Raw genomic sequence first — 56,203 nt, 5'->3', positions numbered from 1 at the left:
TGTGGCTGAGTTTTCAGGCTGAGGATGGCGGTGTCGATGACGCTCAGTTGCAGCCACTGCACAAGGCTTTTACCGTGGCCAATGAACGTTCTTTCGATCAGGACCCTCGCTTTGGGTTGTCGGTATTGGCCGAAGTGGCATCGAGGGCCTTGTCGGCGGCGGTGAATGATCCTGGCACAGCGATAGATGTGATTGGTCGCGGAGTCAGATTGATAGCCAAATGGCAGGTGACCGATGAGCAGAATCTGCCGGCGCCGGAGGCTATTCCCTATCCCAGAGTTTGGATGCTGCCGATACGTCTTGAAGAACTGTTCGATGACTTCTTTATGCCGATAGCCCGGGATGGTGCGGCGCTGGTGGAAATTCACATTCGGCTGCAAAAAGCCTTTCAAGCCTTGTCCAACCGGGTGGAGTTTAGCGAGGTGTGTCGCAAACACTCCGAGCTGGCGCTGGCCAGAGCCGAACAGATACTGACGTTTGAGCCAGATGTTACACTGCTTCGGAAGCTTGCCGCCGAGCTACAGCAAGAGCCAGGTAACGGATAGCTGGCGTAGAACTCAGCTTGCGGCTATGCTATTCGCGGACTTTTTTATCAGGGAAAGATAATGAAACCTTCAAATCTATTACTTGTTGCCTCATTGGCATTGGCGGCGCCGCTGCAGGCTGCCGAAGATCCTGCCGTAGCCGAAGCCATTGAGGCCGGGTTACAACATTACCGCAAGGGTGAATTGAGCCAGGCCAGTTCACAACTGGATTATGCCTCAACCCTTATCCGGCAGCAGCGGGCCGGAGAAGTCGTAGGAGTATTTCCCGAGCCATTGCCGGGTTGGCAAGCCGATGACCCTTCAAGCGATACAGGTGGCATGATGTTGGGCGGGGGCATAAATGCCAGCCGCCACTACTACAAAGAAGACAGTGCACAACTGGAGATAGAGCTGGTGCTCGACTCCCCCCTATTGCAGTCTGTTATGGCCATGCTGACCAATCCATCTATGATAGCCATGAGCGGCGGCAAGCTGGTCAAGGTTCAGGGGCATAACGCCATGCTCAGTACTGAATCCGGTGAAGCAGAGCTGACTGTGATAGTCAATGGCAATGCCATGTTCACTCTCTCGGGGGAAGGGGTTAAAGCCAGTGAATTGCAGGAGTTTGCCAACGCCCTGCATCTGGATAGGCTTTAAGATCCGGCTCGGAATCGAGCTAATCAGGATATGATCATGGGCCCCTGCGGTTTAAGCTGCAAGGGCCTCTGTATTTGGGGGTATCAGCGCAGTAACTGCTGATAGAGCCAGGACTTGAGTTCGGCGCGGCGCAGTTTCAACTGGTTGAAACGTTCTTCTGCCGTGGGGACACAGTTTTCTTCCAATCCACGGATCTCATGGTCGAGGTCGTGATACTCGGCTGCCAGCTCGCGAAAGTGAGGATCGTTTTCCTTGAGTTGATGGATTTTCTGTTTGTGCTCCGGAAACTCCAGGATCAGCGCATGGTTTTCGCCCAACATAAGCTCTCTCCTTCAAATAGTGCCTGGCCGAAACAGGCTCAAGCCTTGATTCCTACTCTACCCAGCGGCGCTTTGTCTGTCATCCGCAGAAAGTCGACAAATAACCATAATCCTGTTTAGTGGCAAGTGAGCAATTAACGGCTAGCTCGCCATCCCTGGTTCGTGCTAATGAACTTGTCGCTTTGCAACATTTGTCCTAGTCGCAAGATCGCCTGTGCGAAAGCTCACTGCAGGTGATAGGCCATGGCTGGAAAGCAAGCCGATATTGATAGGTGATTTCATCCATAAGGCGACAGGCAAGTTGTCACCGGGTTCCCGGACTCACTTGGCGAAAAGGCGGCTATTGGGTCTTGCGAAGGGAAAAGGAGATGTTTCTTTGGGCCCTTATTCGGGCCCAAAGCGCGCAGGCTTAGCCTTTGATGCTGAAGCTGCCTTGCATCACGGCCCAGTGGCCGGGGAAGGAGCAGAAGAAGTTGTAGCTTTCTTCCGGTGTCATGCCTTCGGTGCTGAAGCTGATGCTGACAGATTCGCCACCACCAACCAGAGGAGTGTGGGCAATCACCCGCTCGTCACCGGCTTTGACATAGGCGGCATCGGCGCCGGCTGCCATACCATCAGTAGCAATGCCCTGCATGTCGGCGCTCTTGCTCAGAACCCAGTTATGGCCCATGGCTGTCACTGGCAGGGTGCCGGAATGAGTCAATGTCAGTTCTACCGTCTTGCAACTGGCGGGAACGCTTAATTCCTTGGTATCAAATTGCATCGCATCGTTGGCTGTGATGGTCAGGCTGCATTCGTCGGCGCTGGCAGTGCCGCTGATAACGGCGCCGGCTCCCAACAGGGCAATACCCGCGAGTCTCTTGGTTAACTTATTCATTTTCAATTCCTTTTCTGATTTTAGGGTCGATATTTCTCTCGACAGAACGAGAGCCCCGCAGGCTCCCGCCTGGGTCAATCATAACGGCATTTCCCTTAAATGAGAATTAATCTCAGAATTTTAACTGTCAGCTGAGGTTGGAGCAGCTGACAGTCGCTTGGGCTGTGATAGACTGACAGCCGAATCAATACTTGCCACGGAGGCACTCATGAAAGGTCCTGGTTTTTTGTCATCTCTTGTTCTGGGCGGCATATTGCTCAGCAGCCCTTTGGCGTTGGCCGATGACAGCGCTCGCCGGGCTCAGGTGGAGCAGTTACTGCTGGAAATGCAGATGGACTCCATGATGGACACGGCTTATACCCAGATGGAAATGATGATTTTGGGCATGCAACAACAGTTCAATATCAAGGAGAGTGAAAAGCCTTTATTTGAAGAGTTTGCCCGCAAGAGTACGCAGATCTTCAAGCAGGAGCTGGGCTGGGACAAGCTGAAGCAGCCGTTGACCGATATTTATGTCAAGCATTACAGCGACAAGGAAATTGCCGATATGCTGGCGTTTTATGCCAGTGATACTGGGCGCTCCATGGTCGCCAAGATGCCGGCCGTGATGCAGGAATCCATGATGGTGACTCAATCACTGAGCCAGGGGCTGCTGCCTAAGATGGAGCAGCTGCAGCAGGAGTTTGCCACCAAGCTTCAGGCCCACAGAGAGGCCAATCCAGGCGAATAATTTGACTGGCAGCCAGCATAAAAAACGGGAGTCTATGACTCCCGTTTTTGTGGCGGTAAAGGCGTGATTACAGCTCGCGGCGGTAGGGAATACCGCGCTGGGCGCCATGACGGGTCACGGCTATGGAGGCGGCCTTATTGGCAAAATCCACCGCTTGTTCCATGGCCAGTCCCTCACTTAAGGCCACCATCAGGGCACCGTTGAAGGTGTCTCCAGCGGCCACAGTATCAAGTACCTTGACCGGGTAGCTAGGCACCAGGCCCTCAAACTCTGGGTGACGCACATAGGCGCCGCGGCTGCCGAGGGTGATCACCACGGCGCCAACCCCTTTGGCTTGCAGAGCGGCTGCGGCTTTGGCTGCGCCGGCTTCATCTTCCACCTTGATACCGGTAAGGGCTTCTGCCTCAGTTTCGTTGGGAGTGATGATATCCACCAAGGCCAGCACATCGTCAGCCAGCGTGCTGGCGGGGGCCGGGTTGAGAATTGTCACTGTGTCTTGTTGCTTGGCCAGTTGCAGCGCGGCTTTGACCGATTCCAACGGCGTTTCCAGCTGTGCCAGCAGGTAACTGGCGTCTTCGAACAGCTCTTGATGACAGTGAACATCGGCTGGCTCCAGGCTGGCGTTGGCGCCGGCGGCCACCCCAATACAGTTTTCACCGCCATCGCCGATGAAAATCATTGCGCTGCCGGTTGCCATTTCCGGCACTTTCTTCAAGCCCTGAGGATGAATGCCATCGTCCAACCAACTCTTGATCATGGTATCGGCAATGGCGTCGTCCCCAAGATGGCAGATAAAGTCCACTCGGGTGCCAGGTTGCACCAGTCTGGCGACGGCAACTGCCTGATTGGCGCCTTTGCCACCGTGTTCCAAACGGTAGCTGCGGCTCATCAGTGTTTGCCCTGGCTCGGGCAAGTGACTGAATTCCATCACATGATCGGCATTGGCACTACCGATTATCACTAGTCTACTCATGTATTAATCCTGATAGGCGTAGAGGCTTTCAACCAGCAGATCCACAAAGCCTTCACGATCCAGATGCATCAGCACCTTGGCGTTGGCGGGCTTGCCTGTTAAGTGATAGCGGTCGACAACCGTCATCCCTACAGTCAGCTCGCTCTGGGTTTCGATGGCAACATGGCAGTCCAAGCCGATGAACAACTCAGGCTTGAGCAGCCAGGCTATGGTGCAGGGGTCATGCAGCGGCGCGCCATCAAAGCCCCACTTGGGATCCTTGTGGTAGATAACAAAGAATTCCAGCAGATCGGCAACACACTTGGCAACCTTGTTGGGAATCGCGCGGAAACGGGCTACATCCTCTTCCATGATCTGCGCCTCATGGGTCACGTCCAGACCGGCCATGACGATGGGGATCCCTGACTTGAACACCATGTCGGCCGCTTCAGGATCAACAAAAATGTTGAATTCGGCGGCAGGGGTCCAGTTACCGACACCGGCGGCGCCACCCATCAGCACTATCTGCTCAATACGGGACTTGAGTTCGGGATAGGCGCTCAGGAAAATAGCGATATTGGTCAAGGGGCCCGTGGGCACCAGAGTCACCGGCTGGCTGCTTTGGCGGATTTTCTCTGCCATCAGTTCCCAGGCCATCATCGGCTGAGGTTCAAAGGCGGGATCCGGCAGTTCTGGGCCATCGAGCCCGGATTCACCGTGAACACTGTCGGCAATGATCAGCTCCCTTGCCAATGGCTTGGGGGCGCCGCTGGCCACAGGAATATCGGTTCTGCCCAGCAGAGTAAGCACTCGCATGGCGTTGTTGAGTGTTTTTTCCTGGGTTTGGTTACCGGCGCTGGTGGTCACGGCCAGCAGATCCAGCTCAGGGTTGGCCAGGGCCAGGATCAAGGCGATGGCATCATCATGGCCGGGATCGCAGTCGAGAATGATAGGGCGTTTCATGCTGTTACTCCTTTAGCAATTTGCCCGAGCATAGCATGACTCTTTGGCGCGCGCAGAACCGGATGGCAAACTGTGAAGTGTTCCTCAACTGATTGCTGAAATCTGCTACAATCCGCGGCCTTAAAGGATTGAATCAAAGGGGACCCGGTGGGAAAGATACGGGCAATCTGGGAAGATCTGATAATTATCGGCCTTTTTGCGCTTGCCAGCGGGCTGTTCTCGGCTCTAGGGCTCTATTTTGTTAAAGAGAGTGTCCAATCCTGGTATGAAGTGAATATCCTGCTCGAACGAGGCGTCGAGACCCAAGGTTATATTGCCCGGCGTGAGCAACACTATGTGTCCCCTGGGCGCTGGGGTTTTGGCCGTTATGAGTGGGATTGCCAGGTGCATTATCAGTTGCCAAACGGCAGCGAGTATCAGATCTGGGATCCCCCAGGCCTGCTTTGCGATTCGAGAAGCGTCGGTGAAGCCGTGATCCTTTGGCATTTGCCTGAGGAGCCCGGCATAGTGCGCACCGATATCCAGTACTATCGAGAACAGCAAAATACCTGGCTCGAGCTGTGGGGGATTCTAATCGCGCTATTGCCGCTGGCCATTGGCGGAAAGTTTGTGGGTAAAACGGTCCAGTGTTTGCGCTTTCTTCGGGCTCGGGAGCGGTTGTCGCCAATAGTTGAGCAGTTACTGGAGGCCGATAACCCCGCCGAGTTACTGGCATTGCTTGAAGCCAACCGGGCCAGCCCGGCCAGTAGCTATTTGGGACGGCAGACCCTTGGCTATATCGCCGCCAGGCCTGAATGGCAGGTGCGTTTTCTTGCCTGGTTTGTCCCTGTGTGCCTCAAGTGGGAGCCGCCAAGTAAAGGCGAGGGCGTCTCTGGCCTCGAACTTTCACTGCAATTGGCGCTCGGCCGCCGCTACCCTGAGTTTACCCTGGCACTGCTCGATGGCATTCGTAGCCTGTTTACTGAGCATGAACTGGCGAAGATGGTCTTCTCCCAGCATCTGACCAAGCTGCAACGCAAACCCTGGAGTGCTGAAATTCAAAAGCAATTCAACGCCTTGTTGCTGGAGCGGCAAATGCCTTTGGGTAGCAAAGGATTTGTCCACACCGAATTGAGCCGCTTGGTTTGCCTGGAATGGCTTTTTAACAACCTGGAATCGCTGCCCGATGTTTGGTTCAGCGCTGCTGCAGCCTTGCTCAAGGCGCTCGCAGCGCAGCCGCCATTGAATCCTTTGAGCCGTAAACAGCGTAAAAAACAAGCGCTGCATTGGCGCTATATTCTTGGCAGCCTGGCATCCAAGTTTAACTCAGGGACAATCGGTCGAAAGCGTCAGACACAGCTGGCACAGATTGAAACCGATATCCAGGTGCTGGCCGCCAGCCGTGGTTTTACGCTGAGCAGATAAGATGAAAAAGCGCCGGCTGGCTGTTCATGGCTATTTATGGCTATGAATATGGCGATATTTGTAAACCAATGACGACTGACAGGGTGAGATATCTCTGATTTTGTGGCGGATGGAAGGTAAATCTCTTTTCTGTCACTTTGCAGTTCATTCAGGTATGTTAAAATTGTTCGCTGTTTCAGGGAGTAAGAAACTCTGATGAAACTTTGGTCGCCTTAAGCCATTCAATAATTGGCGCGGCGTTATCGGATCTTGGATCTGTTATTGGGAGAAAACATGGAACATTTCATCGGAGCCATCAAAAAATACGCCGACTTTACCGGTCGGGCCCGTCGGACAGAATACTGGATGTTCACTCTGTTCTATATCATTTTCAGCTTGGTTGTCAGTGCTATTGACTATGCGCTGGGTACCACAGTGCTGGGGCTGATTTATTCTTTGGGCCTATTGTTGCCCTCTATTGCAGTTGCCGCGCGTCGTCTGCACGACACTGACCGCAGTGGTTGGTGGCAGTTGTTGGCATTTATCCCTATCATAGGTTGGATAGTGTTGCTGGTCTTCTACTGCCAGGACAGCGAAGTGGGTGACAACCGCTTTGGCAGTAACCCCAAAGAGCTGGGTTAAGATAATGGAAAGGGAGCCTCGGCTCCCTTTTTGTTTTTAGGGTAAATCTGCGGCGGTCAGTCGTCGTCAAAATTAGACATTCATCCATATAGACGTCTATAATGCCCGCTCTCGGCTAGGCCGGGAATGACAGCACAGTATTTCAGTCAACCTCTCGTGGTGCCCCGGAATGAAAGACCGGGGATAATCGGGAAGCCGGTGAGAATCCGGCACTGCCCCCGCAACGGTAAATGGTGAGAGACAGGCGCGCCCAAGTGGCGTCATAAAAGCCGGGTCTTGCGCGGTCAACCGCATAGCCAAAGTCCGGAGACCGGCCCTGGAGGTATTTCGATGATTTCGGTGGGCAGATCTCGAAATGCGGCAGCCAAGGGGCTCTCCCTGCCGTGGCACTCTTGCCCCGTTTCCCTTTCAGGAGTCAAAGGAAAATGGGTTTCAAACTAAATCATCTCGCGCTGCTCTGCGGTGCATTTACCTCAGTTCCCGTCATGGCGAGTGCTACAACCCAGGCCGTGGATGAACAGCTGGTGGTCATTGGCCGTCAGGATGACACGCCGCTCAATATTGCCGCCAATGTGGTGGTCATAGATGCCGCCGATATTCAGCAAAGCGGTGCCAGTAATCTGAGCGAGTTGCTGCGTGGCCGCAGTGGCATTCAAATATCGGACAATAACTCAGGGCCTGTGCTGGCGATGCGCGGTTTCTCTTCCAGCCAAGCGGTGAATAACACCCTGATACTGATAGATGGTCGCCGACTCAACAATATCGATATTGCCGCCCCCAGCCTGAGTGCCATTGCGGTCAATCAGATTGAAAGGGTAGAGATCCTTTCCGGCAGCGCCGGGGTGCTCTATGGTGATCAGGCAGTCGGCGGAGTGATCAATATTATCACCAAGGCGCCCAGTGCCAGCGGTGGCAACCTGACCCTCTCAGGTGGCAGTTTTGACACCTACGAAGGCCGTGGGGATCTGTCCGGCGCCATCAATGACAACTGGCGTTACTATTTGGCTGCTGCTTACAACGAGAGCGACAACTACCGTAGAAACAATGCCAACGAAACCGGTTCTGTGCTGGGGCGTCTGCAATATGATTCAGAGTTGACCAACTTCTTTGTCGAAGGCAGTTACTACGATAACAAGCGCCAGACTCCAGGCTCACTGACCCTGGCTCAGTTTGAAGCCGACCCACGCCAGGCGACATCGACGCCGGGTGATTACAACCATGAGATGACTTCTGCCTGGCGTGCTCATCTCCAGCGCCAGGTGCACGCCAACTGGGCCCTGGCTGCGGACCTCAACTACAGCGATACTCTGGTGTCCAGTGTCAGCTATGGTAGCCCAGGTCGTAACGAGCGCTCGCTGTTGGAATTCAATCCCAAGGCGCTGGGGCGTTATCAGACCCGCAACGGTGAGCTGAGCATAGTCATAGGCGCCGATATTCAACGGGGTGAAACCGAGTTCGATCTCAGTTATATGCAGCGCAGCAATACCCAAACCATGACCAGCACCTATCTACAGGCCAATGTGCCGCTGACCAACAGCCTGAGCTATGTGGTGGGCGGGCGCTATGCCAAGGTCAAGGATGAACTCAAGGACGGTCAGATTTACCCCAATGGCATAGATTTGGATGAAGACGCTCACGCGCTCGAGTTGGGGCTCAACTATCGGCCGCTGGAAGGCCACAGATTCTATCTTCGCGGTGATGAGAGTTTCCGTTTCGCCAAGGTCGATGAGCAAGCTTATACGCCGCCAACAGTCGTCGGCCTCAAGCCGCAGACCGGCCGTTCCATTGAAGCCGGCTGGGATTGGACCTTGAGCAACCAGAGCCTGCGTCTGAACCTGTACCGACTGTCGCTGGAAGATGAAATTGTCTTTGACCCCAGTGCTGATATGCCTATCGGCGGTGCTTTCCCCGGCGCCAACGTCAACGCCGATGCTTCCCGCCGTTATGGCGCCAGCCTCGACTGGGACTGGCAGCTCAATGAAATGCTGCAGTTGGGACTTGAGTACAACTATATCGATGCCGAATTTACTGAAGGCGCCAACAAAGGCAAATCTCTCTCCTGGGTGGCCGAGCATTCCGGGCGTATCTACACCAGTGTGGACTTTGGTCAGCACTGGCAGCTGTTTGTCGAGGGTCAGTATCTGGGTGACAGATATATGGAGGGTGACAATGGCAACCAGCACGATAAACTGGACAGCTATTGGCTGGGGAATATCGCCCTCAACTACAGCCGAGATGCCTGGCTTGCCAGCCTGAGGGTCGACAACCTGTTTGACAAGCAATACGCCAGCTCAGGTTATTTCAGTACCTGGGGCGATGGTTATTACTCGGGTAGCGGCCGGGCGCTGAGATTCAGCGTCAGCTATCGCTTCTGATAGCATAGAAAGCCGGGGGTTCCCGGCTTTTTTCTGCCCGTATTTCTATCTGTTTTAGTTGGAAAGTACTCACCGACAAGGAGGCAAGAGTCGAAATATGAAAGCTGATTTTAGATATGGTTTGAGAGGCGTGGCCATAGCCCTGTTGTCGCTGCTTTTGCTGGCTTGCTCCGAGCCCAAGCTGGCATATATCGGCAGCAATGGCAAACTGCTGGCCTTCGGTGACAGCCTGACCCAAGGCGTTGGTGCCAAGGCCGGGCAGGATTATCCCAGCCGTCTGGCCGAGTTGTGCCGTTGTGAGGTGATCAACGCCGGGATTTCCGGTGAGCAATCTGCTGCCGGGCTTGAGCGTTTGCCGGCACTGCTGGATGAAACCAAGCCGGATCTGCTTATTTTGCTCGAAGGCGGTAACGATATTCTCCGCGGTCGTAGCCAGGTGCAATTGGCGCAAAACATTGAGGCCATGTTACTTGAGGCCAAAGCCCGGCAAATTCCGGTAGTGCTGCTGGCTGTGCCGCAAAAGAGCCTGCTGCTGTCCCCCCTGCCTTTGTATGCCGAACTGGCCGACAAGCACGGCGCCATCTTGCTGGAACAGACTCTGTCCGAGCTGCTGCGTTCAAACGAGCTCAAGTCCGATACTGTGCATCTCAATCAACAGGGGTATTCGCGTTTGGCACAAGTCATCTTTACCAGGCTGCAGGAGGCGGGCGCTTTTTGATGCTACTTTTTGATTCTGTTTGGCAAAAACCGGGCTAATTATCGATTCAACTTGACCCTGGTGGGCGTTTTATGGGTAAATTCTCTGCCATAATAAATGGCAATAGTGCCTCCATAATAAATAACAACAGGTTTAAAGAATCACATGACAGATCTTGAGCAGCAGGTTTTTACTCAAGTGCGTGCCATTATTGCCAACGAAGAGCAGGTGATAGGGCGCCGCGGCATCCTGATCCCGCTTAAGAAGGCCATTATTGCTGATGGCGATATTCGCAATGTGATCGATATTGTCGCGACCGATCCCGCTCTGGCAGCTCATCTGCTGTGGCGCAGCAATAACGCGCTCTCTCCTTCCGTTCAGCCAAACCGCAGCCTCAAGGATGCATTGGTGCGTCTGGGACAGGTCAATATCTACCGTTATGCCTTTAGCTTTTATCTCAAAGAGCGGCTCGATGAACTGCCGCAGCCATACCGTAAACTGGTACTTGGCTATTGGCGCCTGACCGAGTCCGTGGCGACCGAGTCTGTGGACAGCTTGCATCAGATGCAAGGGGTGCAGATAGACGCGGATGAAGTGCAGACTCTGGCACTGTTCAGCGTCTTTGGTCAGATTATTGCCCTGACGGCGTTTGCCTATCTCAACGCCGAAGCCGAGCAGTGCTTCCCGCTGGGCATTATCAAGACCCTGATAGAGACCCAGCAGCAGACGCTGACGGTGGAAGCTTTTGAATCTCTGGGGTTGGATGATGAGCTGCAAAGCGAGTTTATGGTCGCCCATAACCTGAGACAGACCCGGGATCCCAATTCACCCGGACTGGTACTGAGAAGGGTACTGTCCCAGCGCGGTCTGCTGCTGAATCCTCTCTAAATGCTTTGTGACTGCCGCCGACTTTCAGGGACGGTGGCAGCCGCTCAGTCAGTGTCTGTCCTGACGCTGTAATCCCTCTTTGGCAATTAATTCCAGCAGCCTTTGCAGCTGCACTCTATTGCTGCTGTCGCGGCGGTAGGCACCGAACAGCGGCCGTTTCAGGCCTTCTTGCCCCAGTTTCACCGAGGTCAGGCTCAAGCCCTGGGCTTCGGTCAGTGACCAGTTGGGCAAGGCAGCAACCCCTTCTTTACAGGCGATGCGTTGCAGCAACACATTGGTGAGATCACAGCGTTTTTGTGGGCCGGGCACCACTCCGGCCGGCTCGAGGAAGTGACGGAAAATATCCAGCCTTTCCAGCGGTACCGGATAACTGATAATAGGTTCCCTGGCCAGTTGTTGCGGCAAAATATAGCTGTTGCCTGCCAGAGGGTGATCTTTGGCCATCACCAGTCTCACTTCAAAATCAAACAGATGCTGATAGGCAAGGGCATGACCGGGCACAGGATCTGAGGTCAGCACTATATCCAGCTCACCGGTTTCCAGCGCATTGAGAGAGTCGAACAGATGGCGGCTGGAGAGATCCAGATTGGCATCCGGATAAGACTGATGAAAGGCTTCCATCACAGGCATCAGCCAGCGAAAACAGCTGTGACACTCAATACCCACCTTCAAGGGACCGCTGCTTCCAGATAGACCGCGTTTGAGCACAAATTCGGTTTCCTGTACCCGGGGCAGTATCTCTTCCGCCAGGGTCAGCAGGCGACTGCCCTCAAGCGTGAAAGTCAGAGGTTTGCTTTTGCGAACAAATACCTGGGAGTTAATCCGGGTCTCCAACTCTTTAATCTGGTGCGACAGCGCCGACTGGGTGACAAAACGTTTCTTCGCCGCGCCGGCCAGACTGCCACTTTCTTTCAGTGCTATCAGAGTACGAAGGTGTCTCAGTTCTATCATTTCCTCTCCACATGAATGCCGCTCATGTTGCCCTTGAATTCAATTCGGTTGCCTGTGCTGAGACTAGCACAATAAACTTCTAGACGTCCAGACGCCCGGTTTGATTTGTTGTGTTTCGGCGTCGCCAGTCACTTGCTGCACAGTTTATAAAGGATGGTATACATTATGCAATTAAATAGTCTTGGCTTTCCCCGTATCGGACGTCGACGTGAACTCAAGTTTGCTTTGGAGAAATATTGGCGCGGTGAGTCCAGCGTGGCCGAATTAGAGAGTGTTGCCAGGGAGCTTAGGCGTACCCACTGGCAGTGGCAGGCCGACGCCGGGGTGGCGCAGTTGCCGGTCGGTGACTTTGCTTACTATGATCAGGTGCTGACCCTGAGTGCGACTCTGGGGGTCATCCCCGAGCGTCACCGTGACGGCGGCGCTGTCAATCTCGATACCCTGTTCCGGATTGCCCGTGGCCGAGCGCCCAGCGGCAAGCATGCGCCGGCGTCTGAAATGACCAAGTACTTCAACACCAACTATCATTATCTGGTGCCTGAGCTCAGCGAAGATCAACGCTTCGATATCGCCTGGGAACAGTTGTTTGAAGAGGTGACCGAGGCTCAGGCGCTGGGTCACACTGCCAAGCCGGTACTCTTGGGGCCGGTCACTTTCCTGTATCTGTCCAAGACAGTGGGCTCAGAGTTTGACCGTTTGACACTGCTGCCGGCGCTGCTGGAATGTTATCAAGCCATTCTGGCCCGATTTGCCGCCCAGGGTGTTGAATGGGTGCAATTGGATGAACCTGCGCTGGCACTTGAGCTGGATGACAACTGGCAGCAGGCCTTCAATCAGGCCTACGGCGTGCTCAAGTCGGCGCCGCTCAAGCTGTTGCTGGCAACCTATTACGGCACTGTAGCCCACCATCAAAGTCTGTTGTCGGCACTGCCGGTGGCGGGTATTCACCTGGATCTGGTCACTGCGCCCGAGCAGTTGCAGGCCTCTGTCGATGCACTGGCGCCAGAGCAGGTATTGTCGGTTGGGGTGATCAACGGCCGTAACGTCTGGGCCGCCGATCTGGATCTTGTGGCCGAGCAGTTGGCGCCACTGGCGCGTGATCTGGGAGACAGGCTCTGGCTCGCCACTTCCTGCTCCCTGTTGCATACCCCGGTGGATCTCGAGGTGGAGACCGCACTGGCGCCCGAGCTTAAAAGTCTGCTGGCTTTTGCCAGGCAAAAACTCACCGAGTTGCAGGAGCTCAAGGCGCTTTTGGAGGCGCCTGAGACTGAAAATGCCAAAGCCGTGGTCGCCCGTTGCCGGAGTCGGCGCGCGGCCAGGGCGCAGGGGCGTAATCAACAGCTCAGTGCCAGAATCGATGCCCTGAGCGCAACCGATTACAACCGAAACCATGAGTTTGAGGTGCGCAGACAAGCCCAGCAGGCCAGGTTCAAGCTGCCTTTGTTGCCGACGACTACCATAGGTTCATTCCCGCAGACGGCAGCCATTCGTAACCTGCGTAGCCGCTGGCGCAAGGGTGAGTTGGACGATGCAGTGTACACAGAGCAGCTGCAACAGGTGACCCGGGATACCATAGAACGTCAGCTCAAGCTGGGGATAGATGTGTTGGTACACGGTGAAGCCGAGCGCAACGACATGGTGGAATACTTTGGTGAACAGCTAGATGGCGTTGGTTTTACCAAACAGGGCTGGGTGCAGAGCTATGGTTCCCGCTGTGTCAAGCCGCCGCTGATCTACGCCGATGTGACCCGTCCCAAGGCGATGACAGTCGACTGGGCCGAATATGCCCAGAGTCTCACCGACAGACCGGTGAAAGGCATGCTGACCGGGCCTGTGACCATATTGCATTGGTCCTTTGCCCGCGAGGATATCAGCCGCGAGCAGATAGCGACTCAGTTGGCCCTGGCGATACGTGATGAAGTGGTGGCATTGGAGCGGGCGGGTATAGGTATTATTCAGATTGATGAGCCGGCTTTTCGGGAAGGCTTGCCGCTCAAATGCAGCGATTGGGCCCATTATCTCGATTGGGCGGTGGCCGCCTTTAAGCTCAGCGCCGCCGGTGTCAGAGACGAGACCCAAATTCATACCCATATGTGCTACAGCGAATTCAACGACACTATTGCGGCAATTGCCGCCATGGATGCCGATGTGATCACCATAGAAACATCGCGCTCACGGATGGAGTTGTTGAATGCCTTCGAAGACTTTGACTATCCCAATGAAATCGGCCCCGGGGTTTATGATATTCACTCCCCCAATATTCCAACAGTGGAAGCCATGGTAAGCCTGATTGAAAAGGCGGCGCAGAAAATTCCTGTGCGCCAGCTCTGGGTCAACCCGGATTGCGGCTTGAAGACCCGTAACTGGGAAGAAGTCGAACCGGCTTTGAAGAACATGGTTGATGCCACCAGGGAGTTGCGACGTCGACTCGGGTGATAAAATTCTGTGGTTAATAACAGTCAGGGGCGCACTGCGCCCCTGATGTTGATTGACTCCAACGCGGGAAAGGTTCAGCCCATGCTCATGCCCAGCGCTATCAGGCCAACCGTACCCAGAATGATCAAGCCTGAAAAAGTGGTGCCCAAAATGGCGAAGATTTTCTGGCGGTCTTTTTGTACCAGGCCGCCAATGCCCAATCCCAAAGACACCAGGCAGACCAGCATCATAAAGATGATCATCAGGCCCACAAGAATGGCTTCCATCGAATTTTCATCCAGGCCGCCCGGTGTTGTCGCCTCCAGGGCTCCTGCAACAATAAAAGTGATAAACAGGGCTATCCCACTAAATATGCTGGTGGCAAACGAGGCGATCCCCAGACCTGAATGTTTTAATTGCATAGCAATCCCTTGATTTCTTCCTATGGTTATCCAACTGAGAAATATACAGAAACCAAGGGAAATATGCCATCGACCATTTCTGTCTATACTCAGGTCACGAACCTGTGCTGGACACAGATAACTATCAGGAGAAGCCTTATGAGCCATGTGTACAAGATAATAGAACTGACAGGTTCATCCCCCATCAGCTCGGACGAAGCGGTCAAGAATGCCATCGCGGCGGCCAGTCAGTCGCTGCATAATTTGCGTTGGTTTGAGGTGATAGATACCCGCGGACATCTGGAGGCCGGTGTTATTGCTCATTGGCAGGTCACCATCAAGGTGGGTTTTACCCTGGATTAGGCCTGAGTTCAGGCGTCCCTTGGCAGGCCTTTTTCCACTATCCGGATCAGGCGCCCCGTCTTGCGGGCGGGAATAGGCGCTGTGTCGTTGGCGCTGAGTTTTTCTGCCTGCTGCGCCAGTGCCCACTCTATGTGTTCTGCGACCAGTTCTGAGGCATCTGTCAGTCGCTCCTGCAAGGCGGCAACTATGGTTTCACTGCCGGGGGCATTGCCCAGTGCCACCGCAATATTGCGCAGCCAGCGTTCATGGCCTATGCGACGAATGGCGCTGCCTTCGGTGTTTTTCAAAAACTCGGTCTCGCTCCAGGCAAACAGCTCCAGCAGTTTGGGTTGCTTCAATTGTGGCCTTAGATGAAAGTCAGTCTCTGCGGTCAAAGGCGCGGCGCGGTTGATGGGGCATACCAGCTGGCAGTCATCACAGCCGTAGATGCGATTGCCGAGCAGTGGCCGAAACTCCAGTGGAATGCTGCCGGCCAGTTCTATGGTGAGGTAGGAGATACAGCGGCGCCCATCGACTACATAAGGCTCGACTATGGCGCCGGTTGGGCAACTTGTGATGCAGGCAACGCAGGTGTTGCAGCCTTCGGCTGTGGCGACATCCATGGGCAGCGGCAGGTTCACCAGCAGCTCTCCGAGGAAAAACCAACTGCCGGCCTCATGGTTGAGGATCAGTGAGTGTTTACCTGTCCAGCCGATCCCGGCCTTTTCTGCCAGCGGCCGTTCCAGAATGGGAGCCGAGTCGACGAAGGGCCGAAAGCCACTGCCTTCAAGTTGCAGGGCTTTGAGCGCTTCATCTATGCGCTCGCCCAACTTTTTCAAGCGATTACGCATCAGCTTGTGATAGTCGCGGCCGCCGGCATAACGGGAGATATAGCCAAGGTTAGGGTCTTTGAGATTGAGGGCAAACCCGGCTTGTGGCGGTAAGTAGTCCATCCGTACTGAGATAACTCTCAAAGTGCCGGGATGCAGCTCGGCCGGGCGGGCCCGCATCATACCGTGGCTGGCCATATAGCCCATCTCACCGTGATAGCCCTTATCGAGCCAGGCCTGTAGCCTGGGCTCTTCGCGGCTGAGATCTGTATCCGTTATTCCCACTTGAGCAAAACCCAGCTCTTTGCCCCAGGCTTTTATGTCGCGGGCAAGCTTGCCAAGCATACCGGGATCAAATTGTGGTTGAGGAGCTGACATGAACAGAGGCTGACCGGGGAAAAGCCATGATTATATCAGTAAAGCAGAATTGCTCACAGTTGCCGTAAACTGCGATTTCGACTGTTGTCGGTGCTATGCTTGAAGAAATTGAGGGGGGGAGAGTATATGCCGGGAATCGAAACCTTGCTCAGGGGCTGCGTGATAGTGTTCTGTTGTAGCTTTGCCAACTTGGCTTTGGCCGGTAACGAGCCTACTGAGGCCGAGCCGCCCGCACTCAGGCTGCTGACCGAAACCTGGCCTCCCATGAGCTATGAGCGCCATGGTCGCGTTGATGGTTATGCGGTGGCCCTGGTGAGGGCCTTGCACCATCAGGTGGCTGCCTCTGACAAAGAGCCTGTGATAGAAGTATTGCCTTGGGCCAGGGCGATGAATATCGCAAACCAGGAGCCTAACGTCTTGCTGTTTGCCACTTCCATTAATGAACAGCGGCGGCAGGAATTTGATTTTGTTGGCCCGATTGCCGAAACCCGCATTCAGCTCTATGCCCGCATGGATGATGATTTTACCCCGGCAGACCTGTCACAGGCGGTAGCGGCGGGTAATATTGCCCTTTACCGCAACTCCCCGGCGCAGATCTTGTTGAAGTCCGTTCCGGATGAGCAGTTGCTGATCTCAGGTTTTCCTCAGTATTCGGCCAGGCAGTTGTTGCATAAGCGGGTGCGTTATTGGTGTCAGGCGGATATCGCGGTTCAGGGCGTCTTGCGGCAATTGGGCCAAACACCGGCGGCGGTGCGCCCCGTATTGGAACTGGCGCACTTGCGCCTCTATTTGGCGTTCTCCGGCGGTACGGCTCCTGAACGGGTCGAAGCCTGGCACAAGGCGCTATTGGCATTGCAGAAAACGGGCGAATTTGACGCGCTCTATCAAAAGTGGTTTGGTGCCGAGCCCTCTTTACGTCAGGCGGAAGTGCTCTGGCGCGTTCAATGATCTGCAATAACCACTGTGCTCATTCAGGCGGTTTCGACCCGGTTACGACCTCGTTTCTTGGCGCAATAGAGGGCATCATCGGCCTGTTTCAACAGCTCGGAGAACTGCAGTTCCTCACCCAGAGTCGCTACCCCGGCACTTATAGTCACTCTGGGCTCACCGACTAGCCCTTCCGGGCGTGATTCGGCTATGGTTTGGCGCAGACGCTCGGCGATTTTCAGGCACTCTTCATGGGCTGTTTCCGGCAACAACAGCAGAAACTCTTCACCGCCAATCCGCCCCAGCAGATCTTGTTCGCGGATAAGGGTTTGGCTCAGGCTTGCCAGATGTTGTAAGACCTTATCGCCACCATCGTGACCAAACTGATCATTGATATCCTTGAAGTTATCGGCATCAAACAACACAAGTGAAAAAGGCGTGCCGCTATCTCGCGCCTGATTGAACATAGCTTCACCCTTGTGATAGGTATAACGCCGGTTCGCCAATTGGGTGAGGTGATCCGTATGGGCTATCTTCTGGAATTTGCGTGATTTACTGGTCTGCTTAAAGGCCATCACCGCAGTGATTATGATAATGATGCTGGCCAGAACCAGCACAGCCAACTGCAACAGACGGTTTTGCTGCAGTATTTGCACCTCTTGCTCTTTCAGGCGTTCGCTTTCCAGCAGGCGTTGGTTTTCTTTTGCCATGCGATCGGCATTGAAGCGGGTACGCATCTCTGTGGTGCGGTAAGATTGCAGTTTGTTATCCAGTTCGTGGTGCAGGGCGATATACAGCCTGAGCACTTTGAGCGATTCCTGCCATAGCCCCTGGGCGGCAAATACTTCACTCTTAAGCAGGTAGAGTTCGGCCAAGCCGCGATCATTGTTGATATTCCTGAAACTTTTTTCGGCCTTGATCAAGGGCGCCATCGCCTGTTCAGCCTGGCCTTGGCGCAACAGTACATCGGCGCTGTAGAGTTGCATAAAGCTGTAGAAGCCACCCATCTGCTCAGTCACAAATGGCCTGGCACGCTCCAGCGCCTGTTTGGCGTCTTCGACTCTGCCGAGCTTCAACAGGGAGCCGGCCATATTGACCGAGACTCCCGCGGCTTCCACCGTGACTCCTTGCTGCTTGAGATAGTCGTATGACTGTTGGAACTTGGCCACGGCGCCTTCAAAATCACCCAGTTCTTCGAGAGCGATGGCCATTTCGCCATTGATAATATAGGCCTGCTCTTCGTGACCACTTTGGCGATAGGCCTGCTCCAGTTGGCGGTAATAGTTGAGCGCACTTTGTGGATCGCCGAAACGGCGGAAACTGGTGGCGAGGTCGGCCAGGTTATACAGACCCCAATAATCCAGCTTGAGCTTTTCATAAAGTTGTTGAGCGGTCAGCAGATCTTCCAGCGCCATGGCAAAATTGCCCTGAAAGGAATACATGGCTCCGCGCAGACTGCGGGCATCGGCGATCAGGCGATGATCTTCGAGTTGATAGGCCTGCTGCAGGGCTTGGTCATAGTCGGCTTTGGCCTGTTCCATATTGCCTTTGAGTTGAGAGTACCAGCCATGGCAAAGGCGAAAGTCGGTTAAGGCTTCAGGGTAGGCTTGGTTTTCAGCCGCTTGTGCTTGATTGACGGCATAGTCTATGGCTGCATCTATGTTGGCGTTGTCGTTGGCATCAAAGCTCCAGCAGCGGGCGCGCCTGAGCCTGGCCTGTCTGTCCAGATCGTCCTTTGCCAGCAATTGGGCTATCTGATCCAGAGTTTGTTCTACTTCGGCAACATTGTTGACCTGCCCATCTTCCAGCTGTTTGAACAGCTGATCAGCCTTGGGATTATCCAGTGCCAAGGCGTGGGGAACCATGCCTGCCAGAAGCAGCACTGCAATGGCTGATTTCAGAAAGTATGACTTCACGCTGACCGATAGACAGATGTTTAGATAATGTTATTAAGCATACGCACCAGGGCTCAGGCTGACCAGTAATAAATCGTTAAATTTGCAGGTAAGTAGAGCTGCATCAATCGCTTGCCGGTAAGGGATGAATTCGGTTACCGACTTGTTTTCGCCGTATTTGCTCCCCGGTTCCTTGATACCAACTTCAGATGGATTGCCCTTGATTGCCGGTGCTATACTCGCCGCCAATCGCTTTTAGACGGAAAAAACCATGACTCAAGTTGATGCTCAATACCGGCAGCAGGCGCGAAGCGCCGCCATCAATATCTGCTCCCAGGTACTGCCTATGGATAAGTTGCCCACGGCGCTGAAAGAAGCCTATGATAATCTGTTTGAAGAATTGCTGGATGATAAGCAGTCCGAGTTCAAACAGGCTTGGGATAAGTTGCCGCCAAGTGCCGCCAAGTTGCTGCCGAGAGCCGATTTTCACGGCTTTTTTATCGCGTCGGCCTGGTTGCAACTGAGTTTGATGGCCCAGGATATCGCCCAGTTGGCGGATACCGACGAGGCCATTGCCGAGAAGGAATACGGTGGCATGTTTGAGCGTATTTCACAGTCGGCGCTTAAGGAGAGTGTACGCAAGTTGAAAAAGGCCCGTACTGACAGGCGTTTACTCAACAGTATCCGAGATGTGATAGCCAATGGCTGAATAAAAAACCGGCATAAAGCCGGTTTTTTATGGGCACGGACGCTCTTAGAAGGAAGTACGTTTGTAGCGGCGATACTCAGGCTGCCAGAAATTGCTTTCTATGGCCTGCAACAGCAGCTCGTCGGAAGTCGGCAAAGCGTGACCCTGTTCGATGGCGACCTTGCCGACGGCAAAGGCGATGTGCTTGCTGACCTTCTGGATCTCTTCCAGCTTAGGCAGCAGAGAACCACTGCCGTTGAGTGCCAGCGGCGAGCATTCCGCCAGTGCGCGGCTGGAGGCCATCAGCATCTCATCGGAGACCCGCTTGGCACCACTGGCCAATACTCCAAGGCCTATGCCGGGGAAGATATAGCTGTTGTTGCACTGGGCGATTTCATAGGTCTGATTGTCTATGACCACAGGCTCAAAGGGACTGCCGGTGGCAACCAGTGCCTGGCCATTGGTCCAATGCAGAATATCCTTGGGCGTGGCTTCAACCCGGCTGGTGGGGTTGGACAGCGGGAACACTATCGGTCTTGGGCAGTGGCTGTGCATGGCGCGGATGATCTCCTCGCTGAACAGCCCTGGGGCGCCGGAAACCCCGATAAGCACAGTCGGCTTGCCGTTGTTGACCACATCCAGCAATGAGATGTTGTCACCGAAGTTGCTCCATTGCTGCAGCTCTTCGCTCTTTTGCGCCAGTTTCTGTTGGAATGGTAACAGGTTGGGCATATTGTCCTGCAACAGTCCCCAGCGATCGACCATAAATACCTGGCGTCTGGCCTGCTCATCACTGATCCCTTCGGAAACCATCTGCGCAATAATCGCTTCGGCGATGCCACAGCCTGCGCTGCCGGCGCCGAGGAAGGCAACTCTTTGCTGGCTCAACTGAGTGCCGGCGGCCTTACAGGCGGCGAGCAGTGAGCCAACTGTGATGGCGGCGGTTCCCTGAATGTCATCATTGAAACAGCAGTATTTATCCTTGTAACGCTCCAGCAGCGGCATGGCGTTTTTCTGGGCGAAGTCTTCAAACTGGATCAAGGCATCGGGCCAGCGGCGATGAACCGCCTGCATAAAGGCTTCAATAAATTCCAGATATTCTTCACCGCCTATGCGCTGGTGTCGCCAACCCATATACATGGGATCTTCCAGCAGATGCGGGTTATCTGTTCCCACATCCAGGGTAATGGGCAGAGTGTAAGCCGGGCTGATGCCGCCGCAACTGGTGTAGAGCGACAGCTTTCCAATCGGGATCCCCATGCCGCCGATCCCCTGATCGCCCAGCCCCAATATACGCTCACCGTCGGTAACCACTATCACCTTCACCTTGTGACGGGTGGAGTTGTTGAGGATGTCGTCGATGCGATCCTTGTTCGGATAGGAGATAAACAGGCCGCGGTTACGGCGGTAGTCTTTGGAGAAGCGTTCACAGGCCAACCCGACGGTTGGGGTGTAGATGATAGGCATCATCTCTGTGATGTGGTTCTGAACCAGACGATAGAAGAGGGTCTCGTTGGTATCCTGGATGTTGCGCAGATAGATATGCTTGTCCAGATCATTGCTGAAGTTCTTGAACTGATCGTAGGCACGTGAGGCCTGCTCTTCGATCGTTTCAATCACGTAGGGCACCAGGCCTTCGAGGTTGAAGAAAATACGCTCTTCCTCGGTAAATGCACTACCTTTGTTGATCAACGGCGCTTCGAGAATAGCCGGACCGGCAAAAGGCAGATATAAGGGGCGTTTATTATCGTCCATGGCTAACCTTTTATGTTCTTTGCTTGTGGATGACGGGCTGTGATCTAAATCCGCATAGGTTACCACGAAATGTGATCTTTGTTGCCTGTAGGCGAGGGCTTGAGCAAAAATTTTGTTTAAAACGCGGCAAACCGGGGTGGTCTGAGCCTAAAGGGGGCACAACACAAAACAAAGAACCAGGCGGATGCCTGGTTCCAAAGGAGATATCAGCCGTTGCTTGTTGGTTTACTTGCCGCGGTATTTAAGTGACAAGCCCTTGATAAAGTTACGCATCAACTGATCACCACAGTAGCGGTAATGCTTGTGTTCAGGATTGCGGAACAGGGCGCTCAGCTCAGCCTTGCCGATGCGGAAGTTGGCCAGTTCAAGAATGGCAATAATATCTTCTTCTTTCAGTTCCAAGGCGATTCTGAGTTTCTTGAAGATGATGTTGTTGTTCAGGCTGGGTAGCGGCTGCGGAATGCCACTGCCAGGACGCAGGCCGCGTTTGTCGATGATCACGGCATCGAGAAATTGGCACAGGGTGCGATCGTCACAGGGACGGAACCCTTCTTCATCTTCTTTCTTGAGTAGGCCGGCCAGCTCAGCTTCACTCATTTCACGCTTCATTTTGGCGTAGAGACGCAATACCTTGGAGTCGTTGAAATTAAAGACAAAGCGCAAGCGGCGCAGAATATCGTTGTTGGTCATGAATGTCCCTGGGCCGGTTTGACTCCCGGCTTAGTTTTAACACTGTCTGGCGATTGACTTAGGTGCGTTAGGCGCGGAGGCTCCGCAATATTGCGGCATTATACCTAAAAGCCGGGCAGATTTGCCGCTTTTTCCAGTGGACAGTTCGCGGCCGTTTCGCGCACCGCTTGTCGCAGCTTGTCGTGAAGGGCGAACACCCGGCCTATATCTTTGAGTGACCAAGAGGTGTTTTCCAGCACCACCAGATTGAAGCCCGAGTCCGGATAATAAATCGCAGTGCTGATATAACCCGCTATGTAACCACTGTGGCTGAACTCCAGGGGCAACTCAGGGCTCAGTTGTATTCCGGCGGCATAATTCAACTCGCCCCAACGATGGGGGCGTTTGCCTCTCGGCGCCAGCAACTGCAGATAGCCGCCACGGCTAAGTAGTTGCCCCTGATGCAGGGCCTGCTGAAAGTCGGCAAAGGCGGAGGCGGAACCAATAAGGGCGCCGCTGGCCAGTAGCTTATCTGTGAGGGTCAACTGCTCGGCCACACTTTCAAAGCCGCTGTCAGTCTCGGTTCTTCCTATCGCCAGATTGGGTAACTGTTCCTGAATACTTTCAATACTGCCGGTGCGGGCCTTGAGCTCAAGCCCCTCGGCATCAAAGAAGCGCTGCAGCAATTGGGTACTGCTGCTGCCTTCACGCTTGAGGATCTCGGCCAGCAGCCAATAATTGTCATTGCTGTATTTAAAATCGCTGCCAGGGGTGAACAGCAAGGCTTGTCCTTGGATGCCTATGCCGGATGTGTGGCTCAGCAACATGGCAACTGTGATGGCCGGATCCAGTTCGGCCTCTTTGCCAAGCAGGGCAGCGGCGCTGTCATTGAGCTTGAAATCGCCTCTTTCTATCGCCCGCATCACCAAGACGGCAAACACTTGCTTTGACAGTGAACCCAGCACAAATTGGCTATCAGAGGTGATGGGTTTGCCCTGGCTTTCTCCGGCCGCATGGCTCAGCAGTGTCTTTTTACCTTGCCTCAACTCGATTACGCCGCTGAAGGGCAGGGGGTTTTGCTTGATTATCAGCTGCAGCTGTCGTGTCAGCTCTTGGCTGTGGCAGACAGATGGTGCCGAACCCTTGCCCGGTGCCGGCTTTTGTTCGGATCTCGGCGCAGCGCTTAGGCTAAGAGTGAATCCCAGCAGGCAGGCCATGCTCATGCCTTTGACTGTTGATGAGAGTTTTAGTCCTAAAAAGCGCGGCTGGGCCAGCGGTGAGGAGTTCATGCAACTTCCTTATTTGATGTAGGAATACCAATAGATAAACAGCAGCGCAAAGCCAAACAGGTAACCGAGTCCCAGCCAGCCCCAGAGTTGCATGCCTCTGCCGTAACGGGCCTCAGTCGGCAGGGTTTTGGAACTCATCAGCCGTAGATTCAACCAGGCAAAAATACAGGTGGTCATAAAGGCCTGGATCATCACCAATTCCAACAGTGATAGCAAGGCACCCTTGAAGAACAGGATCAGCAGCAAGGCCAGCAGCGACATAACCAGCATGATCCCAGCCAGGCGTTTACCGCTGGGGCGGCGCTCAAGCAGCAGGCGCCAACCGGCATCCAGGGTGCGGCTGTAACCATCGAGCACAGTGACAGTGGTGGAGAAAATACACAGCAGCGCCACCAAGGCGATAAGCATACGGCTCCACTCCCCGAGCACGCTGGCGTAGAGAGAGATCAACTGCCCGGCAAACTGGGCTCCCGAGTCGGCAAAGGAGGCTCCCGAGCCATGCATGACACCGGCCCCCAGGCTGAGAAACACCAGTGCCAGCAGGGCGGTGAGCCAATAGCCGATATCGAAATCCAACCTGGCCTGGGCAGCGCTCAGAGCGGCTTGCTGTTGATTGATGCGCTGTTTCTCCAGCAGCCACAGTGAGTTCCAGGCGCTGACTTCAATCGGTGCCGGCATCCAGCCCATCATGGCGATCAAAAAACCAAGATAGGCCCATTGCCAGGGAGAGGGGGAGACGAAGTCTTTATCCAGCACAGACTCCACCCCCAGCATCATGGCAGCGGCTGTCAGAGTGCCCAGGGTCAACAGCGCCATCACAACTTTGGTCATGCGATCAAGCAGGCTATAGCGCCCAAGCAACAACAGCAGCAAACTGGTGCAGAGCACGATAAAAGACAGAATATCTATGCCGAGCGGCACAAACTGAGTCAGCATGGCGGCACTCAGCATGCTGACCCCGGCGGTGCTGGCAATGGCAGCAACAAGATTGAGCAGACTGAACAGCCACAGATAGCCTTTTCCTTGCCTGAGATAGCCCTCAAGCAGACTCTCGCCGGCCGCCGCCGTGTATCTGGCTCCGGCGGCAAAGAAGGGATATTTGAGCAGATTGACCAGCACCACCAGCCAGGCCAACTGCCAGCCAAATTCGGCGCCGGCGCGGGTTGAAGCCACCAGATGCGAGGCGCCTATGGCCGCTGCGGCCACCAGTACGCCCGGGCCCATGGCGGCCATTAGGTGCCTAAGGTGAGTGAAAGAAAAACCTTTGCGATTCAGCATGGTGTCATTCATGGCGCGCTCTTTTCCCGGGCCAGTAAGGATTCGATATTGACCAGTGAGGAGCGGATCTCCCTGAGTAACATCAGTTGCTCATGGTTGCTGTCATGTCCATTCGAGCTTGGCTCCTTGTGATCCAAACGCTCTTTTTGTGCCAGCACAGCGGCGCGAAATCCGTCAGCATCGACTATGCCAACCAGGCTTATCAGGGCGTCATTGCCGGATTGTCCGGCGGTTTCCACCTTGAGTTTCTTCAGACCGAACAGGCGCATCAGTGGCCCCTTAATAAGCGCCATGTCGGTGATTTTATCCAAGGGCACAGTATTTTCGGTGCGGGTCAGCAGGCCGCGGCGCACCACTAGCTTACGTTCGGTCAGCTCGGCGCTCATGTTGGCGATATAGCGGCGTGTGCCCCATAAGCCAATGGGCAGCCATAGCAGCAACAAGGGAATGCCGATAATACTGAGGTAGAGAGTGAACACACCAGACATCAACCAATAGAGTCCGAGATTATCGGCAAAGCGGGCCTGAAGCAGTGGCGCGGCGGCTGTGGACATGACGACTTCCTATATCAGTAAAATCAAATTTACCCCAGTTAGAGGCATTGACTTTAGATATTAAAGAGTTAAGTTGAATTGGTAAATGTTATAAAAATATGACAACACGGAAGTTTGTAGTCGTGGTTGTTTTTCCAAAAAACAACTGAAGAAATTAGGGATGATTATGAACAGACCTCACCTCACCCTGAGTGCCTGCGCCGTGGCACTTGCCTTGACCTCTGCCGGTGAATCCTTCGCGGCCGAGGAGTCTGTGGAGCGCATCGAAGTCACAGGCTCGCGGATCAAACGTACCGATATGGAAGGCCCATCGCCCATTCAATCCATAGGCAAAGAAGATATTGCCAACATGGGTTACGACAACCTGCAGCAGTTGCTGGAAAGGATGCCGGCGGCCGGGGCCGGCACTTTCTCCACCCGCGGCAACAGCCAGGACTCTACCGCCAACGGTGCCGCCGCCATCAGCCTGCGTGGCATGGGGCCGGATGCGACCCTGGTGCTGATCAATGGTCGCCGGGTTTCCATCAGTGCCTTTGCCGAAGGGGTCAGCAATTCTTTTGTCGATATCAACAGCATTCCCGTATCGGCCATTGAGCGGATAGATATACTCAAGGACGGCGCCTCGGCCATCTATGGCTCGGATGCCATCGCCGGGGTGGTCAACATAGTGCTGAGGAAAAACATCGAAGGCATTGAAGTCAATCTCGGCTATGGCGCCACAGATGGCCCCAATTACAACGAAAAGACCGCCAGTCTGGTGTGGGGCACCATGAGTGACAAGGGCAGCGCGTCTGTGATCCTGGATTATTTCAGCAACTCGACCCTGAGTGCCGATGAGATGGGGCAGTTTGGTACCGCCAATCAGTCGCCCTGGGGCGGGGAGGATTTCCGTTCTTCCCGGGGTTTTCCGGGGTATTTCTATGTCAATGGCGTCAAGACCATAGATCCGGCTTGTCCGGCCGATTCCGCCACATCGAGCGGCAGCTGCCTGTTCGATTATGGCCCCTATAACTTGGTGATCCCCGAGGCCGAGCGCATAGGCGCCATAGGTCAGTTTGAGTATCACCTGAGTGACTCCCTGACCGCCTTTTTGGAGTTGGCGGCTCAGCACAATACCTCCAAGGCCGGTGGTGCCGCCACACCGCTGGATGAAACTGCAGGTTTGACGGTTCCCGGTTCACATCCCAACAATCCTTTTGGTCAGGACATTGACATAGGCCGCTTCCGCACAGTGGATGCCGGTCCCCGCCGCTGGGATATCGAGTCCGACAGCTTGAGATTGGTGGCCGGTCTGCGCGGCAGCTTCAAGGAGTGGGACTGGGAAGTCTCGGCCCAAAAGGGGCGCAGTGAGTCGACCCAGACAGGGGATCGCAGCCAGGGCTGGGTGCGGGTGGACTATCTGCAGGAGCAAATCAATCTCGGCAACTACAACCCCTTTGGCGGCACCATCAACTCACCCGAAGTGATAGATGCCATTACCACCAGTCTGGTGCGTCAGGGCAAGTCACATATTACCGCTTATGATGCCAGCATTTCGGGGCATGCCTTTACCCTGGCAGACAGGGATATCATGCTGGCTGCCGGGATGGAATATCGAGAAGAGGATGTTAGCGATGTGCCCGATGAGCAGTTCCAGCGCGGGCTTATCTTCGGGACTGAAGCGGTTTCCGCCGCGGCCGAGCGCGATCAGTATGCCGCCTACCTGGAGTTTTCCATTCCGGTGACCGACAGCTTCGAGCTGCAACTGGCGGGGCGCTACGATCACTACAGCGATTTTGGCTCCACCACCAATCCCAAGGTGGCGTTCCATTGGGGCATGACAGAAGACTTGAGCATGCGCGCCTCCTGGGCCCAGGGGTTCCGGGCGCCATCGCTGGCCCAGATAGGCCTGGGCCCTTCGGAAAAGAGTAACTTCTTTAAAGATACCTATGCCTGCGCCGCTCAGGGTATCTCAGAGGCCGACTGTGAGGTGCTGGATTACAACACGGTATTTGCCGGTAACCCGGATCTGGACGCCGAGGAGTCGGAAACCTGGAACATAGGCATGATCTGGGCGCCGAGCCAGAAGTTCGATATCGGCTTCGATATTTGGAACATCACCCAGGACAACAAGATAGACGAGCAGCCTCTGGGCGATATCTATGCCGCCAACTGTAATGATCAAAACAGTGCTATCTGTGTGCGTCTGCCCCCCGCCGGTGGCGAGCCGCTCGGGGTGCTTGATGTGATTCACTCAAGCTTTGTTAACTTAAGCTCCCAGGAGGCTCAGGGCCTGGATATCTCGGCTCACTACGGCTTGGAACTGGACAACTATGGCGATCTCAAGTTTGGTCTTGAGTGGAGCTATCTGGACAAGTTTGAAAAGGACGGCCTGGATTATACCGGCGAGTATGAGTATCCCCAGTACCGCTGGCTGGCCAGCACTAACTGGACCATGGGCGACTTTGCCGCCAACCTCAATGTCAGCTACATAGGCGAATTTGAGGATACGCCGGACATCAACTTCGACGGCGCCCTCGACTTTACCGAGAACAAGTCACGTATGGTGGATGCCCAGTTCCTGGTGGACTTGCAGGCTTCCTACCGTTTCAACGAGATGTTCAAGTGGACGCTCGGGGTCAATAACCTGTTGGATGAAGAGCCGCCGTTTGCCATAGGCGATGGCGATGCGGATCTCTATGGCTATGTGATGTCTGTGCACAACCCCAGAGGCCGTTTCATCTACACCAAGGTCAGTCTTAACTTCTGAGGCAGGCACCCGGCCCTTGATGGCAAACTGGCAAGGGTCGGATGCTGGAGAGTTGAGATAAGAGGTGATACATAAGAGCCGAGAAATAAGGACAGAGTGACAAGCTTGAGGCAGTGGGAGTATCTTGTTGTTGACCTTATCATCATGGCGCCTGCGGGCGCCTTTTCTGCCACCATACCTGCGTTAGCCATTGCTTATGGCGACAGGGCAATTTAAGGAAAGTAATATGATTCGACTCTATGGCACGCCGCGAAGCCGGGCGCTGCGGGTTTCCTGGTTGTTGGAAGAGCTGGAACTGCCCTGGGAGTTTCACTTTGTTGATATGGCCAAGCAGCAGAATCGCACTCCTGAGTTCCTGGCGCTTAATCCCTGCGGCAAAATCCCCGTGCTCGAGGATGACGGTCTGGTATTGACCGAATCGGCGGCCATTATGCTCTATCTGGCCGAGCGTTACGGTGAGGGGCGTCTGTTGCCCAAGCCAGGCACGGCAGCCTCCGGGCATCATCATCAATGGTTGAGCTTTGTGATAACCGAGTTGGAGCAGCCGTTATGGACCATGGGCAAGCACAGGTTTGCCTTGCCGGAGGAGCAGCGGGTGGCGGCGATTCAAGCCACGGCCGTATGGGAGTTCAACAAGGCCGCGGCCATTGCCGAGCAGTGGTTGCCAGATAGCCCATTTTTGCTCGGTGATGAATTGACTGTGGCCGATATACTGCTGGCCCATACCCTGAACTGGGCCACCATTTTTGAGCAGCAGATCCCGCCAAAACTGGCGGCTTACCGAGACAGGCTTAACCTGCGTCCGGCAATGAAAAAGGCGCTGGACAAAGCCAGCGCCAATTTAACTGATTAATTCAAACTCTGGTTTCAAAGCCGCGGTATTTCAGGGCCGTGATATTTCAGAGCTGCGCGGCCGCCCACTTGGCGCGGCTTTCGCGGCTCTCACCCAACCCGCCTTGCTGCTCTCTGAAGGCCTTGTAGGATTCCACATCCAATGGCACCAGGCTGATATCCACTTCCAGCACCAGTTTGCACTCTTTCTTGATCCGCCAGGCAGCGGTGTTGTACAGCTCAGTGAGTGGCAACGAGCTTAAAAACTCAGGGTTGTACTGGGTGTAAATCGCCTGGGTGGGATAAACCACAAAGGCCAAACGGCGCTTGGGTTCTTTCTTGAACATGGCCTCGATACCGTCACAGGTGTTCAGCACCTGCATCTCGATAATATCATCGATTTCCAGCAGTTTTTTCTGGGCCAGTTCGCTTACCTGCGCCTCGCCCGTTTCCCAGGAGAGCAACTCGGCTTCATCGACTTTCAGCAACTCGGCGGCCTGGGCGGTACCCAAGCCAAGAGATTGGCGCAGGCACTGAAACTCGATGGCGTTGAGCGGATATTGTTTGGACATAATGCTTCCTGTTTTTTCTGTTTGTCTGATGGCGGGGCGCCTTGGGCGTGCCTGCTTGTGTCAGCTTTGCAGCCAGACGTCTTCGACCCATTGCCAGAATGACTCCCAGCAATCTTCTTCATCCAGGCCGTCCTGGTTCCAGAAGTAGACCACACCTTCCTGATCTATGCAGTAAAAGTCATCGCCGGTTTGGCAAATGGCAATCAGATCTCTGGGCATTCCCAGCGACCAGGCATAGGAGGTCACTTCCGGCAGATAGGTGTGGGACTGGGGATCGGCAGCGGTCACCGGCTCCAGGCTGCCATAGATAACATCACTGGCATGCAGCAGATACTCTTTCAGCTCCGAAGGCAGAGGGATGAGTATCTGCTCTTCGATATCCACCAGATCGTCAAAGCCGGGCAGATCCAGCGGTACGGGAACCTGCTCTGACAGTTCCTGCAGTTGCTCTATGATTTCATGCATGATTTTACGCTTTGGCCGAGGGTCAATGCGCTGGAGTATAGCGGCTTGTTGGCCGCTGACAAGCTTTGTCAGGCGACTATGGTATTTTCTATACCAAGAGTCTGGGTTTGTTGGCGTTTATAACCCAACCAGGCCTTGTGGTACAGCTTGTGTGATTCCTGGCGCAGCTTCTGGATCCGGGCCAGTTCCAGCTCGCTCAAAGGCCTTTGCTCGCGGGCAGCCTTGCGTTCCATCGCCTGCACCTCTTCATAGACTTGGTGCTCGGCGCCGTTTTTGATGGCGGCAATCTCCCTTAAGTGCAACTGGACTTCGGCAATCAGGCCACTTTTCGGCAGCTGCAGCAGCAGGTTGATATCCCGATAACCTGAGGCCTTGGGCTGGGCAAACCTGTCTTTGACCTGTAGCACATTGGCCTGTTTATTCAGGGTGTCAAAGGCCAGCTGCAGGTCATCAAGGTTGTCGGCTATCAGGGTGGCTCGCACCAGATCTGTCAGGGCGGCGGGGTCGTTATTCAGCTTGTGCGCCACCTTGGCTTCGGCCCGTTGACGCTCTTTCACTTTGGCAAGGAGCAGCTCAGTCTCGCTCTGATTGGCTATCTGTGACAGGAGACTGTGCAATTCATTTTGTGCCAAAGGTGCCTGCTTATAGAGGGCATTGAGGCTGGAAACGGGCTGCCTTGGGGCGCTGAAGCTTTGTTTCTTGAGGGCATTGAATGGGATGGCCGAGTTTTGGCGCAGGCTGTAACTGCTGTCTTCTCTCAGTTCAGCTTCATATTCTGAAGGCTGAGCGTAGGCGGTGCGCGCCGAAAGCAATAACAGGAAAACCAGGAAAGTGCGGAATAATCGGGTCATGGGGCCTCGCATCCAGAATGACTTCTAAGTGGCTTTGACTCCAATGTAGCACTTGGCTCTGAACCCTTGCTGAACCTCAAATGAAACTTTATTCATCTAAAAACAAAGGCGCCTTGAGGCGCCTTTGTTGGCAAGCGTAAAATTACCAGATTTTCACGCGCTGGGCCGGTTCAATATACATGCCGTCACCTGGCTTCACGTCAAATGTGCTGTAGAACTGCGGCATATTGGACAGTGAACCTATGGCGCGGAACTTGGCCGGTGAATGAGGATCTGTGGCCACTCGGTTGCGCATGGCTTCCTCTTTGATCTTGGCGCGCCAGATTTGAGCGAAGCCGAGGAAGAAGCGTTCATCACCGCTCAGACCATCGATTACCGGAGCCTCTTTGCCCGCCAAGGATTTTTTGTAGGCCTTGTAGGCTATGGTGACACCAGAGAGATCGCCGATGTTTTCACCCAGGGTCAGACTGCCGTTAACGTGCAGGTCGTCAAACACATAGTAGCCGTCATACTGGGCGATTAGCGCCTTACCGCGGGCGGCAAACTCTTTCAGATCCTGCTCGGTCCACCAGTCGCGCATATTGCCTTCGCCGTCGAACTTGGCACCCTGATCGTCAAAGCCGTGCCCCATCTCATGGCCGATAACCGCACCTATACCACCATAGTTGACGGCATCGTCGGCAGCCATATTAAAGAAAGGTGGCTGCAAGATGGCGGCCGGGAACACGATTTCGTTCATGGTCGGGTTGTAGTAGGCGTTGACGGTTTGTGGCGTCATGTGCCATTCGCCCTTGTCTATGGGGCTGCCCAACTTGGCCAGTTGCTTCTGATGTTCCATTTCACCGGCGCGGATCTCGTTACCGACCAGGTCGTCAGCCTTGATAGTCAGCTTGCTGTAGTCTTCCCACTTGTCGGGATAGCCGATTTTCGGGTTGAACTTGGCCAGTTTTTCCTTGGCGGCGACTTTGGTGTCTGCGCCCATCCACTCAAGTTCATCTATGCTGTCGGCGTAGGCACCGCGCAGGTTTTCCACCAGATGCTCCATCCGCTCCTTGGCTTCAGGGGCGAAGTGGCGCTTGACGTATACTTTACCCACGACTTCACCCAGCAGGCTGTTGACCTTGGCTACACCGCGCTTCCAACGAGGTTCCTGTTCTTGCTGGCCGTTGAGTGTCTTGGCGAAGAACTCGAAGTTTTCTTTATCCAGCGGCTCGCTCAGATCTGAGGCGAAGTGGGTCAACAGCTGCCAGCGCATATATGTCTTCCAGGTCGCCAGATCTGTGTCTTTGACTATCTGGTTCAGGCCTTCGATAAAGCTGGGCTGATTGATGATGATATCGGCTTGCTTGTCGGCGCCAAGCGCAGTCAGGTAGGCGTTCCAGTCGATATCCGGCGCCAGTGTTGACAGTTCTTTGACCTCAAATTTGTTGTAGGTCTTGGTGCTGTCACGGCTTTCAACCACATCCCAATGCTTGGCGGCGATGGCGGTTTCCAGCTTCATGATGGCTTCGGCGCTTTGCTGTGGCTCGGCGAAACCGGCCAGGGTGAACATCTTGGCGATATGCTCAACAAAGGCCTTGCGAATGTTGACGAAACGCTCACCTTCGTTGAAGTAATAGTCTTTCTCTGGCAGGCTCAGGCCGTATTGCCAGATATGGGTGGCATAGCGGCTAGAGTCCTTGGCATCGACATCGATATAGAAGGCCATGGGCGTGCCGCCACCGAGAATTTGGCTCTTGCCGAAGTAGGCCGCCAGAGCTTGCTTGTCTTTGATGGCATCTATGATTGCCAGCTCACTCTCCAGTGGCTTGATCCCCAGCTGGTTGAGCGTATCGCTGTCCATAAAGGAGCGGTAAAGGTCGGCCACTTTTTGCTCGTCACTGCCGGGCTTGAGATCTTTGCTCTGCGCCACCTCTTCAATAATGGCTTTGACATCGTCACGGGATTTTTCCCTGAGATCATAGAAAGCGCCTGTGCTGGTGCGATCTGCCGGGATCTCTGTGTTCTTGATCCAGCCGCCGTTGACATAGGTATAGAAGTCATCCTGAGGACGAACAGACTTGTCAAAGTTGGCAAACTCAATTCCCGAGCCCAGAGCTTGGCTGACGGCGGCGGCAGTTGCGGTTTTGGCGACTTCCGGCTGTTTGGCTGTTTCAGCCTGGGTCTCAGCCGTTTTGTCATTACAGGCAGATAGGCCTGCGATGAGTGAGGCACACAATCCCCCAATGAGTACTTTTCTCATGCTGTTTCCTTTTCTTTGTTCTTTGCTGTCCCGCGAGGGGGCATTTTTATCAGATTGGCTGCACACCCGTTTGTTCGGGAAAACCGCAGTGATGCCTATGTTAAGGCTAGTGCGGGAATGTAAACAAGTCCCGCAGCGGCGACAGCGAGCCTCTGCGGCGCGGGAGTTGTAAGCAAAGGTTACAGGCGCTTATTTGAGTGAGCGTTTGACCCTCGCTGGATTTCCGGCCACCAAGGTGCCGGCGGGTACATCCTTGGTGACCACGCTGCCTGCTGCGACGACAGCCTCGTCACCTATGTGCACGCCTGGCAATATGATGGCGCCACCCCCGATCCAGACCCGCTCACCTATATGTATGGCGCGGGCGGTTTCCAACCCGGCAATGCGGGGAGTTGCCTCCAGCGGGTGGGTTGCCGTATAGCACTGCACATTGGGGCCCAGCATGCTGTTGGCGCCGATTGTGATGGGGGCATTGTCCTGCAAAGTGGCGTTGGTATTGATAAATACTCCGGATGCCAGTTGCAGATTGATGCCATAACTGACAAAGAATGGCGTGCAGATCATGGCATTCGGTGCCAGATTGGGCAGTAGTCCTGGAGGAATATGGCCATCGGGATCCAGATTGGCTTTGCGGTTTAGCCCTTGCTGTTTGGCACGAAAACGCAGCAGTTCAGGATCCACACAGCAATATTCCTCGCCGCTGATCATCTTGTGATAAATTTTCGCCAAGGCCGGGTTGTCGGTTTCAGTCAAGGAGTTATTGGCGGCTTGAGAGTCTTGAATATCGGTCTGCATATTAGGCTAGATGGCCTTATCGTGAGGCGGATATCCCGAGTCTGCAGCCGGTGTAGCTGGTACGCAAGCAAGTCTTTGCCCTTTAGTCCGTCAGGCTCCATAATGGCGCGCAATTGACACGGCATAAACTCAAGAGGTTGGATAGCCAAGTGCGTTTAGATAAATTTATCTGTGAGTCTACAGAGCTGACCCGTTCCATGGCCAAGAAGGCGCTGCACCGCGGTGAAATCAGTGTCGATGGTGAAATCGTCAAGGACTCCAGCTTCAAGGTGCGTGATGGCATGAGAGTGTGTTTCGATGGTGAACCTATCAGCTTGATAGGCAACAGATATCTGATGTTACATAAGCCGGTCGATACCATCTGCTCAACCGTGGATGAAGTCTATCCTTCGGTCATCAGTCTACTGGAGATAGAAAAGCCCGAGAGCCTGCACATTGCCGGGCGCCTGGATGCCGATACCACAGGTCTGGTGTTGATTACCGACGATGGCCAGTGGTCACACAAGCTAACCTCTCCCAAGAAGGAATGCGGCAAACGCTACCGGGTGTGGCTGGCCACCCCTGTTACTGAAGACTTGATCCCGCAATTTGCCGCCGGCCTGGCGCTGCACCGGGAAGAGGGGCTGACCCGGCCAGCGCAGCTGCAGCTGATTAGCCCGACCGAAGTCTTGTTGACCATTACCGAAGGCAAATATCATCAGGTGAAACGTATGTTTGCCGCTGTGGGCAACAAAGTGGAAGCCCTGCATCGTGAGTCAATCGGCGCCATAGAGCTGGATAGTGAACTGGAACCCGGTGAGTGGCGTTATCTGACCGAAGCCGAGATAGCCTCGGTAGGCTGAAGAAAAGGCACCAAGGCCAGCTGGAGGCCTTGGTGCGATACAGCTGATTATTGCTGCAGTTTAATCCGGCCACTGATGGTGTTGATACTGACATCGGCCTGGCCGGAACCGCTTTGGAACTGCAGCGATTCAGCCTTGGTGTACTTGGCTTTTTTCGGTGAGTCCTGAGTCAGTTGGTTGTCAATCTTGCCGCCTGGGCCACCGCTGATATCAAAGGCGGCATTCGGCAGTTTGGCAAACTTGAGTTCAATATCGCCACTGACGCTATCGACATTGGCATTGCCGGCCAGGCTCTGCATGGCAATACTCAAGTCGCCACTGACGGTTCTGGCCTTGAGTGACTCGGGAGCCTTCAGGGTCAACTGACTCTTGCCCGAGACCTGATCCAGCTCCACTTCAATGGCATCACTCTCGGCGTTCAGTTTGCCGCTCACCAGGCGATAACTCACCTTGCCCAGACTCTGTTTATCCTCAATGTCGCCGGAAACGGTTTCCAGATACAGTTCACCCTGGTTCCTCTGGGTGAGGATACTGCCGGAAACCGTTGTCAGTTGCAGATTGCCTTTGAGATCCTGGCCCTTGATATCGCCACTGACATTGGCCGAGCTGATCTCACCCTCCAATCCTTGAAGGTCATAATCGGCGGAAACGCCTTTAAGCTTCATATTGACTGTGGCGGGCAGAAAGATCTCCAGCTTTGAGCCGTCTTTGTCCCGGCTGTTATAGCTCTTTGGCAGCTTGTCTTCGATAACAAAGCTGCCGCCCTGCTGACCAAACACCAGGCCTTCACTGAGCTCATCCAGCTTGCCCTTGATGGCGACTTCAGCCTTGTCCCAACTGCGGATCTTCACCTCACCCCGTTGGATCTTGATATTCAATTTAGCTCCGGACTCCAGCGCCGCGCTTTGATCGACCTTCTCGGCCGCCTGCAATACCGGGCTCAGCAGCAGGGCTGAGGAGAGTAGGGTTAGTGATATCTTGTTCATATGCTGATTCCTTGTTGGTCGAGTTGAGTGGGCAGTTGTTCACCCCGGGTGAGCAGCTCTATCTCCCTTTGCTGTACCCAAAGCCAGAGTTGCCAAAGTTGTTGATCGGTCGGGTCTTGTTTTAGTGCCTGGAATATCTGCGTTGCGGCTTCCCTGAGTTCATCTATGCCGCGACTGAGCGGCGTGGTCATGCTGACTTTTTGCCATTGGCCGAAATTGACACTGGCTTCCAGTTGTTTCACCTGTTGTTGGTGTTGATACTGCAACTGCTCCAGCATGGCCAGCATCTGTGGGTCGACGCGGCTTTGGGTTTGCTGCAATCCCTGATAGCCGAGCAGGGACACCAACAGCAGGCTGCAGGCGATGGCCAGATTGCGCCAGCCGTTGCTGGATTTTGCGGCCTTGGGTGGCTGAGATTGTTCCAGCCTGGCGGCGATTTCAGGCCAGAGGTCGCGCTCGGGTGTTTTTTCCCGTGGCAGTTGTTCTATCAGTTGTTCCAATGTTGGCTGCTTGTTCATGACAACATCTCCTGAAGCAAGTTTCTTGCCCTGTGGTACTGCGCCTTGCTGGTGCCGGTACTTGTGCCCATCATGGCGGCTATCTCTTCATGGCTGTAGCCCTCAATGGCAAACAGCACAAACACGACTCTGGCCCGCTCGGGTAACTTGAGGATCTTACGCTCCAACACAGAGGTTTCCTCCGTGTGGGTTGTGGTCGACTCTTCTGTGTCTGCCTCTGTGGTCACAGGCAGAAATCTGGCCCAGAAGCTGCGCTGTTTCTTCAAACTACTCAATGCCTGATTGACGCTCAGGCTGTGCAGCCAGGTACTGAATTTGCTTTCACCGCGGAATTGGTCCAGCTTCTCCCAGGCACGGATAAAGCAGTCCTGGGTCATCTCTTCTGCCAGTGGCACCTGGCCGGCCAGGTGCAAACACAGTGCATAGACTCTGCCATGGTGCAGACGGTAGAGCTCGGCGAAGGCAAGCTTGTCCCCCAAACGGGCACGCTGCACCAGCGGGAAGTCCACTTCTTGCTGGTATCTGGTTTCTGTCAGCTGCGGGCTGGCATTCACTGGGCTGTCCTTAATGGTTTGGGCGAGTCATGGTAATTGGATAGTTTGACCCGCTTAAAAGGTTTAAAAAAGAATTAAAAAAATCCTCCAGTATTTTGCTTACTGAAGTATTCTATTTAAAAGTCATTGTTAATCAATCTATTAGGTTTTATTGTTAACTGTCAATTATCGGCTGTTTTCTACGCTTTATTCTGTTGCAGTTATTTGGCCGAGTCCAATGACCGGGAGCGGGCAGATTCAAGTGTTATCGCCTGGATACAGGGTGCGATACACCAGATTGGCGGCCGATAAATCTCCCAAGGCGCTGCCAACACTCTTGAACAGGGTGATTTCCTCGCGGTTTTGTCTGCCGCTGTGTTCTGCGCGGCAAAGCTCGGCCAGCTCGGCGCTAACCTGCTCTAGTTGGAATACGCCTTCAGCCTTGGGGAGCAGCAGTTCTCCGGCCTCGGCAAACACATTGCTGCGGTTATCGACAAAGACCTGAGATCTGAGCACCAACTCGGTATCGCACTCCCGCGCATCCTGATGATGATTGCCTACCAGATCGACATGGGTGCCGGATGTTACCCAGTTGCCATCAAACAGAGGCACGGGGCTGCCGGTGGCGCAGCTGATGATATCGGCGTTGGCAACATCCCGCTCTATCTCCTCGCAAAAACTGAGTCGGATATCCGGGCGTTTAGCGCCTATCAGTTCCATTACTCTGGCAGCCTTATCCCGGCTGCGGCCCCGGATAGCGATTTCGGTTATCGGTCTGACGGCGGCATGAGCCAGTGCCATATAGCTTGCCAGATTACCAGTGCCGAACAGCAGCAGGTGACTGGCATCTTCCCGTGCCAGTGAGGCAGCGGCCAAGGCCGAGACGGCCGCTGTACGCCAGTAGGTAATGCTGGTGCCATCAAGTAAAGCCAAGGGTTCACCTGTTTCCCGGCTGAATAACAGTATCTGCGAGTAGAGGCTCTTGAGCTCGGCGTTGCGACTGGGGTTTTCCGGAAAGTAACTGAATGCCTTGACGGCAATTGCCGAATCATCCCAAGCCGGTAGTACGGCGAAGGCATCCTTGCTGCTCTTGTCCAGCGGGTAAAGATTTCGCTTGGGAAGATCGGGGGCGTTGGCAAAGCTATGTTTGAGGGCGGTTATCAGGGATGGGAAATCCAACACCTGTTGGATTTGCTCTGCTGGAATTATTTTCATGGTGTTGCGCTTCCTTGTGTGCATTTTAAATTTTTGAATACTGTATGCAATTGTTGTTTGAAAGGCAAAAACCCTCATGAAAGACAGATGCTTGGCGCTTTCGGTTTTTTTGACTCAGTTAATAGAATTTTTTTTAGTTTTTTTTGCACTGTGACAAGGCTAGTGACTGTTTTTCAATAGGTTAATCATTGACAATATAAGGTGACATTTTTGTTACCGGATTAACTCAGCTAACACGGCAACAGAATTGCGACTATTTTTTTAGAGTGACTGTTTTTTATTGAGGTAACACCATGCTTATTCGCCACAAGTTGTTACTGAGTGCCGCTGTTTCGATAGGCGCCTTGGTATTGATGTTTGCACTGCAGCAATATTCCAGCTCGGTGCAGACTGAACTGTCCATCGCCATCCAGAAAGTGGTTGAGCTGGACAAAGAAGTATTAAGCATGCGCAAGAATGAAAAGGATTTTTTTGGCCGCCAGGATCTCAAGTATGTCGAGATACATCAGCAGGAAGCACAGGCCACGGCGCAGTTGATGCAAGAGTTGGCGGTCATCTTCAAGGAGTATGATCTCCCCGAGGCACCGATAAACAGCTTTAACCGTGATTTGGCCAGCTACCGACAGTTGTTTGCCGGGGTGGTGAAATTGCAACAGGAGATAGGCCTGGATCCCAAGAGTGGCCTCTACGGTGAGTTACGCTCTGCGGTGCACAATGTCGAAAGCTTGGTGGCAGAACATAACGTGCCTGAGCTTATGGTGTTGATGCTGCAACTGAGGCGTAACGAGAAAGACTTTATGTTGCGGCGGGATCTCAGCTACCTCAATAAGTTTGATAGCAATATTGAACGCTTCAATGAAGCCTTGAGCGCCAGTTTGCTGGACTACAGTGTTCGTAGCAATATTGAGCAACTGATGAGCAAGTACCAGCAAAGCTTCAAGAGTTTGGTGGCCAAGGAACAGCAGCTGGGACTCGACGAGTCCAAGGGCATGATGGGGCAGCTGCGAGAGGCGATCTTTGCCACGGAAAGCTCATCCACCAAGCTGAGAGAGTTGGCGATAGCCAAGGTGGAAAACGAGCAGCAGAACAGCTTCATGCTGGGATTGGCGCTGTTTGGCCTGATCGCCTTGGTGCTGGTGATTAGCACTGTGGTGATTATCCGCAGCATCATGGGGCCGGTCGAGCGTATCACAGGCGTTATTTCCCGCATTGAGCAGCAAAAAGATCTGTCACTACGCTGCGATGTGGGCTCCAACGATGAACTGGGCATGATAGGACGTCATTTCAACAGCATGGTGGAGAGTTTCCAGAAGCTGATCGAGCAGGTTATCGAATCTGTTGATGCCATGCGCCAGTCCTGTGAAGAGCTGTCCCGCAATGCCATCAGCGCCTCGGAAGGTGTGTCCAAGCAGCTGAATGAAACCGATATGGTTGCCACAGCGATCACCGAGATGGGCGCCACCATAGACGAGATTGCCAAGAATACCGAACTGGCCGCCGGGAAGGCGGAGCAGACCCACCACAACGCCCAGGAAGGCCAGATTGGCGTTGAGGATACCATCAGCAAGATCCAGTCTTTGGCACAGCAGTTGGATGACTCGGCCAATGTGGTGGCCGAGCTTGAAAAAGACAGTCAGACCATAGGCAGCGTACTGGATGTGATCCGCGGTATCGCCGAACAAACCAATCTGTTGGCACTGAACGCTGCCATTGAGGCGGCCAGGGCCGGAGAACAAGGCAGAGGCTTTGCAGTGGTGGCCGATGAGGTGCGCAGTCTGGCGATGCGAACTCAGGAGTCGACCGAAGAGATTGCCAGCATCATTCAAACCCTGCAGAGCCGTACCCATTCGATTGTGGATATCATGGAGCAGAGTCAGAAGCAGGGCGGTGAGAGTGCCCAACAGGCGGCCAGTGCCGGCACCTTGCTTGCGCAGATCAATGCCGATGTCACCAATATCATGGACATGAGCACTCAGATAGCCGCCGCCATTGAAGAGCAAAGTATGGTGGCCGCCGAGGTGAACAAGAACGTGGTGGTGATCCGCGATATTGCCGAAGAATCGGCTCAGGCGGCAGAGGAGAATGCCACTGCATCCGATGAGGTTCGCCACCGCGCCGATTACCTGCATCAGGCGGTGAGCCAATTCAAAATCTAGCTTTCCAGGCACAGGCGAAAACCGCGGCATGTCCGCGGTTTTGTTTTAGTTGCAGTCGTAGTCTTTAGCGGTTGTGGCTCTTTTTTGCTCTGCTGTGCAGACGGCTTTTTTCGAGGAGTCTGTCAGGGATTGAAGTAAAGGTTTTTGGTTCACAAAAGGCTTGGAGCTGGCAGGGAATAAAAAATAGGCCCCGAAGGGCCCTCAGCGAGTTAGAGTCGGAAGCGGGCCACTTCGGCGCGCATGTTTTCCGCCAGATGGCTTAAGTTGCTGACCGACTCGGTCAACTCGTTGGCTGCCTGGGCCGATTGTTGGGTGATGTCGCTTATTGCCATAATGCTGCGATTGATATCCTCCGCCACACTGCTTTGCTCTTCGGCTGCGGTGGCGATATGAGTATTGAGCTGGGCGATGGAGTCGACTGACACCACTATCTCTTTCAAGGCCTCGCCGGCCATATTGGCCTTGCTGTTGGCCTGCTCGACCTGAGTGATGCCTTGCTCCATGGCTGTCACCGCCTCCTGCACACCTGTCTGCAGGGTGGCTATCATGGACTCAATCTCCTGGGTTGAGCTGTGGGTGCGACTGGCAAGGGTTCTTACCTCATCGGCCACCACGGCAAAACCCCGGCCCTGCTCGCCGGCCCTGGCCGCTTCAATGGCGGCGTTCAGTGCCAGCAGATTGGTCTGCTCGGCAATTCCCTTAATCACATCCAGTACCCTGCCTATGTTTTGGCTTTCATTGGCCAGATGGGTGATCACCTGCGCCGTACCCTGAATTTGCGCTGAGAGTGCCACCATGCTGGCAATCGACTCCTGCACTATTGAATCGCCATTGGCGGCACTGGCATCGGCGCTGTGGGCCGAGTCGGCAGCGGCCGTGGTACTTTGGGCTACTTCGGAGACTGTGGCGGTCATTTCATTCATGGCGGTAGCCGTCTGCTCTGTCTCGGCCTGTTGTCTGTGCATGCGCTCGTTGGTTTGTTGGGTGAAGCTTGAGAGCTCGGTCGCCGAGTCGCTGACCGTATTGGCGGCATTGGCAATGTTGTTGAGTATCCCCCTGAGGTGAGATATCACATCTCTTAAGTTATCGGATATCTGCCCCAGCTCGTCGGCGTTGAAGGTTTTGAACTGCACGGTTAAGTCTGAGTCACTGCGAATTTTCTTCAGCTGGGTGAGAATATCGCCTATGGGTAACATGACGCTGCGATTGACCCAAACACTGAGCAGCAAGCTGGCGATAATTGCCACACTGACCAGAGAGATAAACAGCACAACGGAAGAGGAGTAAAGGTTCTGAGCCTGATCTCTTTCCTGCCTGGCGACATCCAATTGCAGGGTCACCAACTCGGCAATCTTGCCACTGATGGGGTCTATCACCTGATAGAGAGGAATAATTTCCTGGCTGAGCTGGCCCTGAATATTACCGCTCATGGTGGCCAATTTATTTTGCAGACGTTTTATTTGCTCATCGGCGGGAATAAACAGCCGCTTGGCCTCATTGACCAGTTGTGACTCTCTGGCGGTTAACTGAGTAGCTGTGTAGTCCTGCCATCTCTGTTTGATGCTCTTGTCTGCTTCATCCAGTGCGGTTCTGGCTTGTTCGGCACTGAAGTCTCCGGCATTGGCCTTATTGATGGCATCTATGACAAAGACGGCATAATCATCGCCAATGCTTTTGAGATCTTTGAGTGGTACAACCCGGTCGCTGTAGATATTTTCTACCCCTGAGTCGATTTTGTTCATGATATTGATGGCGATACCACAGAGTAGCAGCATCAAGAGAAGAGGCACGGCCATACCGAGCAACATCTTGTGTTTCAGTTGTAACTTCATGCTTGAGAACCTTAGTCCAGAGGGTAATACATCCTTGGATCAGGCTCTGTCATTCCAATTTGTTGAGCCATACAAAAGGTATAGCAAAAAAGTATGAAGCGCGTGAGACGAGAGAGAGGCAAATTTTGGATACAAAAAAACCTCGCATCGCGAGGTTTAAATGATTGGTACAGGTGAGAAGACTTGAACTTCCACGCCCGTGAGGGCACCAGCACCTGAAGCTGGCGTGTCTACCAATTCCACCACACCTGCACACTTAGAGTCTAACGTACAGCTAACTATTATTGCAAAGTGGTACAGGTGAGAAGACTTGAACTTCCACGCCCGTGAGGGCACCAGCACCTGAAGCTGGCGTGTCTACCAATTCCACCACACCTGCACTGTACTGCCTTGCAATTTCCTCAGTCGCCTGAGCACCTTAAAGTTGAAGGTGGTGCCCGAACCCGGAATCGAACCAGGGACACGCGGATTTTCAATCCGCTGCTCTACCAACTGAGCTATTCGGGCGACGGCGTGCATTAAAAGACTTTTACGGTTTTGAGTCAACTCTTTTCTGATAAATATTTCAAAATATCGCGTGTTTGAGCAAGTTTTACTCGAAAAGGCGCGTATTGCTTAGCTTTTGAGCGAAAGCCGCGTCATTACTGGGCTAGGGGTGAATTAGCCAAATCGAAAACTCGACCTGGAAAGCCGGATCCTGAAGCTTAAGGGGGGCAGGGCTTGGTCTTGCTCTGAAAACAAAACGCCCCACGTGAAAGTGGGGCGTTAAGGGATTAATCCTTGAGGAGGTCATTCCCCGGATAGTTGGCACGCATGACAGTGAGTACGTGCTGTTTTAACTGCTCCTGACCCAGCTCATCGTAGGCGGTGGCCATGATCTCAAGGGCGCGCTCTATCGATGGGGTGCCTGGATAGGTTTCCATTACAGACTGGGCCCTGATGGCGGCTGCGCTCCAGGCATTCATTTTCAGGTAGTATTCGGCCACTTTAACCGAATACAGCGCCAGACGATTCTTCAGGTGCTGCATTCTCTTCTGGGCGTCGGCCGCATACTTGCTGTTGGGATAAGTCTTGATCAGACGCTCGAAGTCCTTGAAGGCATCGAGGGCAAACTGAGGATCCCTGTCGCTTCTGTCTATATTGAGCATGTCATGGAACAGATAGTTGTCGGCCTGCATATTCACCAGTCCACGCATATAGTAGACATAGTCAATATCCGGGTGGGTGGGGTTGAGGCGGATAAATCTGTCGATGTTGGCGACTGCCGACGGGGTATCATCCAACTTATAGTAGGCATAAATCAGATCCAGCTGAACCTGAGTCTTGTGTGGGCCAAAGGGGAAGCGGGAATCCAATGCCTCCAGTGAACGCACAGCCTTGGTATAGTTACCCAGCTCCATAGAGGTGCGGGCCTGGGAGTAGAGAACGTCCGGAGACAGCTTGCTGGTAATTAAGTCGTCTTCCGGTTTGCTGCTACAGGCCACAATGGCCAGCGAAAAAAAGGCTATGGCAGCGCCTTTGGCAATATTATGCATACTTGAATTCGATTCTTGAGTAAGTTGTAGTTAAGAATTTTTCCATTTCACGATAAAATGGCCGATTCCGAGTGTACCAGAAAGTACACAGTTTTTGACCCCATTAACTGGGGACGGTTCCTATGACGCAAGAGATTAATCTAAAAAGCGAGATATCAGCAACCCAAACCGGTCTGAGATTGGATCAGGCTTTGGCCGAGTTGTTTCCCGATTACTCCCGTACCAGGATCAAGGAATGGATCCTCGATGGCAAAGTGTCCGTTGATGGTACTGTGGTAAACAAGCCCAGAGAGAAGGTGTTGGAATCTCAGGAGATAGAGGTTCAAGCCACTCTGGAAGAAGAGGTGCACGCCGAGGCTCAGGCTATCGATCTGAATATCGTCTATGAAGATGACCATATATTGGTGATCAACAAGCAGGCGGGTTTAGTGGTGCATCCCGGTGCCGGTAACAGTGATGGCACTTTGATGAACGCCCTGCTGCATCATTGCCCCGAGATAGAACATGTGCCCAGAGCCGGTATTGTCCATCGTCTCGATAAGGACACCACAGGCCTGATGGTGGTAGCCAAGACAGTTGAGGCCCAGACTCATCTGGTGGCGGCGCTGCAGGCGCGCGACATTACCCGTGAGTATGAAGCCATAGTGCTGGGCACCATGACAGCCGGTGGTACAGTGGATGAGCCTATCGGGCGTCACCCCACCAAGCGTACTCATATGGCGGTGCACCACAGTGGTAAGCCGGCGGTGACTCACTATCGTGTGGCGGAAAAATTCCGCGCCCATACCCGCTTGCGCTTGAGGCTGGAAAGTGGCCGGACTCACCAGATCCGCGTGCATATGGCTTATATAGGTCATGTGTTGGTGGGCGATCCCGTCTATGGTGGTCGTCCAAAACCCCCCAAGGCCGCCAGTGAAGCCTTCTTCGAAGTGCTGAAAAACTTCAAGCGCCAGGCGCTGCATGCAGTGCGACTGGAGTTGGTGCACCCCATCACCTGTGAGCTGATGAGCTGGCAGGCACCTATCCCCGAGGATATGGTCGAGCTGACCAAGGCGCTGCGTAAAGACACCGAAGAGCATCCGCCGGAGTATCTGTAACATGTACGGCTGCCACTGGCCGCTGCCGGCCAATGTCAGAATCGCCATGACCCAGCGTCATGGCGGTGTCAGCCAGCCGCCGTTTGACAGCCTGAATCTGGGGCTGCATGTGGGTGATGATCCCGCATCTGTGCAGGCCAACCGTGCTTTATTGGCAAAGCGGCTGGCTCTGCCCTGCGAGCCGGCGTGGCTGGAGCAGGTCCATGGCACAGAGGTGGTCGACCTGGCGCGTGACCCCCTAAGGATTGCCGATGGCAGCTATAGCGACAGCAAGGCGCATGTGGCCGTGGTGATGACCGCCGATTGCCTGCCCGTACTTCTGTGTGACAGTGCAGGCACCCAGGTGGCGGCGCTGCACGCCGGCTGGCGCGGCCTGTGTGATGGCGTCATTGAAGCGGGAATAGCCCGTTTTCGTCCTGGCTCCGAGCTTATCGCCTGCCTCGGACCGGCCATAGGCAAAACTGCCTTCGAAGTAGGCGGTGAAGTGCGCGCCGATTTCTGCGATAAAGACCCCAGGGCCGACGACTGCTTTGTGGCCAAGGGGGACAAGTTTCTCGGCGATCTGCAGGGGCTTGCCAGGCTCAGATTGCAGCAGGCGGGTGTTCGGCAGGTATATGCCTTGGATGCTTGCACCTATAACAACAAAGACTATTTTTCCTACCGCCGAGACGGTCGTACCGGCCGTATGGCCTCGCTTATTTGGCTCACTGATTGAGTGGTTATTTCATTCGTCTGACTTGAAATTAGTTAAAGCATCCCCATCTTTAAGCTAACAAAGTAATACCTTATTTTGAGAGTTTCAGGAGGCTGTATGCGACTCGATCGTATGACCAATAAATTTCAGCTTGCTATCTCGGATGCCCAATCTCTGGCTCTTGGCCGTGACCATCAGTTCATAGAACCCGTCCATTTGATGATGGCTTTGTTGAATCAGGATGGCGGTTCAATTCACCCGCTGTTGACCCAAGCCGGTATCCAGGTCAGCACTCTGCGTTCCCTGGTAAGTCAGGAGCTGGAGCGCTTGCCTCAGGTGGAAGGCACAGGCGGTGATGTTCAGTTATCCCAGGCGCTGATACGTTTGCTGAATCTGTGCGACAAGCTGGCACAGAAGCGCAAAGACAAATATATCTCCAGTGAGCTGTTTATTCTGGCTGCACTGGAAGGTAACGACACCCTGGCACAGTGCCTCAAGCAGGCCGGTGCCACCAAAGAGCTGATGGAGAAAACCATCGAAGCCGTGCGTGGCGGCCAGAAGGTGGACGATCCCAATGCTGAGGATCAGCGCCAGGCGCTAAAAAAATACACCATAGATCTGACCGAGCGTGCCGAGCAGGGCAAGCTGGATCCTGTTATTGGCCGTGACGATGAAATTCGCCGCACAGTGCAGGTATTGCAGCGTCGCAGCAAGAACAACCCTGTGCTTATCGGTGAGCCCGGTGTGGGTAAGACCGCCATTGTCGAAGGGCTGGCGCAGCGTATCGTCAATGGCGAGGTGCCCGAAGGCATCAAGAATAAACGGGTATTGTCGCTGGATCTCGGCGCATTGGTGGCCGGTGCCAAATACCGTGGTGAGTTTGAAGAAAGACTCAAGGCTGTGCTCAACGAGCTGGCTCAGGAAGAGGGCCAGGTGATCCTCTTTATTGACGAGCTGCATACTATGGTGGGCGCGGGTAAATCCGATGGCGCCATGGATGCGGGTAATATGCTCAAGCCGGCACTGGCCCGCGGTGAGCTGCACTGTGTCGGTGCCACGACTCTGGACGAGTATCGTCAGTATATTGAGAAGGATGCGGCGCTGGAGCGGCGCTTCCAGAAAGTCCTGGTGGATGAGCCCAGTGTCGAGGATACCATCGCTATTCTGCGTGGTCTGAAAGAGCGCTACGAGCTGCACCACCATGTGGAAATTACCGATCCGGCGATTGTGGCGGCGGCGACCATGTCCCACCGTTATGTGTCAGATCGTAAGCTGCCTGACAAGGCCATCGACCTTATCGACGAAGCCGCTTCCAGCATTCGGATGCAGATAGACTCCAAGCCGGAGCCGCTGGATCGCCTCGAACGCCGAATCATTCAGCTCAAGCTGGAAGAGCAGGCGTTGGCGAAGGAAAACGATGAGGCCAGTCGTAAGCGTCTCGAACATCTGCGCAGCGAGCTGGTGGAAGTGGAGCAGAAGGCTGCCGAACTTAATGAGATTTGGCACACAGAGAAAGCAGCGCTGGCGGGCACTCAGCATATCAAGGCGGATCTGGAGCAAGCCAGACTGGATATGGAAGTGGCGCGCCGCGCCGGTGATTTGACCCGGATGTCCGAGCTGCAATATGGCCGCATCCCCGAGCTGGAGAAACAGCTGGATCTGGCGTCTCAGGCCGAGATGCAGGATATGACCTTGCTGCGTAACAAGGTCACGGATGTTGAAATTGCCGAGGTACTTTCCAAGGCGACCGGGATCCCGGTTTCCAAGATGCTCGAAGGCGAGCGGGAAAAACTGCTGCATATGGAAGATGCGCTGCATGAGCGGGTGATAGGCCAGGATGAGGCGGTCGATGCCGTGGCCAACGCTATTCGTCGTAGCCGCGCGGGTCTGGCCGATCCTAACCGGCCCATAGGCTCCTTCCTGTTCCTCGGCCCCACCGGGGTAGGTAAGACAGAGCTGTGTAAGTCGCTGGCCAAGTTCCTGTTCGACACAGAGAGCGCCATGGTGCGGATAGATATGTCCGAATTTATGGAGAAACACTCAGTCTCCAGGTTGGTCGGGGCGCCTCCGGGCTATGTGGGTTATGAGGAAGGGGGTTACCTCACCGAAGCGGTGCGCCGTCGTCCCTACTCGGTGATCCTGCTCGATGAGGTGGAAAAGGCACACCCGGATGTGTTCAACATACTGCTGCAGGTACTGGATGATGGCCGCCTGACCGATGGTCAGGGTCGTACGGTTGACTTCCGTAACGCCGTGGTGATTATGACCTCGAACCTGGGTTCCGACATTATCCAGGAGCAGTTCAGTCACCAAAGTTACGATGAGATGAAGGCTCAGGTGATGAATGTGGTGCAGCACCACTTCCGCCCCGAGTTCCTAAACCGGATCGACGAAACCGTGGTGTTCCACCCGCTGGAGAGCGAGCATATCAAGAGTATTGCCGCGATTCAGGTCGAGTCGCTGCGCCAACGTCTGGCAGAAAAAGAGTTCGAGCTGGAGATCACAGATGCCGCTCTGAGCTTTATCGCCAGAGCCGGCTTCGACCCTGTGTATGGTGCAAGGCCGCTTAAGCGGGCACTGCAGCAAGAGGTGGAAAACCCACTGGCGCAAAAGCTGCTTAGAGGCGAGTTACTGCCTGGGCAGCCGATCAAGGTGGACTATCGCGACGACAACTTGGTGTTTGAGCAGTAATCACACCATAAACAACACAGCAAAAAGGAGCGCTTTGAGCGCTCCTTTTTTACTTGGGTTAAACGACAAATTCAACTGATGGGTTTTAATCCGTCGTCTTAAGCCTATCAGTGACTGCGGGCTACGGCGATTTTGGCCAGGCTTATCAGCGCCAGCTTGTAGTCGGACTCAGGCAGCACCGAAAGGGCTTCTATGGCCTTGTCAGACTCTTCATAGGCCCTTTGTTGGGTATATTCCAATGCGCCACAGGTGTTGAGCGCATCTATTATCGCCTCGATATGCTCGGTGCCGTCACCTTGTTCAATCGCCTGGCGGATCATCTGCCGCTGTGGCTCTGTCCCGTGGGCGATGGCGTAGATGAGTGGCAGTGTGGGTTTACCTTCGGCTAGGTCATCACCTATGTTCTTGCCCAGCTCTTCGGCGTCGGCAGTATAGTCCAGCAGGTCATCGGTTAACTGGAAGGCGGTGCCCAGGTATTTGCCATAGTCGGCCAGCGCCGTTTCCATTTCGCTGTCGCAGCCGGCCAGCACACCGGCAAGACGGGTTGCTGCTTCAAACAACTTGGCTGTCTTGCAGTAAATAACCCGCATATAGCTGGCTTCTGTGGTATCCGGATCGTTGCAGTTCATTAACTGCAGCACTTCACCCTCGGCCAGTACGTTAGTGGTATTGGCCAGTACCTGCAGTACCTTCATCGACTCCAACTCGGTCATCATCTGGAAAGAGCGGGTATAAAGGAAGTCGCCGACCAGCACGCTGGCACTGTTGCCAAACAGGGCGTTGGCGGTTTCCCGTCCACGGCGCAGAGTAGATTCATCCACCACATCGTCGTGAAGCAGCGAAGCCGTATGAATAAACTCTATAATAGCAGCCAGCTTCAGGTGTGCTTCACCTCTATAGTCGAGTGATCTGGCCGCCAGAATCGACAGTAACGGCCGCATACGCTTGCCGCCACCGTTGATGATGTAGAACCCCAATTGATTGATCAGGGCAACATCAGATTCGAGTTGTTTGTAGATCAGTTGATTGACGGCTTGCATGTCGGCGTCAGCCAGCTGACGGATAGCAGTTAAATCCATAGTAGACTCTAGGTATGAAGGAACGCCGAATCGGCAGCTCCCGATAAGCTTAAATATTTTAATAGACCGAAGTTTACCTAAAATTAATGAACAAGACAGTAGCAGAGAGATCAATGTGCGAGTTAATCCGGTCTTTTTTTCTTCTTCGTCAATTAGGGCTTGCCAGTAAAGGATTCTTCGCGTAAACTCCGCGCCCATTGTCATTAAAGTTTTTGTAGCACCCAGCCTCATAGAGATGAGCCGGCGTGTTAAGAATTTCGGAGTAAAATAGCTATGTACGCTGTTTTTCAAAGTGGTGGTAAGCAACACCGTGTTGCTGAAGGCCATACTGTTCGTTTGGAAAAAATTGAAGTTGCCACTGGTGAGACTATCGAGTTCGATCAAGTTCTGCTGATCGCTGATGGTGAAAACGTCCAAGTGGGTACCCCTCTGGTAGCAGGCGGTAAAGTTGTGGCTACTGTTGTTAGCCATGGCCGTGGTGAAAAGGTAACTATCCAAAAGTTCAACCGTCGTAAGCACCACGAGAAGAAAATGGGCCACCGTCAGTGGTTCACTGAAGTTAAAATCACTGCTATCAACGCTTAATAGGAGTCTGACTCATGGCACACAAAAAAGCTGGCGGTTCTACTCGTAACGGCCGCGATTCAGAAAGCAAACGTCTTGGTGTAAAGCGCTTCGGCGGCGAATCAGTTCTGGCTGGTAACATCATTGTTCGTCAACGTGGTACTAAATTCCACGCAGGTGTTAACGTAGGTATCGGTCGTGACCATACTCTGTTTGCCCTGACTGACGGCAAAGTTAAGTTTGAAGTTAAAGGTCCTAACAACCGTAAGTTCGTTAGCATCGAAGACTAATCTTCAAACCAGAATTGCTTGAGCCCCGCCATTGGTGGGGCTTTTGTTTTGGGCGAAAGCCATAGTTTCTGTTTTTTGGCGCCTTGCAGGGTTAGGCAGTATAATTGCCCCATTCCGTGGTGCCAGGAGTATGTATGAAGTTTGTCGATGAGGCAGTGATCAGAGTTGAAGCTGGAGATGGTGGCAGTGGCTGCGTCAGCTTCAGACGTGAAAAGTACGTGCCGGATGGTGGTCCAGACGGTGGCGATGGTGGCGACGGTGGCAGTGTTTATCTGCAAGCCGACGAAAACCTCAACACCCTGATTGACTATCGTTTTGAGCGTTTCCATATGGCCGAGCGCGGTGAAAACGGCCGCGGCCGTGACTGTACCGGTAAAGGTGGCCAGGACTTGGTACTCAAGGTACCTGTGGGTACCCGGGCGGTTGATGAAGAAACCGACGAAGTACTCGGTGACCTGACCAAGCATGGTCAGAAGCTGTTGGTGGCCAAAGGTGGTTTCCACGGTCTTGGCAATACCCGCTTCAAGAGCAGTGTTAACCGTGCCCCCAGACAAAAAACGCTGGGCACCCCCGGTGAAGTGCGTAGCTTGCGTCTTGAGCTGATGCTGTTGGCCGATGTGGGCCTGCTGGGTATGCCAAATGCAGGTAAATCGACCTTTATTCGGGCGGTTTCCCGCGCGACACCAAAAGTGGCCGATTATCCCTTTACCACCTTGGTTCCTAACCTGGGGGTAGTAAACCCACGTCCAGGGCAGAGCTTTGTAGTGGCAGATATCCCAGGGTTGATCGAAGGTGCCGCCGAAGGTGCCGGTCTGGGTATTCGCTTCCTCAAGCACCTTGAGCGTTGCCGTGTATTGCTGCATATCCTGGATATTGAGCCTATCGATGGCACCAGCCCGGCCGAAGCGGCCAAGGCGATTGTCACTGAGCTTGAAAAATACTCGCCCAAGCTGGCTTCCAAGCCACGTTGGCTGGTGTTCAACAAGACAGATCTGCTGCTGGAAGAAGAGCTGCAGGAAAGAGTCGACAGCATAGTCAAGGAGATGGGCTGGGAAGGGGATGTTTATACCATTTCGGCTTATACCCGTGAAGGCACCAAGGAACTGGCAGAAAAGCTCTATGACTTTATCAGCAGTCTGCCGGCGGAAGAGCAACAGCAAGATCCTGACGCCGATGTTGAGTTCAAATGGGACAACTACCATCAGGATAGCCTGGAAGATCTCAACGAAGACTATGATGATGAGTTCGACGATGACTTCGACGACGATGATTATGATGTTGAGGTTATTTACCAAAGATAATATCTGAGCGAGCCTGAACACCTGTGTACGCTGATACCCAAAATGATATCACCCGGCAGGTCGTCCGGGTTGCTCAGCTATTGCTGGCCTATGGCGCTGAATCTGAACTGGTTGAAGAGATCAGTCAGCGTCTTGGCCGGGCACTTGGCTTGGCCAGTGTCGAGCTATCCATCTCCTCCAATTCGCTGGTGCTCACCAGCTTGGTTTCCGGTCGTTGTATTACCACTACCCGGCGCATTCGCGAGCACGGCATCAATATGACAGTGGTGTGCGAGTTGCAACGCATTTGCCTGCTGGCCGAAAAAGGCCTCTATGGCCCCAATGAAGTCCGCAAACGTCTCGCCAGACTGCAACCCAAAACCTACCCCAAGTGGCTGCTTATCCCCATGATAGGCCTCTCTTGCGGCAGTTTTTGTCATCTGTTCGGTGGCGATCTGGCTGCATGCCTTTTCACTTTCTTTGCTTCTGTCATCGGCATGTTTGTGCGCCTGGCCATGGCGCAACGTCACTTCAATGTGTTGGTGAATTTTGCCGTGACCGCCTTTGTCACCAGCTTGGCAGCCCAGTTGGGGTATCTCTATCCTGTGACCCAAACCCCTGAGCTGGCGATGGCGGCCTCTGTGCTGATGCTGGTTCCCGGCTTTCCGATGATCAACTCGATATCGGATATGGTTAAAGGCCATATGAATGTGGGGATCTCCCGCTGGGGGCAGGCGACCTTGATGACAGTTTCCTCCGTGATAGGCATTACCATTGCCATGCAGCTTGGGGGGATTTTCCTGTGATGGACACTCTGTTGTTACTGCTGAATGATGCCTTTTTCTCGGCTATTCCCGCCATGGGCTTTGCCATGCTGTTTAATGTTCCCAGGCGTTATCTGCTTTACTGTGCTCTGGCCGGGGCCATAGGCCACAGCTCAAGGACCTTGATGTTGCAGTTTGGCTTGCCGATAGAGTGGGCCACCTTTGCCGCTGCCGGCATCATAGGCATGGTGACTATTGCCTTTGCCAAGCGTCATCTGGCACCGCCGCTGCTGTATGCTGTGGCGGCGATTATCCCCATGATCCCGGGCTCCTATGCCTACAACACTGTGATTGCCCTGGTGCAATTGACCGCCCAGTCACAGCTCAGTACCGAGCTGTGGGAACAGGTGGTCACCAATGGCCTGAAAACCGTGTTTATTCTCGGGGCTTTGTCTGTCGGTCTGGCCATGCCCAGCCTGTTGTATTTCCGTACCCGCCCGGTGATTTAATCCAATAATAACAAGGAGCGTATATGCGCATCGCCATGATTGCCGCCATGGCCCATGACAGAGTCATAGGTAAAGACAACCAAATGCCCTGGCATCTGCCGGAAGATCTGCGTCATTTTAAACAGATGACTCTGGGAAAGCCGGTCGTAATGGGACGTAAGACTTTCGAATCCATTGGTCGTCCTCTGCCCGGGCGCCACAACATAGTGATCAGCCGCCAGAGCGACTATGCCCCGGAAGGTGTTACCCGGGTTTCTTCCTTCAAAGAGGCTGTGGAAGCGGCCGGAAACTGCGAAGAACTGGTGGTGATAGGCGGCGGCCAGCTCTACCGGGAAATTCTGCCTCAAGCCGATACGCTGTATCTGACAGAAATAGACTTGCAAGTGGAAGGGGACACCCGCTTTCCCGAATGGGACGATGGCAGTTGGCAGCAAATTCACGAGGAAAGTGGCCATAGTGTAAATGGGTTGGATTTTCGCTTTATCAATATGGTGAGAAAATGTTAAATTATGACGGACTTTTGAACCCTGAAACGTGAGTGGCGCCAGCCACGAGCCGATCCTTATGCCAAGAGTCCTCAGCAGATGCGTTTGCTGAGGACTCTTGGCATTAATAACAATTACAAAAAGGAGTGTCAGATGCGTCTGTTGCCCGTGGCCATTGCTGCGCTGATTGCTGTATCCTCAGTGTCAGTCCCCTCAACTGCTAAAGCCGAAGATCTGCTGGCTGCCAGTATCTGTGATTACGTCAAATCCAACGACAAAAACCGCCTGCGAAAGAAGCTGAAAGAAAACCGGATGAAGCTGCGTAACATCTATTCCGGGATCTCCTGTGACGGCGAAAGCCTGCTGCGAACCGCCTATCACAGCAACGCCGAAGATACCGGCGAGTTTATTGCCAAGCGCTTGTCAAAGACCGAGCTGGAAGTGGCGGAAGCCGATGGCAAGAGCATAGTCGACTGGGCCGAAGCCAATGGTTTTGGTGCCAGTATTATCACCCAAGCCATCAAAGAGCGTCTCGGTAGCTGAGGCTTCATTTGTAGGTGAGCCGCTGTGCCAGCGGCTTAAAGTCGTGGTGTTCCACACCACACCGGGCAAGGGGCTTTGCTTGTCCAAAGCCCCTTGCATCCCCAAGGACACCCCGACGTAGCCGAAATCCCCGCTGGCTTATGAAGCAAATTGGCTACACTCAGGACTCGCCAAATGCATCCATGCATAACGGCCAGCTCGCCTTCCTTGGCTCGCGCTCATGAACTTGTTGCTTCGCAACATTCACCTTGCTCGACCTTCGAGCCTCGACATCCCTGTCTCGGCTACGCCAATTTGCAACAACGCCAGCGGCGGCTCCGAAGGGGGAATTGGTGCAATTCTGCAATCATAGCGTTGCTTGAAATTGCTTATATACCTACAGACATACACCCATTTTCCAGGCGCAGGTGGAACTGTGACCTTCCGAGCCAGGGATGGCGAGGCAGAGCTTACAGGGACGTACTCACAACAACATCCTTGTTTAACGGCCAGCTCACCATCCCTGACTCGCGCTCGAAAGCATGTTGCTGCGCAACTCTCGCCGAGTCACAGTATCGCCTGTGCGAAAGGCAGTTCCCGGACGTCCTGTCCTTCACTGCATTCAGGCTTCCTGCCTATCCGCACCGCAGGTGATGGGCAACTGCTTAGCCAGGAGCTAAGACCTAGTTTATTGATGAGTTTTGGCTTAAAGCCATGATAGCCGCTGTGCCAGCGGCCTAAAGTCGTGGAGCTTCGCCCCACACCCGACCAAGAGAGGATCTGCAGCAATCCCCTCTTGGATCTCCCTTGCCGCCCCACACGGTGTCGAAAGCCCCTCGGCCTAATGGCGCAAATAACTAGCGCTTCAGACGCTCATCCCTGATTCGACTGTCGCTGCTTCGGCATCCATGCCTCAGCCACGTTATTTGCGCCAACGGCTTTCGGCGACACCGAGGGGGAATTAGTGCAATTCTGTTAGCCCTGAGTAGCTTGAACTATTTGAAAGATCTGCAGGCATACACCTCATTTTCAGGCACAGGCGAAATTGTGACCGTCGAAAACAGGGACGTTTTCGTCGAGGCTACATGGACGTATTCATGCCGTGTCACAGGATCGCCTGTGCGAAAGGCGCACCGCAGGTGATTAGCTACACCGTGGCCGGAAGCTCGGCTAGTACTAGGTGGGACTATGACTGTCAAAAACAGAGAATAATGCAAACACCCAGTCAATTCTGTTGCAAAAATAACCTAAATCAGGGTTTTGTTGCCTTTGTCAAAACTTGACCTTTGGCTAATTGTTTTAACATTCAATGCTGGCTATTGTATAACCAATTCAATACTTTGGATTTAGCACTTTCTTAAGCTTAGGGCCGAAAGCAACAACACTTTTCCGCATTAAGCGGAATTCAGGGACGAACAGAGTTTGGACCCGTGCGGTAGCCATGGCTTTACTTAACGTTTTTTGTCGGGCCTGAGTTGTAGGGCTTGGAGCGCTTATGACAAGCTCCTCAGAACTGATTTTCTATACAGTATTATTGCCGTTCCAGGAAAAAATCCCGGAAATTTGCAGCTAAGTTTGCGCGTTATTTCTGTAATATTTTAGAAAATACCATTAAATTCATAATGTTAAAAAATACAGCGGGTAGATAATAGGTTTGGAAACCGCGCATGCGCGTTTACACTCCTCCGAGGACTAAAACGCGCATGCGCACTATACAGCTGTTATGCGAAATAGATTATGAGCGATTACCTAAGAATTACAGCCGATCTCGAAGATGATGGAACCGTAGGTTTAACTGGCACCGTTTCATCTGAAGGGTTTTCTGGTACTGGTGAGGCTTGGTTTAATATCTCAGAGGTAAGGCAGTTTGTAAGCCAATTAGAGCATTTCGCTAAGACTACAGAAAACCCTCCAGAAATATCTGGCGGCAACTGGGATGGCAAAGGCAATTTACTGAACAAATTGTTTTCATTACGCTTTTATTCCTTTTCGAGTTTTCGTGCAGGTGTTCAAGTAGAGCTGGCTAACCACCCGTATACGGATTGTCGCCCAGAAGAAATCGCTAGCGTAAAACTAGAATTAAAGCCGGAAGCTCAAGCAATTATAAATTTTTGCGGTCAATTAAATGAGCTTTTATCTAATAATATTAGTGAGGCTAGTCTTGTTTGCTAGTCATCGCATAACAAGCAAAGGCAGCATCGCCCTGCGGGCTGGACGTGCTACCGCGCGCCGCTGCTTTGGGCGTTGATATGATTCCCATTGTCAAATAGATAAAAGTGTCCTTACCGGAGACCCAAAAATCTCCGGTAAGGACACTCTGACAGTCGGACTTTGGCGAGTAAGTGTCGGCGGTTGACCTTGCACTCTTTTGAATAGAGTCGCGCGAGTTTGGTTATTCGCATTACTTGTGTTCGCCGCAGGAGCCTTGCCTCAGTCTAGAAGCGCGGATGTGACCGCTTAACGCCCTCGAGGGTTGCTCGCACCGCTGCCGCCGTCCGGCGCTGCCAGAGTGATTTTTAAATGTAATTCAGTACGCTTGTTGTGGCATATCGGCATCAAAACCTTGGGCTAAATCCCAAATGTAGCCTGTCAGTTCGCGAGCTACAGCGGTAACGACCTTATTGTATTCTTTGCCTCTTGCTTTTAAGGCATGAAAGCGTCGACATAGGCGCTGCTGGATTTCCCATGAGCGAGTTTGCAGTTTGATAGAGTGCTCTTGTTGGCGA

General features: G+C 53.8%; 52 protein-coding genes, 3 tRNA genes, 1 pseudogene and 1 riboswitch (1 of these 57 cut by a window edge). Of the genes and pseudogenes, 27 read left to right on the top strand and 29 right to left on the bottom strand.

Annotated features, from left to right (window positions below):
* Together N512_RS23165 and N512_RS0115370 are read left to right on the top strand one after the other, a co-directional pair.
* Positions 1-545 carry the end of a DUF2254 domain-containing protein gene (locus tag N512_RS23165; RefSeq protein ID WP_037475234.1) on the top strand. It extends 745 nt beyond the left edge of the window, so 545 of the gene's 1,290 nt are visible here — the last part of the coding sequence; its start codon lies off the left edge, out of view; the stop codon is at positions 543-545.
* 60 nt (positions 546-605) lie between these two features.
* Positions 606-1,181, top strand: coding sequence for a hypothetical protein (locus N512_RS0115370; protein WP_025888839.1), 576 nt, complete (start codon positions 606-608; stop codon positions 1,179-1,181).
* An 83-nt stretch (positions 1,182-1,264) separates the two neighbouring features.
* On the opposite strand, the gene N512_RS0115365 is transcribed toward N512_RS0115370, so the two are convergent.
* Positions 1,265-1,501: a YdcH family protein gene (locus tag N512_RS0115365; RefSeq protein WP_025009029.1), complete on the bottom strand. Its 237-nt coding sequence runs from the start codon at positions 1,499-1,501 to the stop codon at positions 1,265-1,267.
* Between the two features lie 409 nt (positions 1,502-1,910).
* Positions 1,911-2,378 (bottom strand): azurin, encoded by a 468-nt coding sequence (gene azu / locus N512_RS0115360; RefSeq protein ID WP_028780900.1) that lies wholly within the window; start codon positions 2,376-2,378, stop codon positions 1,911-1,913.
* A 208-nt stretch (positions 2,379-2,586) separates the two neighbouring features.
* On the opposite strand from azu, the gene N512_RS0115355 reads away from it, so the two are divergent.
* Positions 2,587-3,108, top strand: coding sequence for a DUF2059 domain-containing protein (locus N512_RS0115355; protein WP_051472831.1), 522 nt, complete (start codon positions 2,587-2,589; stop codon positions 3,106-3,108).
* A gap of 67 nt (positions 3,109-3,175) precedes the next feature.
* Here the strand turns inward: N512_RS0115355 and rbsK are convergent, their stop codons facing one another.
* Entirely contained in the window at positions 3,176-4,081 is a 906-nt protein-coding gene (gene rbsK, locus N512_RS0115350; protein WP_028780899.1) for a ribokinase, read from the bottom strand.
* Positions 4,082-4,084: 3 nt separating this feature from the next.
* Entirely contained in the window at positions 4,085-5,023 is a 939-nt protein-coding gene (rihA, locus tag N512_RS0115345) for a pyrimidine-specific ribonucleoside hydrolase RihA (RefSeq protein WP_025009032.1), read from the bottom strand.
* A gap of 147 nt (positions 5,024-5,170) precedes the next feature.
* Between rihA and N512_RS0115340 the strand changes: the two genes are divergently transcribed.
* The 5 genes from N512_RS0115340 to N512_RS0115320 all read left to right on the top strand — a co-directional run bounded on the left by N512_RS0115340 (position 5,171) and on the right by N512_RS0115320 (position 11,008).
* Positions 5,171-6,427: a DUF3592 domain-containing protein gene (locus tag N512_RS0115340; protein WP_028780898.1), complete on the top strand. Its 1,257-nt coding sequence runs from the start codon at positions 5,171-5,173 to the stop codon at positions 6,425-6,427.
* Between the two features lie 273 nt (positions 6,428-6,700).
* A complete protein-coding gene (locus N512_RS0115335; protein WP_025009034.1) occupies positions 6,701-7,048 on the top strand; it encodes a DUF805 domain-containing protein in 348 nt (115 codons plus the stop codon).
* Positions 7,049-7,188: 140 nt separating this feature from the next.
* Positions 7,189-7,381, top strand: a riboswitch (cobalamin riboswitch).
* Positions 7,382-7,473: 92 nt separating this feature from the next.
* Positions 7,474-9,423, top strand: a complete 1,950-nt coding sequence (locus tag N512_RS0115330) for a TonB-dependent receptor (protein WP_028780897.1) — start codon at positions 7,474-7,476, stop codon at positions 9,421-9,423.
* 97 nt (positions 9,424-9,520) lie between these two features.
* Positions 9,521-10,141 carry a GDSL-type esterase/lipase family protein gene (locus tag N512_RS0115325; protein WP_037475231.1) on the top strand — a complete coding sequence of 207 codons (621 nt, stop codon included), beginning with the start codon at positions 9,521-9,523 and terminating at the stop codon, positions 10,139-10,141.
* Positions 10,142-10,285: 144 nt separating this feature from the next.
* Positions 10,286-11,008: an HDOD domain-containing protein gene (locus tag N512_RS0115320; protein WP_025009036.1), complete on the top strand. Its 723-nt coding sequence runs from the start codon at positions 10,286-10,288 to the stop codon at positions 11,006-11,008.
* A 48-nt stretch (positions 11,009-11,056) separates the two neighbouring features.
* On the opposite strand, the gene N512_RS0115315 is transcribed toward N512_RS0115320, so the two are convergent.
* The gene (locus N512_RS0115315) at positions 11,057-11,959 is read right to left on the bottom strand and encodes a LysR family transcriptional regulator (protein ID WP_025009037.1); all 903 of its coding nucleotides are present in this window, start codon (positions 11,957-11,959) and stop codon (positions 11,057-11,059) included.
* Positions 11,960-12,124: 165 nt separating this feature from the next.
* On the opposite strand from N512_RS0115315, the gene metE reads away from it, so the two are divergent.
* The gene (gene metE / locus N512_RS0115310) at positions 12,125-14,395 is read left to right on the top strand and encodes a 5-methyltetrahydropteroyltriglutamate--homocysteine S-methyltransferase (protein ID WP_028780895.1); all 2,271 of its coding nucleotides are present in this window, start codon (positions 12,125-12,127) and stop codon (positions 14,393-14,395) included.
* A gap of 74 nt (positions 14,396-14,469) precedes the next feature.
* Here the strand turns inward: metE and N512_RS0115305 are convergent, their stop codons facing one another.
* A complete protein-coding gene (locus tag N512_RS0115305) occupies positions 14,470-14,796 on the bottom strand; it encodes a hypothetical protein (RefSeq protein WP_025009039.1) in 327 nt (108 codons plus the stop codon).
* Between the two features lie 138 nt (positions 14,797-14,934).
* Between N512_RS0115305 and N512_RS0115300 the strand changes: the two genes are divergently transcribed.
* A complete protein-coding gene (locus N512_RS0115300) occupies positions 14,935-15,138 on the top strand; it encodes a dodecin (protein ID WP_025009040.1) in 204 nt (67 codons plus the stop codon).
* Positions 15,139-15,146: 8 nt separating this feature from the next.
* On the opposite strand, the gene queG is transcribed toward N512_RS0115300, so the two are convergent.
* Positions 15,147-16,325 (bottom strand): tRNA epoxyqueuosine(34) reductase QueG, encoded by a 1,179-nt coding sequence (gene queG / locus N512_RS0115295; RefSeq protein ID WP_028780894.1) that lies wholly within the window; start codon positions 16,323-16,325, stop codon positions 15,147-15,149.
* A gap of 126 nt (positions 16,326-16,451) precedes the next feature.
* Between queG and N512_RS0115290 the strand changes: the two genes are divergently transcribed.
* Positions 16,452-17,273: a substrate-binding periplasmic protein gene (locus N512_RS0115290; RefSeq protein WP_081737186.1), complete on the top strand. Its 822-nt coding sequence runs from the start codon at positions 16,452-16,454 to the stop codon at positions 17,271-17,273.
* Between the two features lie 23 nt (positions 17,274-17,296).
* Here the strand turns inward: N512_RS0115290 and N512_RS0115285 are convergent, their stop codons facing one another.
* Positions 17,297-19,168, bottom strand: a complete 1,872-nt coding sequence (locus tag N512_RS0115285) for a tetratricopeptide repeat-containing diguanylate cyclase (RefSeq protein WP_197021462.1) — start codon at positions 19,166-19,168, stop codon at positions 17,297-17,299.
* 250 nt (positions 19,169-19,418) lie between these two features.
* Between N512_RS0115285 and N512_RS0115280 the strand changes: the two genes are divergently transcribed.
* Positions 19,419-19,856: a DUF3069 domain-containing protein gene (locus N512_RS0115280; protein ID WP_025009044.1), complete on the top strand. Its 438-nt coding sequence runs from the start codon at positions 19,419-19,421 to the stop codon at positions 19,854-19,856.
* Positions 19,857-19,901: 45 nt separating this feature from the next.
* Here N512_RS0115280 and N512_RS0115275 read toward each other — a convergent pair whose 3' ends face one another.
* The 5 genes from N512_RS0115275 to N512_RS0115250 form a co-directional block, all read right to left on the bottom strand.
* Complete coding sequence (locus N512_RS0115275) at positions 19,902-21,590, bottom strand: NAD-dependent malic enzyme (RefSeq protein WP_028780891.1); 1,689 nt, start codon at positions 21,588-21,590, stop codon at positions 19,902-19,904.
* 225 nt (positions 21,591-21,815) lie between these two features.
* Complete coding sequence (locus tag N512_RS0115270) at positions 21,816-22,280, bottom strand: DUF1456 family protein (protein ID WP_025009045.1); 465 nt, start codon at positions 22,278-22,280, stop codon at positions 21,816-21,818.
* A gap of 104 nt (positions 22,281-22,384) precedes the next feature.
* Positions 22,385-23,548: a serine hydrolase domain-containing protein gene (locus tag N512_RS0115265; protein ID WP_081737185.1), complete on the bottom strand. Its 1,164-nt coding sequence runs from the start codon at positions 23,546-23,548 to the stop codon at positions 22,385-22,387.
* 9 nt (positions 23,549-23,557) lie between these two features.
* Positions 23,558-24,826 (bottom strand): Nramp family divalent metal transporter, encoded by a 1,269-nt coding sequence (locus N512_RS0115255; RefSeq protein WP_156029240.1) that lies wholly within the window; start codon positions 24,824-24,826, stop codon positions 23,558-23,560.
* A gap of 8 nt (positions 24,827-24,834) precedes the next feature.
* Positions 24,835-25,380, bottom strand: a complete 546-nt coding sequence (locus N512_RS0115250) for a PH domain-containing protein (protein WP_028780888.1) — start codon at positions 25,378-25,380, stop codon at positions 24,835-24,837.
* 166 nt (positions 25,381-25,546) lie between these two features.
* Here N512_RS0115250 and N512_RS0115245 point away from each other — a divergent pair, with 166 nt between their 5' ends.
* Both N512_RS0115245 and N512_RS0115240 read left to right on the top strand, forming a co-directional pair.
* Positions 25,547-28,129, top strand: a complete 2,583-nt coding sequence (locus tag N512_RS0115245) for a TonB-dependent receptor (RefSeq protein ID WP_028780887.1) — start codon at positions 25,547-25,549, stop codon at positions 28,127-28,129.
* A 226-nt stretch (positions 28,130-28,355) separates the two neighbouring features.
* The gene (locus N512_RS0115240) at positions 28,356-28,982 is read left to right on the top strand and encodes a glutathione S-transferase family protein (RefSeq protein ID WP_028780886.1); all 627 of its coding nucleotides are present in this window, start codon (positions 28,356-28,358) and stop codon (positions 28,980-28,982) included.
* 46 nt (positions 28,983-29,028) lie between these two features.
* Here N512_RS0115240 and N512_RS0115235 read toward each other — a convergent pair whose 3' ends face one another.
* The 5 genes from N512_RS0115235 to N512_RS0115215 all read right to left on the bottom strand — a co-directional run bounded on the left by N512_RS0115235 (position 29,029) and on the right by N512_RS0115215 (position 33,798).
* Positions 29,029-29,532: a DUF4447 family protein gene (locus tag N512_RS0115235; protein ID WP_025888809.1), complete on the bottom strand. Its 504-nt coding sequence runs from the start codon at positions 29,530-29,532 to the stop codon at positions 29,029-29,031.
* Positions 29,533-29,592: 60 nt separating this feature from the next.
* Positions 29,593-29,997, bottom strand: coding sequence for an SMI1/KNR4 family protein (locus N512_RS0115230; protein WP_028780885.1), 405 nt, complete (start codon positions 29,995-29,997; stop codon positions 29,593-29,595).
* A 68-nt stretch (positions 29,998-30,065) separates the two neighbouring features.
* On the bottom strand, positions 30,066-30,848 hold the full coding sequence (locus N512_RS0115225; protein WP_028780884.1) for a RelA/SpoT domain-containing protein: 783 nt from the start codon (positions 30,846-30,848) through the stop codon (positions 30,066-30,068).
* A gap of 142 nt (positions 30,849-30,990) precedes the next feature.
* Positions 30,991-33,090, bottom strand: a complete 2,100-nt coding sequence (locus N512_RS0115220; RefSeq protein WP_028780883.1) for a M13 family metallopeptidase — start codon at positions 33,088-33,090, stop codon at positions 30,991-30,993.
* A 189-nt stretch (positions 33,091-33,279) separates the two neighbouring features.
* A complete protein-coding gene (locus N512_RS0115215) occupies positions 33,280-33,798 on the bottom strand; it encodes a sugar O-acetyltransferase (protein ID WP_037475245.1) in 519 nt (172 codons plus the stop codon).
* A gap of 236 nt (positions 33,799-34,034) precedes the next feature.
* Between N512_RS0115215 and rsuA the strand changes: the two genes are divergently transcribed.
* The gene (gene rsuA, locus N512_RS0115210; protein ID WP_025888802.1) at positions 34,035-34,727 is read left to right on the top strand and encodes a 16S rRNA pseudouridine(516) synthase RsuA; all 693 of its coding nucleotides are present in this window, start codon (positions 34,035-34,037) and stop codon (positions 34,725-34,727) included.
* A gap of 47 nt (positions 34,728-34,774) precedes the next feature.
* Here rsuA and N512_RS0115205 read toward each other — a convergent pair whose 3' ends face one another.
* The 4 genes from N512_RS0115205 to N512_RS0115190 all read right to left on the bottom strand — a co-directional run bounded on the left by N512_RS0115205 (position 34,775) and on the right by N512_RS0115190 (position 37,979).
* Positions 34,775-35,713 (bottom strand): DUF4097 family beta strand repeat-containing protein, encoded by a 939-nt coding sequence (locus tag N512_RS0115205; RefSeq protein WP_028780881.1) that lies wholly within the window; start codon positions 35,711-35,713, stop codon positions 34,775-34,777.
* Positions 35,710-36,231, bottom strand: a complete 522-nt coding sequence (locus N512_RS0115200; RefSeq protein ID WP_025009055.1) for a hypothetical protein — start codon at positions 36,229-36,231, stop codon at positions 35,710-35,712. The genes N512_RS0115205 and N512_RS0115200 overlap by 4 nt, the downstream gene beginning before the upstream one ends.
* The gene (locus tag N512_RS0115195) at positions 36,228-36,785 is read right to left on the bottom strand and encodes an RNA polymerase sigma factor (protein WP_371873330.1); all 558 of its coding nucleotides are present in this window, start codon (positions 36,783-36,785) and stop codon (positions 36,228-36,230) included. Before N512_RS0115195 ends, N512_RS0115200 begins: the two co-directional genes overlap by 4 nt.
* A gap of 237 nt (positions 36,786-37,022) precedes the next feature.
* Positions 37,023-37,979, bottom strand: coding sequence for an ornithine cyclodeaminase family protein (locus N512_RS0115190; protein ID WP_028780879.1), 957 nt, complete (start codon positions 37,977-37,979; stop codon positions 37,023-37,025).
* Positions 37,980-38,272: 293 nt separating this feature from the next.
* On the opposite strand from N512_RS0115190, the gene N512_RS0115185 reads away from it, so the two are divergent.
* A complete protein-coding gene (locus N512_RS0115185; protein ID WP_025009057.1) occupies positions 38,273-40,135 on the top strand; it encodes a methyl-accepting chemotaxis protein in 1,863 nt (620 codons plus the stop codon).
* Between the two features lie 209 nt (positions 40,136-40,344).
* Here N512_RS0115185 and N512_RS0115180 read toward each other — a convergent pair whose 3' ends face one another.
* The 5 genes from N512_RS0115180 to N512_RS0115160 form a co-directional block, all read right to left on the bottom strand.
* Positions 40,345-41,967: a methyl-accepting chemotaxis protein gene (locus N512_RS0115180; RefSeq protein ID WP_028780878.1), complete on the bottom strand. Its 1,623-nt coding sequence runs from the start codon at positions 41,965-41,967 to the stop codon at positions 40,345-40,347.
* Between the two features lie 165 nt (positions 41,968-42,132).
* Positions 42,133-42,219: transfer RNA gene (locus N512_RS0115175), tRNA-Leu, on the bottom strand.
* 40 nt (positions 42,220-42,259) lie between these two features.
* Positions 42,260-42,346, bottom strand: a tRNA-Leu gene (locus N512_RS0115170).
* 52 nt (positions 42,347-42,398) lie between these two features.
* A tRNA-Phe gene (locus N512_RS0115165) sits at positions 42,399-42,474 on the bottom strand.
* Positions 42,475-42,740: 266 nt separating this feature from the next.
* Entirely contained in the window at positions 42,741-43,502 is a 762-nt protein-coding gene (locus N512_RS0115160) for an outer membrane protein assembly factor BamD (protein ID WP_025012059.1), read from the bottom strand.
* A 122-nt stretch (positions 43,503-43,624) separates the two neighbouring features.
* Between N512_RS0115160 and rluD the strand changes: the two genes are divergently transcribed.
* The 3 genes from rluD to clpB all read left to right on the top strand — a co-directional run bounded on the left by rluD (position 43,625) and on the right by clpB (position 47,984).
* Positions 43,625-44,599, top strand: coding sequence for a 23S rRNA pseudouridine(1911/1915/1917) synthase RluD (gene rluD / locus N512_RS0115155; RefSeq protein WP_025012060.1), 975 nt, complete (start codon positions 43,625-43,627; stop codon positions 44,597-44,599).
* 1 nt (position 44,600) lies between these two features.
* The gene (gene pgeF, locus N512_RS0115150) at positions 44,601-45,314 is read left to right on the top strand and encodes a peptidoglycan editing factor PgeF (protein WP_028780877.1); all 714 of its coding nucleotides are present in this window, start codon (positions 44,601-44,603) and stop codon (positions 45,312-45,314) included.
* A 96-nt stretch (positions 45,315-45,410) separates the two neighbouring features.
* Positions 45,411-47,984 (top strand): ATP-dependent chaperone ClpB, encoded by a 2,574-nt coding sequence (clpB, locus tag N512_RS0115145; RefSeq protein ID WP_028780876.1) that lies wholly within the window; start codon positions 45,411-45,413, stop codon positions 47,982-47,984.
* A 107-nt stretch (positions 47,985-48,091) separates the two neighbouring features.
* Here clpB and ispB read toward each other — a convergent pair whose 3' ends face one another.
* On the bottom strand, positions 48,092-49,063 hold the full coding sequence (ispB, locus tag N512_RS0115140; protein WP_028780875.1) for an octaprenyl diphosphate synthase: 972 nt from the start codon (positions 49,061-49,063) through the stop codon (positions 48,092-48,094).
* 273 nt (positions 49,064-49,336) lie between these two features.
* Here ispB and rplU point away from each other — a divergent pair, with 273 nt between their 5' ends.
* The 8 genes from rplU to N512_RS24425 all read left to right on the top strand — a co-directional run bounded on the left by rplU (position 49,337) and on the right by N512_RS24425 (position 55,649).
* Positions 49,337-49,648, top strand: coding sequence for a 50S ribosomal protein L21 (rplU, locus tag N512_RS0115135; RefSeq protein ID WP_025012063.1), 312 nt, complete (start codon positions 49,337-49,339; stop codon positions 49,646-49,648).
* Positions 49,649-49,662: 14 nt separating this feature from the next.
* Positions 49,663-49,917 carry a 50S ribosomal protein L27 gene (gene rpmA, locus N512_RS0115130; protein WP_011760936.1) on the top strand — a complete coding sequence of 85 codons (255 nt, stop codon included), beginning with the start codon at positions 49,663-49,665 and terminating at the stop codon, positions 49,915-49,917.
* Between the two features lie 134 nt (positions 49,918-50,051).
* Positions 50,052-51,218, top strand: coding sequence for an Obg family GTPase CgtA (cgtA, locus tag N512_RS0115120; protein WP_025012064.1), 1,167 nt, complete (start codon positions 50,052-50,054; stop codon positions 51,216-51,218).
* Positions 51,219-51,241: 23 nt separating this feature from the next.
* Positions 51,242-52,003, top strand: a complete 762-nt coding sequence (locus tag N512_RS0115115) for a threonine/serine exporter family protein (protein ID WP_025012065.1) — start codon at positions 51,242-51,244, stop codon at positions 52,001-52,003.
* A complete protein-coding gene (locus N512_RS0115110; RefSeq protein ID WP_174840187.1) occupies positions 52,003-52,470 on the top strand; it encodes a threonine/serine exporter family protein in 468 nt (155 codons plus the stop codon). Before N512_RS0115115 ends, N512_RS0115110 begins: the two co-directional genes overlap by 1 nt.
* 23 nt (positions 52,471-52,493) lie before the next feature.
* Positions 52,494-52,976 carry a type 3 dihydrofolate reductase gene (gene folA / locus N512_RS0115105; RefSeq protein WP_025890098.1) on the top strand — a complete coding sequence of 161 codons (483 nt, stop codon included), beginning with the start codon at positions 52,494-52,496 and terminating at the stop codon, positions 52,974-52,976.
* Positions 52,977-53,108: 132 nt separating this feature from the next.
* On the top strand, positions 53,109-53,498 hold the full coding sequence (locus N512_RS0115100; RefSeq protein ID WP_025012068.1) for a DUF3718 domain-containing protein: 390 nt from the start codon (positions 53,109-53,111) through the stop codon (positions 53,496-53,498).
* 1,716 nt (positions 53,499-55,214) lie between these two features.
* The gene (locus N512_RS24425) at positions 55,215-55,649 is read left to right on the top strand and encodes a hypothetical protein (RefSeq protein WP_156029237.1); all 435 of its coding nucleotides are present in this window, start codon (positions 55,215-55,217) and stop codon (positions 55,647-55,649) included.
* Between the two features lie 355 nt (positions 55,650-56,004).
* On the opposite strand, the pseudogene N512_RS24705 reads toward N512_RS24425, so the two are convergent.
* Positions 56,005-56,203, bottom strand: a pseudogene (locus N512_RS24705) (hypothetical protein); the annotation flags it as partial.

It is taken from the genome of Shewanella sp. 38A_GOM-205m (genome assembly GCF_000518445.1).
GTDB classification, from domain to species: Bacteria; Pseudomonadota; Gammaproteobacteria; order Enterobacterales; family Shewanellaceae; genus Shewanella; species Shewanella algae.
The sequence above is the reverse complement of the archived record's forward strand: the minus strand, read 5'-3'. Positions and strand labels throughout refer to the sequence as shown.

What these genes read in the sequence shown, in the direction of transcription:
- N512_RS0115370 (WP_025888839.1), top strand. Translation starts at nt 606, where the DNA reads ATGAAACCTTCAAATCTATTACTTGTTGCCTCATTGGCATTGGCGGCG.
- N512_RS0115365 (WP_025009029.1), bottom strand. Translation starts at nt 1,501, where the DNA reads ATGTTGGGCGAAAACCATGCGCTGATCCTGGAGTTTCCGGAGCACAAA.
- azu (WP_028780900.1), bottom strand. Translation starts at nt 2,378, where the DNA reads ATGAATAAGTTAACCAAGAGACTCGCGGGTATTGCCCTGTTGGGAGCC.
- N512_RS0115355 (WP_051472831.1), top strand. Translation starts at nt 2,587, where the DNA reads ATGAAAGGTCCTGGTTTTTTGTCATCTCTTGTTCTGGGCGGCATATTG.
- rbsK (WP_028780899.1), bottom strand. Translation starts at nt 4,081, where the DNA reads ATGAGTAGACTAGTGATAATCGGTAGTGCCAATGCCGATCATGTGATG.
- rihA (WP_025009032.1), bottom strand. Translation starts at nt 5,023, where the DNA reads ATGAAACGCCCTATCATTCTCGACTGCGATCCCGGCCATGATGATGCC.
- N512_RS0115335 (WP_025009034.1), top strand. Translation starts at nt 6,701, where the DNA reads ATGGAACATTTCATCGGAGCCATCAAAAAATACGCCGACTTTACCGGT.
- N512_RS0115330 (WP_028780897.1), top strand. Translation starts at nt 7,474, where the DNA reads ATGGGTTTCAAACTAAATCATCTCGCGCTGCTCTGCGGTGCATTTACC.
- N512_RS0115325 (WP_037475231.1), top strand. Translation starts at nt 9,521, where the DNA reads ATGAAAGCTGATTTTAGATATGGTTTGAGAGGCGTGGCCATAGCCCTG.
- N512_RS0115320 (WP_025009036.1), top strand. Translation starts at nt 10,286, where the DNA reads ATGACAGATCTTGAGCAGCAGGTTTTTACTCAAGTGCGTGCCATTATT.
- N512_RS0115315 (WP_025009037.1), bottom strand. Translation starts at nt 11,959, where the DNA reads ATGATAGAACTGAGACACCTTCGTACTCTGATAGCACTGAAAGAAAGT.
- metE (WP_028780895.1), top strand. Translation starts at nt 12,125, where the DNA reads ATGCAATTAAATAGTCTTGGCTTTCCCCGTATCGGACGTCGACGTGAA.
- N512_RS0115305 (WP_025009039.1), bottom strand. Translation starts at nt 14,796, where the DNA reads ATGCAATTAAAACATTCAGGTCTGGGGATCGCCTCGTTTGCCACCAGC.
- N512_RS0115300 (WP_025009040.1), top strand. Translation starts at nt 14,935, where the DNA reads ATGAGCCATGTGTACAAGATAATAGAACTGACAGGTTCATCCCCCATC.
- queG (WP_028780894.1), bottom strand. Translation starts at nt 16,325, where the DNA reads ATGTCAGCTCCTCAACCACAATTTGATCCCGGTATGCTTGGCAAGCTT.
- N512_RS0115290 (WP_081737186.1), top strand. Translation starts at nt 16,452, where the DNA reads ATGCCGGGAATCGAAACCTTGCTCAGGGGCTGCGTGATAGTGTTCTGT.
- N512_RS0115280 (WP_025009044.1), top strand. Translation starts at nt 19,419, where the DNA reads ATGACTCAAGTTGATGCTCAATACCGGCAGCAGGCGCGAAGCGCCGCC.
- N512_RS0115275 (WP_028780891.1), bottom strand. Translation starts at nt 21,590, where the DNA reads ATGGACGATAATAAACGCCCCTTATATCTGCCTTTTGCCGGTCCGGCT.
- N512_RS0115270 (WP_025009045.1), bottom strand. Translation starts at nt 22,280, where the DNA reads ATGACCAACAACGATATTCTGCGCCGCTTGCGCTTTGTCTTTAATTTC.
- N512_RS0115265 (WP_081737185.1), bottom strand. Translation starts at nt 23,548, where the DNA reads ATGAACTCCTCACCGCTGGCCCAGCCGCGCTTTTTAGGACTAAAACTC.
- N512_RS0115255 (WP_156029240.1), bottom strand. Translation starts at nt 24,826, where the DNA reads ATGCTGAATCGCAAAGGTTTTTCTTTCACTCACCTTAGGCACCTAATG.
- N512_RS0115250 (WP_028780888.1), bottom strand. Translation starts at nt 25,380, where the DNA reads ATGTCCACAGCCGCCGCGCCACTGCTTCAGGCCCGCTTTGCCGATAAT.
- N512_RS0115245 (WP_028780887.1), top strand. Translation starts at nt 25,547, where the DNA reads ATGAACAGACCTCACCTCACCCTGAGTGCCTGCGCCGTGGCACTTGCC.
- N512_RS0115240 (WP_028780886.1), top strand. Translation starts at nt 28,356, where the DNA reads ATGATTCGACTCTATGGCACGCCGCGAAGCCGGGCGCTGCGGGTTTCC.
- N512_RS0115235 (WP_025888809.1), bottom strand. Translation starts at nt 29,532, where the DNA reads ATGTCCAAACAATATCCGCTCAACGCCATCGAGTTTCAGTGCCTGCGC.
- N512_RS0115230 (WP_028780885.1), bottom strand. Translation starts at nt 29,997, where the DNA reads ATGCATGAAATCATAGAGCAACTGCAGGAACTGTCAGAGCAGGTTCCC.
- N512_RS0115225 (WP_028780884.1), bottom strand. Translation starts at nt 30,848, where the DNA reads ATGACCCGATTATTCCGCACTTTCCTGGTTTTCCTGTTATTGCTTTCG.
- N512_RS0115220 (WP_028780883.1), bottom strand. Translation starts at nt 33,090, where the DNA reads ATGAGAAAAGTACTCATTGGGGGATTGTGTGCCTCACTCATCGCAGGC.
- N512_RS0115215 (WP_037475245.1), bottom strand. Translation starts at nt 33,798, where the DNA reads ATGATCAGCGGCGAGGAATATTGCTGTGTGGATCCTGAACTGCTGCGT.
- N512_RS0115205 (WP_028780881.1), bottom strand. Translation starts at nt 35,713, where the DNA reads ATGAACAAGATATCACTAACCCTACTCTCCTCAGCCCTGCTGCTGAGC.
- N512_RS0115200 (WP_025009055.1), bottom strand. Translation starts at nt 36,231, where the DNA reads ATGAACAAGCAGCCAACATTGGAACAACTGATAGAACAACTGCCACGG.
- N512_RS0115190 (WP_028780879.1), bottom strand. Translation starts at nt 37,979, where the DNA reads ATGAAAATAATTCCAGCAGAGCAAATCCAACAGGTGTTGGATTTCCCA.
- N512_RS0115185 (WP_025009057.1), top strand. Translation starts at nt 38,273, where the DNA reads ATGCTTATTCGCCACAAGTTGTTACTGAGTGCCGCTGTTTCGATAGGC.
- N512_RS0115180 (WP_028780878.1), bottom strand. Translation starts at nt 41,967, where the DNA reads ATGAAGTTACAACTGAAACACAAGATGTTGCTCGGTATGGCCGTGCCT.
- N512_RS0115160 (WP_025012059.1), bottom strand. Translation starts at nt 43,502, where the DNA reads ATGCATAATATTGCCAAAGGCGCTGCCATAGCCTTTTTTTCGCTGGCC.
- rluD (WP_025012060.1), top strand. Translation starts at nt 43,625, where the DNA reads ATGACGCAAGAGATTAATCTAAAAAGCGAGATATCAGCAACCCAAACC.
- pgeF (WP_028780877.1), top strand. Translation starts at nt 44,601, where the DNA reads ATGTACGGCTGCCACTGGCCGCTGCCGGCCAATGTCAGAATCGCCATG.
- clpB (WP_028780876.1), top strand. Translation starts at nt 45,411, where the DNA reads ATGCGACTCGATCGTATGACCAATAAATTTCAGCTTGCTATCTCGGAT.
- ispB (WP_028780875.1), bottom strand. Translation starts at nt 49,063, where the DNA reads ATGGATTTAACTGCTATCCGTCAGCTGGCTGACGCCGACATGCAAGCC.
- rplU (WP_025012063.1), top strand. Translation starts at nt 49,337, where the DNA reads ATGTACGCTGTTTTTCAAAGTGGTGGTAAGCAACACCGTGTTGCTGAA.
- rpmA (WP_011760936.1), top strand. Translation starts at nt 49,663, where the DNA reads ATGGCACACAAAAAAGCTGGCGGTTCTACTCGTAACGGCCGCGATTCA.
- cgtA (WP_025012064.1), top strand. Translation starts at nt 50,052, where the DNA reads ATGAAGTTTGTCGATGAGGCAGTGATCAGAGTTGAAGCTGGAGATGGT.
- N512_RS0115110 (WP_174840187.1), top strand. Translation starts at nt 52,003, where the DNA reads ATGGACACTCTGTTGTTACTGCTGAATGATGCCTTTTTCTCGGCTATT.
- folA (WP_025890098.1), top strand. Translation starts at nt 52,494, where the DNA reads ATGCGCATCGCCATGATTGCCGCCATGGCCCATGACAGAGTCATAGGT.
- N512_RS0115100 (WP_025012068.1), top strand. Translation starts at nt 53,109, where the DNA reads ATGCGTCTGTTGCCCGTGGCCATTGCTGCGCTGATTGCTGTATCCTCA.
- N512_RS24425 (WP_156029237.1), top strand. Translation starts at nt 55,215, where the DNA reads ATGAGCGATTACCTAAGAATTACAGCCGATCTCGAAGATGATGGAACC.